The following is a 56,649-nucleotide window of genomic DNA, read 5'->3' as shown; positions in this document are numbered from 1 at the left end:
GTCGGCGCAATTTAGGGTTGCCGACTCTGCTGCCCGGATCTCGTTTGCGGACGGCCGATGCCCGGCGGCTGCCCGAAGCGCCGCGAGTTCCTCCACCACGTGACCCCATTCGAATCCCTGACCGCTGCCCAGGAGGCGCTCGACAGGCGGGTGCAGACCGAGTTCCTGCGGTGGACGGTCGGCTAAGGTCTGGCCGCGATATTGCCGAACGCCGCTGTCTTCGCCATCGGTGCCGCGGTGCACAAGAACGGTCTCGGCACCGCGCTCACCGGCGATCTGGGTGACCTGCCCCCCGACCGGACCGCCCGGTCGGTGAACTCGCCGCCCGGCTCACCCGCCCGACCCGCACGCGCACCCCCCGATCCCGACGTCACGAGCAACTCGACGACGCCCGGCTCCACACCGACGGGCGCCGGGTTCCACACCGAGGAGGAGACCATCGCCGTCTACGCCGACGACACCTCCGTCGACACCGTTCTGGCGCGGCTCAGTGACGTGCACCTGGTGCAGTTCGGACCCGGATGGGCCAGTCGCGGATGCCCGAACCGGCCTCCGCAGATGCCCGCGCGCTGAGCGAGACGCACGACAGCGCGGACGAGCGCGCTGCCGTGGTGGCGCGCGCCGTCCGCCGCCATCTGATGTGGGCGGCCCAGCTTGACGCCGTCATCGCCCGGCCGCCGCTACGCGCCGGTGTTCGCCTGGCTTCCTGAGTGGCCCCCCGCAGGGTCAAGGTGCCCTCGGATCACGGTTCGCCTGGCGGCGGGCCCACCGCCCACCGTTCCCATTCCCCCGCAGACGCCTCCCGTCCCCGGTCCGCAGGACGAGCCCAAGTGGTCCTTCGGCGAGATCACCAACAGATCCGACCAGCCGCACACCATCCATTACCGCTCGGGAACCGATCAGGACGCCGCGCTGGAAATCGGCGACAAGGCCATGTACTTCACCCGCTCCGTCACCGGCCAGAACGGCACGGTGAAGATCGAGGGATTCCCCGCCAAACGCGACTGGGACTTCCAAGACGGAGCCGTCCTGGACATCACCATCAACTCCGACACCTCCTTCGTCCTCACCGACCGAAAGCAGAACAAGCAGGTCGCGGCAGGAAAACTGCTGACCGCCTCCGAAATCGGAGCCACCCACCGCCCATCCTGACCACACCCGCGCCAAGCCCGCCGCCGGGCGACCATCTCGCTGCGATGCGGGCGGTGTGCGCGTGGGACAACCGCGTCGTGCTGCCAACGCTGGGCGGGTGCACTCATCGCAGTGGGGCTGCCTGCATCGGGTCCGTGGGGATGGCAGCGATCGTTGTGGTGTTCAGGGTGCTGCCGATTCCGCGTCGTCGCGGTGTGGTGGCTTGGTCTGTTTCGAGGGCTCCGAGGCGCTGGTAGATCGCCACTGCGTCCCGCAAATGGGTCGCGGCGGCGCCGAGCGGCCCGTGCTTTCCGCTGCGTCGGCGTCGCGTTCCTCAGCGGACGTCCGCTTTCGCTCGTCCCGGGCTGGTCGCTCCGTCGTCGGGTGGGCGGGGGGTGGTGGTTGCGAATCGGATGGAAAGCGGCGGGTGAACGGTCTGCGATGTGGACGGCGTCCGTCCGTACCTTCCTGGCATCGGACGGCGGGCCGGACGCCTTGGGGCGGACGGCCGCCGCCCCGCCGGGCGGACCTGGCGGGGATCACGGAAGGGGCTGGAGCGATGACCAAGACCGAGACCCAGGACCGGCCGAGGCGGCGGGGGCGCCGCGCCGCCACCGGGCTGGCGCTGGCGGGCGCGGCCACGCTGGCCGCGCTGGCCGTGCCGACCGCGGCGTTCGCCGGCGGCGGTTCGATCTCCAACACCACGCTGCGCCCGGGCGACGAGGCGTGCGTGGCGGCGCACGCCGTCAGCTCGGTGAGCGCCTCGGGCAGCGCCAACGCGCCCGGCCTGAAGTTCAAGATCATCGGCCAGAGCGGCACGGTGGTGACGGGCTCCGGCTCGCCCGGTCCGGTGACGTCCTGGGGGGCGCAGACACAGGAGGGCTGGTACAACTGGCAGGGAGAGGGCGACTACACCGCGTGCGCTAAGAACAACGGCACGTCCAACGTGCGTCTGAACCTCATCGTCATCAACACGGTCTGAGCATGCCGCGCGGGCCCGTCCACCCGGGCGGGCCCGCGCCGCAGTGAGGCTGACCTCCCTGCCGGGTAAGGCGGGATGCCGGAAAGATGGGCGATGTCCCGGTGTCGTGGTCAAGGGGGGACCGCGCATGGCCCAGCGACTCGCCGACCGGCTCGCCACCGCCCGCCGCCGTGGCTTCGTCGGACGGCAGGACGAACTCGCGCGGTTCCGGTCGTCCCTGGAGAACGAGGACGCCCCACGCGTGGTGTTCGTCCACGGGCCCGGCGGCGTGGGCAAGACGGCGTTGCTGCACCAGTTCGGATGGCTGGGCGAACGGCAGGGCCGCCGCAGCGTGTGGCTGGACGGCCGGGAACTCGCCCCGGTGGCGTCCGCCGTGGTCGCCGCCCTCGGCGCCCAGATCTGCGGCGGACCGGACGAGGACCCCCTCACCGCGATCGGAGAAGTTTCAGACCTGCTGCTTCTCATCGACACCCTGGAGGCGCTCGCGCCGCTGGACCGCTGGCTGCGCGAGGAGCTGATCCCCCGGTTGCCGGACGACGCGCTGGCCGTCCTGTCTGGACGGGAGCGGCCGTCGCTAGGTTGGCGCACGGACCCCGGCTGGCGGGAGCTGCTGCAGACCATGCCGCTGGACAACCTCGACCCGGCCGATGGGCGCCGGATGCTGGCCGCGCGCGGATTCCCCGACGCCGACAGCGACACCGCGCTCGCCTTCACCCGGGGCCACCCCCTCGCGCTGGCCCTGGTGGCCGACGCCCGCGTCCAGCGCCGCTCCCCCGTCGCGCCGACCACGCCCGACGTCATCGCGGCCCTGCTCAGAAGCTTCGTGGACACCGTCCCGTCCCCCGACCACCGGGCGGGGCTGGAAGCCTGCGCCCAGGTCCTCGGGCTGACCGAACCGCTGCTGGCCGCCATGCTCGACCGGCCCGCCGCCGCCCCGCTGTTCGACTGGCTCCGCGGCCTGTCGATCATCGAGCACGGCCCGCGCGGGCTCTATCCGCACGACCTCGTCCGCGAGGTCCTGGCCGCGGAGGCGCGCTGGCGCAACCCCGACGGCCACGCGGCCGTCCGGCGCAGGGCCGCCGCCTACTACCGCGCCCAGTTCCAGCGGGCCGGTGGCGCCGCGCAGCAGAACCTGCTGCTGGACTTCGCGTACCTGCACCGCGACAGCTCCGTCCTGAAACCCTTCCTGGGGAAGATGGGACCGGGCGGAACCGACGCCGACACCTTGCAGGCGACAACGGCGACCGAGAACGACCGTCCGATACTGCGATCCTGGGTGGTGACGCATGAGGGGCCCGCGTCCGCCGACCTGTTCGACCACTGGACGGCGCGCCAGCCCCAGGGCTTCCTGGTGGTCCGCGACGAGGAGGGCGCGCCGGTCGGCTTCTCGCTCCAACTGGTGATCGAGGAGATGGACGACGGCGACCGGAGAGCCGACCCCCTCGCGGCCGAGGCCACAGCGCACCTGAACCGCGGCGGCGGGCTGAGCGGGCCGGAGACCGCCCGCCTCGTCCGCTTCTGGATGGACCGGGACGCCTACCAGGACATCTCCCGCGTCCAGACCTTCATCACCTTGCAGTTATCCCAGGCGTACCTGTCGACGCCCTTCCTTGCCTGGACCTTCATCACCTTCCGCGACCCGGACTTCTGGGCGGACGGCTGCGGCCACCTGGACTACCACCGGATTCCGTCCGCCGACGTCGAGGTCGGCGGCCACCGCTACGGCGTGTACGGCCACGACTGGCGCAGCGTGCCGCCACTCGCCTGGCTGTCACGGCTGGCGGACCGCGAGGCCAGACCACTGTCACCGCCGGGCGAACCGCCCCTGGAAAGACCGGAGTTCGCCGAAGCCGTCCGGACCGCGCTGCGCGACCTCGGCAGGGCGAACGGCCTGCGCGACTCCGCCCTCCTGCGGACGGGCCTGGCGAACCCCGCGAACGGGACCGACCGTTCAGCCGCCCTCCGCGACGCGATCCACGAAGGCGCCGCCCTTCTGGAGACGTCCCCCCGCGACCGGCGGGCCTTCCGCGCACTGCACCACACCTACCTGCGACCCGCCGGAACCCAGCAGTTGGCGGCCGAACTCCTCGGCCTCCCGATGACGACGTACCGCCGTCACTTGGCCGCGGGCGTCGAACGCCTGACGGACATCCTCTGGCAACGAGAACTCGACACCCGCCACTGACGCACGCCCGCGCGTACCCGCTTCATTGCCCTCACGCGACGGCAGGCCGCTGCTCTTTCAGCATCCATTGCGCGCCGCTACAGCCTTCCGGCAGAGGGGGCAACGGATGCCCCGCGACGTCCGTGCTCCACCGATGACGCTGTGCGCCGACGTCTTCTACAGGCCATCCAGTCGCCTGGTGACCGTGTCGAGTGTCGGCCAGGGAGGACCCTCGCGCAGCGAGCGCAGGAGTTCCTCTCCGAATCGCCTCCCGTTCGGAAGCTGGTCGCCAAGTTCCCAGCGCCAGGCTGCGACCATCGCGAGAACGAGTTGTCGGCACTCGTCCAGCAGTCCTTGGTCGACATTCGGATAGTGCTCGCAGACGGCCTCGGCGACGTGGGCGAGATCGAATTCGACGGGGCCGCGGCAGCACGTCTCAAGGTCGATGAACAACGGGCCGTTTTTCGTGCCGAGCACGTTGCCCGGATGCGGCTCGCCGTGAAGCAACTGCTCCACCGCGCCGTGGTCCTCGACCGCCCGTCGCAGGCTTCTGAGTCTGCTGCCGAGGAACACGCGATCCGCGTCGGCAAGTTCCGGCGAAAGACTCGGGTTGGCGACGATGCCTTCCGCCTCCGCGATTCGATCGGTGAACCGCGGGCTAGGCACGTCAACCGTGCGCATTCCGGCGTGCAACTGCTCCAACGCCTTGGCGTAGTCGACCGGTGAGATGTGCGGCGTCACGGGTTCGTAGTAGGTCCACAGCGTCACTGTGAAGCCATCGCGCGCGTACACATGTGGGCCCACCGAAGGTTCCAAGAGGCCCGTCGGACACCCGACCTGGGCGAGCCGTTGAGCGAGCCCGACCTCGAACTGTGCATCCTCATGCCCGCCGGAGGCGACCCGGGCAAGGACGTCACACGGCGTCAACCGCAGCGCCAGCCTGTTGGAGTTGTGGAGAACGATCGCGTCATTGACCGGCAGGTCGAGCGAAGCGGCGACCGAAGTCGCAGCCGCGACCGCACGCGTGATGTCGGTCATCTCCACCGTCGAATCCTGGCAGAGACGAGCGAGGGCCCGCGAGAGGAAAGACCCCCGGCGCAGCATCGCCGCAGCCGGTGATATCTGCTCGGATTGTCGGTCGGCTGGCGGTCGTCAGGTGGGCTCGGTCGGGTGATTCGGTTTCGCCTGGTTCAGGAGAGGGTCGGGGGTAGGGCGTTGAAATGGTCGTCGACCGATCGCATCGCGTCGGCGGCGTTGCCGCTGGTGATCGCGTCGTGGATGGCGAGGTGCCGGTCGACCAGCACCTGTTTGGAGATGTCGGAGCCGCAGGCGTCGAAGCGGTCGCTGCGGTTCGCGAGGTCCTGGGCCAGCACGTCGGAGAGCGCGTCGGCGAAGAAGGTGAGCGCCGGGTTGCCGGCGGCCCGGAGGAGCGACTGGTGGAAGGTCCGGTCGGCGGCGAGGATCTCCGCGCGGTCGTCCGTGGCCGCCATCGTGTCGACCGCCCGGCGCATGTAGGCGATCAGCACGGGGTCGGCGCGCCGCGCGGCCTCGTGGGCGGCCTGCCGCTCCAGCGCGATGCGCACCGACTCCAGGTGTGAGATCGGCAGGTGCGATGAGCTGATGGCGAGGTTCAGGGCGAGCGCCAGCGCGTCCGGTTTGAGCTGCTCCACGTAGGTGCCGGAGCCCGTGCGGCGGCGCAGCATGCCGAGGCCTTCGAGGACGCCGAGGCGGTCACGCAGGGCCGTCCTGCTGATGTTGAGCTGGGCGGCGAGGTCGCGCTCGGGAGGCAGCCGGTCCCCCGGGGAGAGCCCGCGCACCAGTTTCGCCAGTGCCGCGGATACCGGGTCCTCGGCGAAGACCTGGGCCAGCGATTCCTGCGTGGCCTCGTCTGTTGTCATCGGTTCGGCCGCCTTCTGTCGGCGGCAGTGTACTCCCTGCCGCGGTCGGATCATCTTCCCCCGAGTGGTTGACACCGTCTCCGCAGTTGGGACACATTTGGTGCTACCAATCACGGGATTGGTAGCACCAAATATAGCAGGGGAGTCTGCGGCATGGCGTTTCAGGTGACCGTCGAGGAGCTGGGCGACGGCGTCGAGGAAGCGACCTTCTCCGAGTGGCTCAAGGCCGTCGGGGACGACGTCGCGGCCGGCGAGCCGCTGGCCGAGGTGATGACCGACAAGGTCAACCTTGAGATCGACGCGCCGGTGGCCGGAGTGCTGCGCAGCCGGCTCGTCCAGCCCGAGGAGGTCGTCAGGCTCGGCCAGGTGATCGCCGAGATCGAGGTGTCCCGATGACGGCCGTGGAGCGTGGGGCGCCGGACCGGACGGAAGCGGCCGCCGGGCGCCGGGGGCGGGTCGATCCCACGACGGCCGAGGGACGCCGCGAGCTGTGGCGGGCCATGGTCCGGGCGCGGGCCTTCGACCAGGCGATGTGTGCGCACAACCCGCACTGGCACGAGGCCCGCGGCGAGGAGGCGGTCGTGGTCGGCGGGTTCGCCGGGCTGGACGCCGAGGACGCGGTGGCCCCGCATTTCCGCGGCGCGTGCGCGGTGAGCCTGATGCGCGGCGAGGATCCCGCGGTCGTCGCCGCGGGCGTCTTCGGCACGTCCGGGAGCCGATCGGGTGGTCACTGGCGGGGCGACATCTGCCCGACGCCGGGAGACCGCATGATCGGGATGTTCTCGGGCTCGCTCGGCACCACCGTCTCCTACGCGACCGGCGCCGCCCTGCACCTGTCCCGGCTCGGCGGCGACGCCGTCGTGGTGTGCGGCTTCGGGGACGGCACCGCGAACGCCGGCATCGTGTCGGAATCGCTGAACCTCGCCGCGATGCTCAGCCTCCCGATCGTCTTCATCTGCCAGAACAACCAGTACGCCACCTCCCTGCGGGCGTCGCGGGCGATCGCCGGCGGGAGCATGACCGCGCGGGCGGCCGGCTTCGGCATCCCCGCCGTCGACGTGGACGGCAACGACGTGCTCGCCGTCCTCGACGAGCGGGACCGCGCCGTCGACCGCGCCCGCCGGGGCGGCGGCCCGTCCCTGCTGCACGCCCTGACCTACCGGCTCGGCGGCCACTACCTGAACGACCCGGAGGCGTACAGGTCCGCCGAGGAGGTCGCGGCCTGGCGGGCGCGCGACCCGCTGACCCGCTTCGCCGACGAGCTGGCCCGGCGGGACGGCTTCTCCCGCGACGACGCCGAACACGAGCTGGCAAGGGAGACCGACCGCATGAAGGACCTGGTGGAACGAGCCAAGGAGGAGGCGCCGCCGGTGACCGCCGTGTCCGCCTCGGCCTACGCCGAGGACTGGGGGGCCGCCTCGTGACCCGGATGACGATGAGCGAGGCGATCGTGCGGGCCGTCGCCGACGCGATGGAGCGGGATCCGTCCGTCTACCTCATCGGCCAGGACGTCGGCGTGTTCGGCGGGCCGATGAACTCCGCCAAGGGGCTGTGGGAGCGCTTCGGCGACACGGGCCGGATCATCGACGCGCCGATCTCCGAGGCGGCGATGGTGGGCACGAGCGTCGGCGCCGCGATGGCGGGCGCGCGGCCGGTCGTCGACCTGATGTTCGCGGAGTTCCTCACCCTGGCGGTCACGCCGCTGGGCTTGGAGGGCGCCTCCGTCGCCTACCGGACGCGGGGACGCGTGACGGTGCCCCTCGTCGTGCGCGCGAAGTACGGCGTGGGCCCGCACCGCGGCCACGCCGAGGGATGCGTCGGAATGCTGATGGGCTTCCCGGGGCTCAAGCTGGTGGCGCCGGCCACCCCGCAGGACGCGTACTCGCTGATGGCCGAGGCCATCGCGGACGCCAACCCGGTGGTGTTCCTGGAGCACATGAGCCTGCTGCACGCGGGGCGCGGCGAGGTCGACACCGCGCTCCGGGTGCCGATCGGCGCGGCCCGGGTCGCCAGCGCGGGGACGGACCTGACCATCGCGGCGTCCGGCCTGATGGTGCGGCGCGCGCTGCGGGCCGCGACCGCCCTGACCGAGCGGGGGGTCTCGGCCGAGGTCGTCGACCTCCGCACCATCGTCCCCCTCGACGTCGACACGGTCCTCGCGTCGGCGCGGCGGACCGGACGGCTCCTCATCGTCGACGAGTCGTGGCCGGGCGCCGGTCCGGCGTCCGAGCTGTGCTCCCGGCTCGTCCGGGCCACCGGGGGCGCGCCCGGCTTCACCATCGAGTTCCTCACCCCACCGTCCACGCCGGTCCCGTTCGGCGCACCGCTGGAGAAGGCCTACGTCCCCGACGTGGAGCAGATCGTGGCGGCGGCGTCCACCCCGCAGGAGGCATTCCAGTCATGAGTTCCGACGCGGCCACCCGGGTCTTCCACCGGGACCTGGTGAACCTGCCCGCCACGGTGAGCCACGCCAAGGGCGTGCACGTGTGGGACACCGACGGCAACCAGTACCTCGACGCCTCCTCCGGAGGCAACGTCGTGATCAGCATCGGCTACGGCGTCGAGGAGGTCATCGAGGCGATGACCGAGCAGGCCCGGTCGGTGGCGTTCTGCGGCGGCTTCACCAGCGACGCGCAGGAGACGCTGGCCCGCGAGCTCGCCGCCTTCGCGCCGGACGGCCTGGACTACGTCCGGTTCGTCTCGGGCGGCTCGGAGGCCAACGAGACCGCGATCAAGCTCGCCCGGCACTACTTCGTCGAGACCGGCCGGCCGGAGAAGTACAAGGTGGTCGGGAGGTGGCGCAGCTACCACGGCAACACCCTCGGCGCCCTCTCGGCGACCGGCCACGTGCTGCGCCGGGTCGGGTACACGCCGATGCTGCTGCCCTTCGCGCACGCGGCGCCGCCCTACCGCTACCGCTGCCAGTTCTGCGCGGACGCCCCGGCGTGCTCCCTGCGGTGCGCCGACGACGTCGAGCGGGTCATCCTCAACGAGGGCCCGGAACACGTCGCCGCCTTCATCGCCGAGCCGGTGGTGGGAGCCGCGGCCATGGGAATGGTCGCCGACCCGGGCTACTTCGCCCGGGTGCGGGAGATCTGCGACAAGTACGACGTCCTGCTCATCGTGGACGAAGTGCTGACCGGCATGGGCCGCACGGGCCGCAACTTCGGGATCGAGCACTGGGACACGGTCCCCGACATGATCGCGTGCGGAAAGGGGATCAGCAGCGGCTACACCCCGCTCGGCGCCGTCATCACCACCGGCGCGATCCACGAGGCGGTGCGGACCGGGAGCGGCGCCTTCGAGCACGGGTTCACCTACGGCGGCAACCCGCTCTCCTGCGCGGTGGGCCTCGCGGTGCTGCACCACATCCAACGCCACGACCTGGTCGCCAACGCCGCGGAGGTGGGCGGCTACCTGCGCCGCTGCATCGAGGAGGCGATCGGCGACGAACCCGTCGTCGGCGAGGTGTCGGGCCTCGGCATGCTGCAGGGCATCGAGATCGTCGCCGACCGCGACACCAGGCGCCCCTTCGACCCCGCGCTCGGGGTCAGCAAGCGGATCGCTCGCCGTACCCAGGAGCTGGGTGTGCTGATCAACCCGTCCTTCAGCGGCAACGTCGACGGCCACCTCGGCGACCGCTTCGGCGTGTGCCCTCCCTACACCTTCACCCGCGCCCAGGTCGACGAGACGGTCGCGGCGCTGGCCCGCGCCGTGCGCGACGTCCAGGCCGAGGTCGCCCGATGAGCCGCACGGTCCGCCCGGGACCGCCGGGCCGAGCCAAGGAGTCGCTGTGAAACCGTCAATGCCGATCGGCGCCCTGCTGCTGGCGGCCGCGTCCCTCACCCTGACCGCCTGCGGCGGCGGCTCGGGCTCCGGCGCCTACGCCGGCAAGTCCGTCTGCGTCGACCAGTACGCCACCGCCACCGTGACCGACGAGCTCGTCAAGGGCATCCGCGGCGGGCTCGCGGACGCGGCCGGCAAGGGTCTCAAGATCACCGTGCAGAACCCGAACGCCGACACCGCGACGGAGCAGACGCTCGCCCAGACGTTCCTCAACAACGGCTGCGACGTCGTCGTCCCGGTCGGCACGGCGGCGGCGCAGCTCATGTCGACCGCGATCAAGGACGTCCCGGTGGTGTTCGCGGCCTCGTCCACGCCCGTCGACGCCAAGCTGGTCGACTCGATGGGCAGGCCGGGCGGCAACGTCACCGGCGTCGCCGACGTGATCGACCCGGTGCCCGACATCGACGCGATGCGGACGCTCATGCCGGATCTGCGCACGGTGGGGCTGGTGTGGAAGCTGGGCGACCCGGCGGGCGAGTCGCAGGCGCGCCAGGCCCGCGAGCACCTCGGCAAGCTCGGCGTCCGGTACATCCCGGCCACGATCACGAACGGCTCGGAGGTCACCCAGGCCGCCGAGTCGCTCGCCCACCGGGTGCAGGCCATCGAGATCCCCGGCGACACCACGACGCTGAGCGCGATCGGCGGGCTGATGAAGGTCGCCGACAGCGCCAAGATCCCCGTGTTCGGCGGCACCAGCGAGGTCGTGGAGGCCGGCGGGGTCCTGTCCTCCACCTACGACTACAAGGTCGTGGGCGAGCACGTCGCCAGGCTCGTGCGCGCGATCCTCGACGGCGCGGACCCCGCGACCACGCCCGTGGTCGTCCCGCCGACCGCCGGGCTCGACCTCAACCTCACCAAGCTCGGCACGCTGGGGATCACGGTGCCGGAGAGCCTCAAGAAGTCCGCGGTCACCACTCACTGACGCCGGGAGCGTGCGGGAATGTTGTGGAATCTGTTCGAGGTCGCCGTCCAGGTGGGCCTCCTGTATGTCCCGCTGGTGCTGGGGATCTACCTGGCGATGGGGGTCATGAGCCTGCCCGACCTGACCCTGCAGGGGTCGTTCGGGATCGGCGGCTCGGTCGCCGCGGTGCTCGCCGTGCACGGGCACCATCCGGTCGTCGGCCTGCTCGCCGCCATGGCCGCCGGAGCCGCCTGCGGCCTGGTCACCGCGACGCTGCACCTGCTGCTGCGGCTGAACGTGCTGCTGGCCAGCATCCTCGTGGCGACGGCGGCGTACTCGGTGTGCCTGGTCGTGATGAGCTCGGGCAACCTGTCGCTGGCGGGGGCGAAGACGGCGTTCAGCTGGGCGGACGGCACCGACCTGAGCTTCCGCACCGCCACCATCGTCACCGGCGGCGGGGTGGCGCTGGTCCTGTCCGTCGCGTTCCTGTGGTTCCTGCGCACCGAGTACGGGCTGTCCCTGGTCGCCGCCGGGCAGAACATCCAGACCGCCCGCGGCCTCGGGGTCCGCACCGAGCGCAGGCAGGCCGCCGGGCTGGCCGTGGCGAACGCGCTGGGCGCGCTCACCGGCGGGCTGGTCGTGCACAACCAGGGGTTCATGGACGTCACCATCCAGAACGGCGTGATCGTCATCGCGCTGGCCGCGATGATGGTCGGGCTCACCCTCACCCGCTCCCCCCGCGTCGGGCCCACCGTCGCCATGCTGGTGGTCGGGGTGGTCGTCTACCGGTTCGCCGTCGCCGGGGCCCTGCAACTCGGCCTGAACCCCAACCTGCTCCAGCTCATCACCGCCGGCCTTGTCATCGCGATGATCGGCGTCCGGTCGCATGCCCGCGCGACCCTGCGCAGCGCCACCGCGGCCGGACGCCGGGACCGCCGCGTCGCCCAGGCGCGCTTCTACGAGGAGGACCGTGTTGCGAGCTTCATCTGAGTCGACCGGGTCGGCCGAGTCGGCGGCCGGGTCGGCGGCCGAGATCCCGGACCTCGTCATCGCGTCGGTGCACAAGCAGTTCCGAGGAGCGGGCGACGAGCCGGTCACCGCCCTGGACGGCGTCGACCTGACGGTCTCGTCCGGGACGATCGTGTCGGTCATCGGCTCCAACGGCGCCGGCAAGTCGACCATGCTGTCCGTGGTCGCGGGCAACGTGCTGCCCGACCGCGGACGGGTGCTCATCCGCGGCGACGAGATGACCGGCGCCCCCAGTTGGCGGCGCGTCCGGCGGATCTCGCGGGTGCGGCAGAACCCGCAGGACAACATGATCTCGACGCTGACCATCGAGGAGAACTTCGCGATCGCGCTCGCGGGCAAGCGAGGACGCTTCCGGCTGCGCAGGCCACGGCGCAACGCCGTCCGCGACATCGCGGCGGAGGCGCTGCGTCCGCTCGGCATGGGCTTGGAGAACCGGCTGTCGGCCGTCTCCGGGACGCTCTCCGGCGGGCAGCGACAGGCGATCGCGATCGCGATGGCCTCGCTCGGCTCCCCCGCGCTGATGCTGCTCGACGAGCACGTCGCCGCGCTCGACCCCAACAGCGCGGCCCGGGTGAACGAGGCCACCGAGCGGATCGTCCGCGAGCAGCGGATCACGACGCTGATGGTGACGCATGACATGGCCCACGCCCTCCACCACGCCGACCGGCTGGTCATGATGCACGCCGGGAAGGTCGTCCTGGATCTCCAGGACGGCGCGCTCACCGACGTGACGCCCCATCAGCTCCAGGAGCGGTTCGCCGCCCTGTCCGGTGGGACGCTCAGCGACGCCTCCCTGCTCAGCGTCGCGCGGGGGAAGGCCGGGACCGATGGCTGAACGGACCGTCGCGGCCCAGACGCCGCAGCGTGCCGACCGGCGGCCGATCACCGGCGTCCGCCGGATGATCGCCGACCGGATGGCGCTGTCGCACCGCACCATTCCCGGTGTGCACGTCGTGGAGGAGATGGACGTCACCGACGTGCCGCTGAACCGGATCCTGGCGGTGACGGTCGCCGCCGTCGCCCGCGCCGTCGCCGATCACCCGCTGTTCAACGCCCATGTGGAAGAGGCGCACCTGACCGTCTTCGACCGGTGCGACGTCGGCGTCGCCGTCGACACCGAACGAGGACTGATGGTGCCGGTCGTCCGCGAGCCCGCGGCCAAGAGCGTCGAAGAGATCGCCGCGGAGGTGACCGCTCTCGCCCGCCGGGCGCGCTCGGGCCGACTCGACCGCCGCGACCTCACGGACCCGACCATCACCGTCACCAGCCCCGGCAGGCGCGGCGGCGTGCTCGCCACACCGTTGGTCAACCCCCCGCAGACCGCCATCGTCGGCGTGCACCGGGCGGTCGACCGGCCGGTGGTGCGCGGGGGTGCGATCACGATCCGCACCATCGCCAACCTGACGGTCACCTTCGACCACCGCGTGATCGACGGCGCGGAGGCGGGAGAGTTCGCCATCGCGCTCGCCCGCCGGATCGAGCGAGGCCCTGAGCCGCCGGACACATCCGAGTCGGCCTAAGCCGGTTGTCCTATGAGCTCATCCCCCGGCCGCGAGGCCGTAGAGAGACGCCCGTGATACGAGAAACCTCGGCCTCCCCTTCGCCGGTGCCGCGCCCCCTGGTCGATTCCCTTCCGAGCTATTCGCGCGCGGCCTCCGCGTCGATTCGGTGGCGCGCCTCGTCCAACGAGGCGCCGATCCCGCCGAGCCCGCTGGCGGTGCGCGCCGCGGCCGACGCCGCGGCGAAGGCACACCTTTATCCGAGCCTCGGCGGAGAAGGGCTCATCGAGGCCCTCGCCGACCACGTCGGCATCGCCCCGGACCGCGTCGCGGTCGGACCCGGATCGCTCGCGCTCCTGGAGCGCCTGCTCCTCGCCTACACCGGCGCGGGAACAGAAGTCGTCCACGCTTGGCGCAGTTACGAGGCATACCCGATCGTCGTCACGATCGCGGGTGCGCGAAGTGTCGCCGTCCCGCTGGACGCCTTTCAACGCCACGACGTGGACGCGATGCTCCGATCGATAACAGGCCGCACACGCGTGCTGATCATTTGCGATCCGAACAACCCGACCGGCACGATTCTGGATCCGGCCGAAGTGGAACGGCTCGTCCGCTCGGTTCCGTCCGATGTGCTCGTCGTCATCGACGAGGCGTATCGGGAGTTCGACGAGAACGCCCCGGACACACTCGGTCTGCTGACGCTGCCGAACGTCGCTTTGCTGAGGACGTTCTCCAAAGCCTACGGGCTGGCCGGTCTCCGCGCGGGCTACCTCCTGGCGGCCCCCCAGATCTGCCGCACGATCCAGAAAGTCGCCCTTCCCTTCGCGCTGAGCCGGATAGCGGAGGCCGCCGCGACAGCCGCACTCGCCGACGATGACCATCTGCGCTCCGTGGTTCAGACGGTCCGCACGAGACGCGAACAGCTTGCGGCGAAGCTCAGCACCGTGGCCGACGTCCCACAGAGCCGGGCGAACTTCCTGTGGATCCCGATAGGGGCGCGGGCGGCATCCGTAGCGGCCGCCTGCGCAAAGGCCGGTCTGTCCGTCCGGTCCTTCCCCGGAGAGGGCGTGCGCGTCACCGTAGGAGACCCCAACGTGGACGACATCCTCCTAAAGTCCCTACACCCCACCCCATGAACACACAGCACTGAGGAAATGCTTGCCGAGTATTCGGCTGTGGTGCACCTTCGGTAGGGGTCGGGTGAATGGTGCCGTTATCCTGGGCAGATCGGGTTTGCGTTCAGGTAGTACGTCGGGCCTCCTTGGATTTCCATTTTTCCGTAGACGCATTCGGGAACTGCCCAGCTCTGGAAGGACACCTCGCCGCCCGCCGCGACCGGTTGCCAGGAGCCGGAGAAGGTCTCACCGGCGTAGTACCACCAGGAAAGCCGTACGGTGACCGGCTCCCCTCGGTGCTTTATGTACTTTATGGTGACGAGCGCCTCCCCCTCGACAGGGGGATCAACGTTCATGCAGAGTTGCCCGTTGCCGATGTCCTGACAGGAATTCTGAGCGGCGGCGGTTCCTGTTGCCGTCACGGTGACGGCGGCCGTCATAGACAGGGCGGCGGCGAGCCGGGCCGTCTTGGTGAACATGGTCATGCACTCCTCTGATCTGGGCCGGTGGTTCTCCGGCCACGTTCACTACAGTCCCAACTCACGGAGCTTGGCCGAGTACGCGTCCGCGAGGAGCCGCACGCCTTCCACGCCCGGGTGGAACGACTGGTTGGACGGTTTGAGGGGAGAGGGCGGATCGCCGGGAGTCTTTCTGAAGATCAGCGTGTTGATGGCCGGTGAGGCGCTGCAGATCCGCCTACCGTTGAAATTGCTCGTCGGGTCCGCGAAGAACACCCGTTCGCCCTGCTCGTTCGCGGCGTCGACCGCCGCTTGCTGGTTTTGCCGCATCACTACGGCCATGTCGTTCAGCCAGTTCGTCTCCGCCTTGGAGATCCCGGTGTGGCAGTCCGAGTCGGGCTCGAACATCGGGGAATACCCGACGAGCACGATCTTGGCATTCGGCGCGAGCCGCTCGATGTGCCTGAGGACGTTCACCAGCGATGGGCGCATGACGTCGCGCAACCGCTTCGGCAGCGCGGTGCGGAGTGGTTCGGTGTCGCCCTCCATCACGCTGTCGAAGCACGGCATCTGCACGTTCAGCAGGCAGTTCGCGATCACCCCGGAGAAGTTCGCGTCGTTGCCGCCGAGAGCGAGCGAGACAAGCGTCGTGTTCTCGTCCAGGAATCCTCGGTCCATCTGCGAAACTTCACGGTTCATGCCCGGCGCGGTCACGCCGTTCTCGCTCGGCAGGACGTTGGCCGTCGTCGCTCCGGAGCACGCGAGGAAGTGGAAGTCCATATTGACCGCAGGCAGTTCGGCCATCGTCCTGATCGGAAGGTCTCCGAACCGGCTCAGCCTGCCCAGCAACGGCCATCCGTCCTTGGAGCGGTGGCAGGAGTTCTCGTGCCGGTTCCCCCCGTTGTTGTCGGACTCCCGGAAGAACCGCTCGCCCTTGGCTCCGCCCGAGCCCTCGCCGGAGGCGTAAGAGTCGCCGAGCGACACGATCTGGTGCGCCGGCTTGGCGGCAAGGGGCTGGAATGCGATCGCGTCCCAGGCGATGTCCTCGTCGCCGTTGGTGCGGTACTTGGCGTTGTCGGCGGTGAGGTTGTCCAGCGACACGCTCGGTGTGCCGGCGAACTGGAACACGCCGAGCGGGACCCAACTGTGCTCCTCGGTGCGTTGCAGCAGCACCCGCTTGCGCACGTCGCCGTTGCCGCGGTCGACGCGGTAGGTGGCCTGCTGGGTGTGCGCGCCGTGGTCGGGCATGTGCACCAGCACGCGGGCCCAGCCGTGCAGCGGCTGGTTCAGCCGCCAGGTGCCGGTGACCCGCAGCCGGTCGGCTGGTCCACCGGTCCAGGTGTGGGCGAACCAGAAGTGCGCCCCGTACCCGCCGCCGATCTGGTGGAAGTCCACCTTGGCTGGAAAGGTGCCGTCCTTTCCGCGGGCGAAATCGAGGGCGAAGGTGCCCGCGTTCTCCCGTGGGCAATGGGACACGCTGGCGGGCGGGACGTCCCCGGGGATGTCGTCGACGACCAGGGCGCCTTCGGGCAGTCCCGCGTCCGTGCCCACGCCGCACCGGGGGCGGTAGCTTGTGCCGTTCGGTTGCCGTCCGTACTTCGGGTAGAACCGGAGCAGCTCGCGTCCGCACTGATTGTTGACCTGCGCCCGGCAGTCCTTCCACTCCCCGATGCCGTTCGCGTTCTTGCCGACCGGAAAGTGCACCCAGCATTTCAGGTCGTAGCGGCCTGCTGGATCGACATGGTGGCACGGCCCCGCCGGCTGCCCGATGACGTCCGGCGCGTTCGGGGTGACCTTGGTGCCCCATCGGCAGTCGTTGTTCGCCGACGGCGGATCCGCACGGCAGAAGAACTTGGCGGCGGGCTGGACGAAGTTGCGCGCGCTGTCGCTCAGCCACACGGCGGCACGGAAACCCGGCACCGGCTTGTTGGGCGCCTCGAAGCCACCCACGGGATAGGCCGCGAACCCCATGACCTTCTCCGGGTACGACCAGAACTGCGGGTGAGCGAGGCTCCACGGCTCCTTGCCGAAAGGCAACCGGTCGGCGGCGTAGTGCGGGTTCGCCGGATTGTTGAGCCACCCGAGTCCCCACGCGCCGTTGTTGTCCTCCTCGAATCGTTTGTCGAACGCGTGGAAGCCCGAGTTGTAAGCCCAGGCCGCGTAGAACCAGCTCTCGATCCGGTTCGGGTTCGCGCCGTTGGCGGTCACGCCCGCGTCGGACAACTCGTTCCACTTGCGGTGCAGCAACTGCAGTCCGGCGGCCATGTTCGCCTCGTAGTCGGTGGCGATGGCGAACTGCTTCGCGGGAGGCAACGCGACCTCCCCGGGCTTGGTCCGCCCGACCATCCGCATGCCGTCGGTCATCTGTGTCATGCCGTACCCGCAGTCGGCCTTGTCCCAGCGGACGTCCCAGTCGTTGTTCTTGTCGTTGTCGTAGATCTGCCTGCCGTAGTAGTTGCCGATCAACGGGTTGCCGGTTTGGCCCGCCATCACCGCGGGGCTCGCCTGCCACAGGTTGGACTCCTGGGCGAGCATGCCGAGCAGCACCTGCGCGGGCACCCTGCCTCCGCCCTTGAGCGGCTCCAACGGGAACATCGATCGCTGCGCGGGCAGTTCGCCGTGTACGGCGTAGTTCGCGGCCCACTCCACCTGGCGCGGTGTCGGCTGGTACACCTGCGTACGCGGGTCGTTGCGCGCGATGGAACACGTCCGCTCGGCCTCGACCGGATCGGACGGCGACCCCGCCGCCACACGGGCCGTGCCGGGCGCCGCGAGTCCCGGGGACGGCTCCCGACCGCTCGCCGCCCTGGGCGCTACGGACATCCGCGGGTCCACGGTGTCCCGAAGGCTCCGGCCGGTGCGCAGGACCTTTACGGAAAGACGCACCGGGTGGGCTCGCGCCGGGCCGGGCAGAGCGGCCGCCTGCTCCGGCTCCGGAACCACCACCCGCCCACGGGTGGACACGACCGCGTCCTTGTCCACCGCGTGTCGCGCTACCGCCGGTGGCAGCGGCACGAGCCGGTCGACAGAGCCGGTGATGAACACCCGGCCGTCCGCCGCGGTGGTGATTCCCAGCCCGGTGAGCGCGCCGGTCGCCAACAGGGTGACCTTGCCGTCGTGCACCCGCCGCGCTGCCGCGCGTTCCCCATCGTGGTCAAGGAACACCACGCCGCCGTCGGCGTCGGCGCGCACCCGGTGCGGCACCGACGACGCTTTGGCCAGGAACCTGCGCGTGCCGTCGCGGGCGACGGTCACGAGCATCCCGCGGTCGGCGGCCACGATGCCGTCGCCGGTCGGCACCGGCGAGGTCAGCTGGCCGGCCACCTCGATCGGCCTGCCGGTGGTCGCCCTGGCCGCGTCCAACTCCAGGAGCCGGGTGCGGCCGAGGTCCTCGCCGCCCTCTTGGGTGAGGACCGTGGTCTCGCCAGTGCCGCAACCCGGGTTGAAGTGCGCGAGGCTCGTCCGCACCGGCAGCTTCGTCACCGCGCCTGAGTCAAGGTCCACCACCGCGGTGAAAGCGCCCCTGGTCGCCAGGCGGGCGTGGTTGGTGAAGGTTCGCGGCGCGTACACGACGACCGCCCTCTCCCCCGAACCGGTGACGCACGCGTTGCCGATCCAGCGATCGGTCTCGAAACCCGGCTCGGACAGCGTGGCCGCGGTCCGCCACGTGTAGCCGTCGCGCGCGTCGGCTACCAGCACGTGGAAGCCGTCGCCGTCGCCGATGGTCACCCACGCCCGGTCGCCGGACCGCCGCCAGCCGTCGCCGAGCACGTCGTCGAGGTCGGCCCCGGTGCGGGGCGGGGCTGCCCGCTCGGAAGCGGCGGCCGCGGCGGGGTACACGATCGCGAGCGCGAGTGCGGGTACCAGCGCGGCCGCGGCGCGGCGGCGGCGACAAGCCGACCATCGAGAGCGTCCCACATCGTCCCCTCAGAGGTTTCGCGTCCTCAACTGATCGGCGCGACGTCTCCGAGCAGTCCGACTCCAACCCACCAGCAAAGAGATTACCCTACGCACATGATCAGACACTCTGTGTACTGAAACGCGTACGCCCCAGGGCCCGGGTACGACTCGTCTTCTTTCGGCGGCGGGACGATCATGTGAGCGATTCTTGGCCCCCGATATGAGTGCGGTCAGGCGCGCGCTGGCGGAGGCCGTCGTGGTCGACGACCAGCGGAATGGGTTTTTTATCTTGCATTCGGTAGTCCGAAAAGGATTGGCCTTGCCTAATGGCCAGTGTCGCCTGCCGGAACGTGAAGGACGCCTAGCCGGGTGATAGCGTGCGTTCGAGTGGCTGCTCCGGCGGAGGAGGTCATCGGCGACGTGCTTGATCTGCGATCCTTCAATCCGTTCGGCCCGCATGTCGGGTCCGCCTACAGGTATTTCGAGCAGGCCCGTGAACGGGAGCCGATCTTCTTTTCCGAGCCGCTGCAGGCCTGGTGCGTCACTCGATACGACGACGTCAAGCGGATCGCGTCCGATTGGAAGACGTTCTCCTCCAGCGACGCATTTCCCAAGCCCGTCGGGTTGCCGGATGAAGCGCAGTGGGCCGCCGATTTCCTGTTCGACAACACGGTGATCACGATCGGCGATCCGCCGCGGCATACGGCGGTGCGACGGCTCGTGCACGACGGGTTCAAGCCGGGCACCATCGCCCGGTTCGAGCCGTCGATCAGACGGATCATCGCGAAGAACGTCGACCGGCTCCCCAGGTCCGGGGCGTTCGACCTGGTCGCCGAGTTCTCCTCGGTCGTCCCGCTGGAGGTCATCACGCAGGTGACCGGCTTCCCCCTCGACGAGAACGAGAAGCTTCTGCGGTGGATCGCTGATGAGACGGTCCTGTTCGCCGGAACGGCGGGGCTGACCGAGGAGGAGCTGATCGACCACGGCCGGGGCTTCGCCGAGGCGGTCGCGTACCTGCGCGAGCTGGTCGAGGCGCGGCGGGCCCATCCGCGGGACGATCTCATCTCGCTGATGGTCACCGGAGACCCGGACGGCAGCGTCCTCAACGCGGACGAGATCGCCATGCAGGCTCTGGGCCTCGTCTCGGCGGGGTGGGAGACCACCGGGAACGCCATCACCAATATCGTCGGCGCGCTTCTCGAAGAGCCTTCGCGCTGGGCCGCGCTTGTGCGCGGAGAAGTCGCGGTCGACCAGGTCGTCGCCGAGGGGCTGCGGTTCGACACCTCCGTTTTCGGGCTCTTTCGTACCGCCACGCGGGAGGCGACCGTGGGCGGGATCACTTTCGCCGCGGGAGATCGGCTCTTCTTGTTCTACGCCTCGGCCAACCACGACGCCGACCAGTTCCCGGCTCCGAAGGAACTCCAACTCGACCGGGCGAACGCGAAAAAGCATCTGGGGTTCGGCCACGGGATCCATAACTGCATCGGCGCCCCGCTGGCGAGGCTCGAACTCGAAATCTCGCTCGAACTGCTGGCGGCCCGCTATCCCGGGCTGCGGCTGGCGGACGACGACCGCTCCCCCACCTACAAACCCTTCAACCAGTTCAGGGGACCTGAATTCCTCCGAGTCGTCGCCTAGGTCGCGAACGCGGCGCAGATCCAGAGATCACCGGACGGCCCGACGATAACGCCCTGGAAACAATGGGCTCGGAATTCACCGCATCCACTCTTCTGGGCGCGCTAAGGCAGCGAACGCCAGAGGACGGAGTGCTCAGAGTGACTGCGGATACGAGCGCCACCGGGTTGGCGCGCTTCGGTGCCCGTGCGGTTTGAGGGGTGGGGCTGACCGGCCGGATGCGGTCAGGTGACTGGGAGATGGCGGCGAAACAGTTCGGGTCGACCGCGATCGGACTCGTCACCGGCGGAACCGGTCTCAGCGCGATAAGGACCTTCGGAAGACTCGGGAAGATGTACAAGTACACGTCGTCGCCGTCAAAGATCCGACGCGCCTACGGATACGGTCGGGTCGTACTGAATCACGGAGGCGCGGTCGGCGCATTCCAGAAGGCCGCGCAAGGGGCCGGACGCGGAAAGCTGTTCCAATCGTATTGGGGAACGAAGATTCAATGGTCCGGCACCGCACTGGGAATGGTGGCGTCTTCATGAGCGATGTATGATCTCCGGTGACTGGAGGCAGCATGGCACTGATCGCCGCACTCTCGGCCCTCGGGCTCGTCATCGCGCTCACGGTGCGGGACCACAAACTGCTCGGCCCCGGCGGCACCGGTGCGGCCGTCATGATGTGGGCGGCGGCGCCGCTGCTATTGCTCATCAAACTCAAATGGTACGGCTGGTCTGCTGAGAAGACGCTCTGGTCCGCCGCGGCGCTGCTCGCCTGGGCCGTCCTGTGCGGTACGGGGCGGCCCGGACTCCTCCTCTCGACACTGTTCATGGACGAGCCGAACGTGCCGCAGCGTCTGATCCTGAGGTCTTTCATCGGCCAGGCCGTCTTCGTGGTCGGAATCATCGCCTTCGCACTCGTCGACGCATTCGCCTAAGACCGCCTCCACCTGGTCGAGTTAGGCGACCGCGCAGCCGGTGTTCCGCCAGAACTCGTGGTCGTCCAGCAGTTCTTGAGGGACTCCGGCTATTTCGAAGGAGTGTTCGGCGTCGCCGGTCGTGCGGACGATCGGGTATCCGAGGTCCGCCATTCTTCGGGCGAGTGTCCCTTCGCCGATGGCGTCGCACTGAGCGAGGGTGTTCTCGTTGTACAGCGTCGCTTCGTGCGGCTGGGTCAGAGTTCCGGTGTCGTCCAGGACGGCGAACAGGCAGCAATGGACGTGGAGCATCGGAGGGATTTTCCCGTTCGCCGCCGACAATGTGCCGACGGCGTGGAGCACCAGCGACGCGACGAGCGAGCGCGCCGGTCGAACGCCGTCGATCACCGGATGGTCGGCGGTGAGCCGGGTGAGCATGAGGGCCGAGCAGTCCAGCAGGGCGTCCTCGATGTCCGCGCGCGGGCCCGGCGCGAGCTGGCTCCACAGGAACGACAGGGAGTTCGGGGCCTTGAAGGTGAGGTCGAAGACCTCGCCGGCGGGCAGGGCGGGCGCGCCGGTGCGCACGTGGCGGCCGCTCAGCACCGCCGTCAGGTCACGCGTGCGGATCGCCGTCCCCTGGCGCAGGCCCACTTTCTTCAGCGCTTCATCCGAGCCGTGCCATATCGAGTTGGCCCGAGCACCCGAGTCGGCGTCCCGCGGTGTGAAAGCCTGCGGCGAAAAAGACGGATCGAGTAACCTGGCCGCGATCTCCGCGACCGTTGGCATTTCCTCCGGCATGGGTTCCCCAGATCCTCTCGGCGAGGCACGGCCGCGACAGGTTTACCACATGCGCACGGTCAATGGAATGCTTTTGCGGACATCGCTCCGAGCGCTAGGATCGGCTGTTATCCGGGTGATCACAAGGGGGTCGGGTGGCTGGAAACGCGGACGGTGACGCGCACGACCTGGTTCTCGTTTGGCAGCGGGGTGACGGGCCCGGAACGGTGGAGTTCGTCGTCACCTCCTCCAACGCGGAAGAACTGCTGTCGCTGCTGGCGGACGAGGGTGTCTCCGCCATCCCGGACGCGCGGCAGGTCCGCGGCGCCGGCACCGAGGTGCTCACGACCGTGGTCGCCACGGCCGGGAACGCCGCGGCCTGGGCCGCCGCAGGGGTGGCGGTGCGGAAGTTCATCGACCGCCACAAGGGAAAGCGCATTCAGGTCGACGAGACCGGGCTGGCCGAGGCGGAGAACTATTCGGCTCGCGACATCGAACGGATCGTCCAGGCATTGTCCGCCGTCGAGCGCGACGACGGCCGCGACAGCGGTGACGGCGGCGGGCGTCGGTAACGCGGGGTAGCGCGATTCGATGAACTTATCCGAGACGGTAACCACCGTTCACGAGTCCGTCTTGATGGCCGTCCGGACGAGCCTGCACGAGAGCGCGAGCGTCCCGCGGCCCCAAGTGCACATGTTCACCGGGAATTCCGATTTCTCCTATGCGGGCTGCGTGGTGGCCCGGGAGTTCGATCGGGGCGATGACGCCGCATGGGCCGTGCGCGGGCTCGGCTACCCGCCGTCCGCCCTTCCCGCGAGCCGGGTCCTGGTCGTGTGGGAGCAGGCCGAACTGCTGATCTCGCTCGACGCGCCGCACCTGGTGGAAGGGCGCGCGTTGATGTTCCTCGACGCCGCGCTCGACGACTACCGCCTGACCCGGTATCCGTTCGAGATCACAACCGGATCGGGTTCTTCGCCCGACATTCGGTGGGGCGAGCCGCGTACCGAGGAACGTCCCGCACTGCCGGGGCTGATCATCGAAGTGCTCGACATCTGGCGGGACTTCCTCCCGGACGACTTCGCGGCCACCGTGGAAGAACTCGAAGAAGGCGGTTACACCTACGTCCCGGCCGCCCGCAGCGATCCTCCGTCCGGTTCCGAGAACGTCCACCGTTTGGTCGGCGCGGCGCTCGCCTCGGGCGAACCCGAAGCGGTCGAACGCGCGTGCCGCGCATTGCGCGAGGCATTGGCGGCGATGCCGGAGCACGACCCGCGGCGCGGATCGTATTTGATCGACTTCAGCCTGGTGCTGCAACTGCGCTACGAGAACAACGGCGACCTCGACGATGTGCGGGACGCGGTGCGCGCGGCCCGTGAGGCCGCGCCGTTCCCCGACGGCGGGATGCCGGCCAAGCGGCTCAACGCGCTGGGCACGGCGCTGCGGACCTGGTACGAGCAGACCGGCGAGCCCGCCGCGCTGAGCGAGGCGATCACCGTCGGGCGCCGGGCCGTGGACGTGATCCCGGACGGCGACCCGAACCACGGGACCTGCCTCGCCAACCTCGCCTGGGCGCTGCACGCGTCGTTCCTCGCCGACGGGGACCCCGCGAGCCTGGCCGCGGCCCTGTCGGCGTCCCGCCGGGCGTTCGAGGCGCTCGACGTCCTCGATCCGCGGCGCGAGGTCGTCGCCATGTCCATGGGCGTCATGCTGCACAGCGAGTACGGCCGGACCGGCGACCTCGCGGTCCTCGACGAGGCCATCGAGCTGGGCCGGTCGGCGACCGCGCACACGACCTCGTCCGGCTGGATGCTCGCCGCCAGGCTGACCAACCTCGGACGGGCGCTGGAGGCCCGCTACCGGCGGACGGGCGAACTGGAATCGCTGCGCGAGGCCGCCCGGACGGAGCGCCGCGCCCTGGCGGTGGCGCCCCGCGACCACGCGGACCGCACCCTCTACCAGCTGAACCTCTCCGGGACGCTGCGCGCCCTGTTCGACCGCACCGGCGACGCGGCCGCGCTCGACGAGGCGTTCGCCGTGGCGCGGGACGCCGTGGAGGACGTCCCGGCCGGGCACCCCGTCCGGATCAACCATCTGGCGAACCTCGGCCTGATCCACCAGATGCGCCACGCGCTGACCTCGGACGCGGCCGAGCTGGACGCGGCGCAGGCACTCCTGCGGGAGGCGCTCGCCGGGGCTCCCGCGACGCACCCGCAACGCCCGGCGGTGTCGTCCGCCCTGGGCGAGGTCCTTCACGCCACAAGCTCCCACCCGGCCGACTCCGCCCAGTTGGAAGAGGCCGCGGGGCTGGTCCGCGACGCGCTGGACTCCGTCGCCGACGACGACCCGCGACGCGGTACCTTCCTGCGGACCCTGGCGGAGATACAGCGAACACGTCACGAGGGTCTCGGCGACGATGCCGCGCTGTCCGAGGCGATCGAGCTGTTCCGGACGGCGGCGGCCCCGACGTCGTCGGTGCGGGGCCGCGTGGACGCCGCCCGCCGCTGGGGCGACATCGCGGCCGCCGCGGGCCGGACCGAACTCGCCCTCGACGGCTACGCCACCGCGGTCGGGCTGCTGCCGCTGCTCGCCGCGCGGAGCCTCCACCGCCACGACTCCGAACACTGGCTCGGCCGGTATGGAGGTCTGGCGAGCGACGCCGCCGCGCTGGCGCTGGAGACGAATTCTCCGGAGCGGGCGCTGGAACTGCTCGAACTCGGCCGGACCGTCTTGATGGCGCAGGCGCTGGACATCCGAACCGACATGTCCGCGCTACGGGACCGGGCCCCGCACTTGGCGGACCGGTTCGAATGGCTCAGCACCCAGTTGGAGAACGACGACGGCGAAAAGCCGGACGGCCGCCGGGAACTGGCCGGAGAACTGGAGACGGTCATCGCCGCCGTCCGCGCGCTGCCGGGCATGGACCGTTTCCTGCTGCCTCCCAGGGCCGCGGAACTCCTCGTCCAGGCCGGTCAGGGCCCCATCGCCGTCGTCAACGTCAGCGCCTACCGCAGCGACGCGCTGATTCTCACCGGAAGCGGTCTCCGGGTGCGGTCATTGCCGCAGCTCACTCCGGCCGCCGTAGGCGGGCAGGTGAACCGTTTCCTGACCGCGCTGGCGACCGATTGCCGGTCCCCGTATCGCGACGCCCGCGAACGGGGAGAGCGGGTCCTTTCGGAGACCTTGTCGTGGGCGTGGGAGAACATCTGCGTTCCCGTCCTGGACATCGCCGATCCCGCACCCGATCAGCGGATGTGGTGGATCCCCACGGGTCTGCTCGGCTTTCTGCCCTTGCACGCGGCCGGTGACGAAGCGGCCGGTGAGTCCATGCTCGCCCGAGCGGTCTGCTCCTATTCGCCGTCCATTCGCGCGCTGGCCCATGCCCGGACGGCGTCCGGCGGCAGGCCGTCCACGCGGACGCTCGTCGTCGGCATGCCGGACACGCCCAACGCTCCGGCCATTCCCGGGGCCCTCCGCGAAGCGACCCTCGTCGCCGAACGGGCACCGGGCCCGCGCGTCCTCATCGGGCCGGAAGCCACCGGCGAGGCCGTCACCGCCGCGCTCCAGAACAGCGCGTGGGCGCATTTCGCCTGCCATGCCGTCACCGCCGCCAGCCCGTCCGACGGCCACCTCCAACTCCACGACCATGAGCGGCGTCCGCTGACCGCCGCCGCGATCTCCCGCCTGCGCCTCGACTCGGCCGCGCTGGCCTATCTCTCCGCCTGCGATACCGCGGTCTCGACGACGGGTCTGGCCGACGAGGTCATCCACATCGCGTCCGCCTTCCACCTGGCCGGATACCCGCAGGTCATCGGCACCCTCTGGGCCGTGGACGACGCCGCGGCCGCCGCGATCGCCGAATTCTTCTACACCGAGCTCACCCGTGGCCACCCGGACCCGCGCCGCGCGCCCGCCGCACTCCGCGACGCCCTGAGCGCCATGCGCCGAAGGCATCCGCTACGGCCCTCCCTTTGGGCGAGCCATATCCACATCGGCATCTGAATCAATCTGCGTTCGACTGACACGCTGGGGGAATCGCAGGAAGAATCAAGCCCGTGCCCGACATCACTTCAGAACTGCCGCGCGTACTGATCGAGGCGAGCAAAGCGGAGCTGCACAGCACCGGCGCGATCCCCCGTCCCCAAGTCCATATGCTCGCAGAGGACATGGAGCACTCGTACATCGGGTTCGTGATCTGCCGAATGTTCTACCGCGGTCAGGACGCCGTCACCGCGATAGGCGACCTGGGAACGTTGCCGTCGGTGCTGAAGATGACCCGGCTAATGATCTTGTGGGAGGACCTCGATCTGTTGACCGCGCTGAATCAGGTGACGGATCCGGGGTCCAGGGCGCTGGTGCTGCTCGACGCGCAGTTCGACCGGCACACTCTGCACAGGCACCCCTTCGAAGCCGTCCCGACCGGACAGGTCGTGAACGGCGTGCCCACCGTCAGCCTCCGGTGGGAGACTCCGCAGCGTTTCCACGACGGGCCGCTTCCCGAGGCGATCAACCGACTCCTGCGGACGTGGCGCGAACTACGCGAGGACGACATGCAGGAAACGGCGATGGCGCTCCAGCGGTCGGGCTACGAACTCAACTGGGCCACCCCGACCGGCTGAACTTCCGGTGCTCCCGCCCGGCAAAACGGACTTCCAGGTCAGGCTGCGTTCAGCATGCAGATCATTCCAGTTCGCTCCACTCCCAGGGAGCGGCAGGAGCGCTTGAATCGGGTTCATATCCGAACCTGAAACGTTTGCGATGATCACCGACTTCCAGGAAGAGTTCGAACAGCCCAGCGGCAGGCAACCGTCCGGTCAGGACGGAGACGTGTTCGGTGGCACCGGCCTTTCGCAGGACCTCCAACAGTCGCGCCACGGCACCTGGCGAATCGAGGGTGGCGTGAGCGGCGACGCGTCGAGCGAGGGCGGTGAATTGGTCGGTCGCCCCCACCCTCTCCAGCATTTCCAACAGCCATGCCACGCCACCTGGTTGATCAAGGGTGGCGTTAGCAGCCGGTCCACGAGCCAACAGAACTGCGATCTGCTCTTCCGCCCCCGCTTTCTCTAGCACCTCCAAAAACCTCGCCACGTAGAATGGGTCATTCACGGGGACACTGACGGCGACGCGTCCGGCAAGGGCGTCAGCATGTTTCCACTCCCCCACCTCCCTCAGCACCGCCAACAGCTCCTCAACGCTGTACCAGTCCTCGAGGGGGACGCCGACGGCGGCGCGCGCGGCGAGAGCGCTGACTTGCTCGGTCGCCCCAGTCGATTGCAGCGACTTCAAAAGCCGTGCCATGGAATACGGTTGGTCGACGGCGACGTGAGCAGCCGGATCGCGAGCCAGCAGAACCGCGATCTGCTCGGTCGCCCCTTGTTGCCCTAACGCGTCCAGCAGGAACGCGACATCGTCCGGGGCATCAAGAGCCACCTGACCCGCCGGATCACGAGCCAGCAGAACCGCGATCTGCTCGGCCGCGCCTTCCCGCCCCAACGCGTCCAGCAGCAACGCGACATCGTCCGGGGCATCAAGAGCCACCTGACCCGCCGGATCACGAGCCAACAGGACCGCGATCTCCTCGGCCGCCCCTATCAACTGCAGCTTGCGCAGCAGCCACGCCACGTGCCTCGGCTCGTGGAGATCCGAGTGGACGACGAGGTCATGGACCAGCAGGACCGCGATCTGATCATTCGTTTTCTGCCTGCGCAGCTCATCTAGCAGCGAAATGACGTTGCCGGAATTAGGAAGATATACTTCGTGAGTGACGTCGGCGCGTGCGGCAAGCGCGGCGACCTGGTCAGCGGCTCCGAGCCGCTCCAGCACATCCAGAAGCAGCGCTACACCGCGCGGGAAGTCAGGAGTCACGCGAGCGGCCGGATCGCGGCCCAGCAGGACGGCGATCTGCTCTTCCGCATCCACTGTTTGAAGCGCCATTAACAACTGGGCCACGTTGTACGGGTTGTCCAAAGCGACATCGGCAGCGACCCGTTCGGCGAGGATAGTGATCTGCTCGGTCGATCCCACCTCTTCCAGACTGATCAGCATACGTGCGACATGAAATGGGGAGGCGAAGTGGTAGTAGTTGGGCGGGAGGTCGATGGCGGCCTGAGCGGCCGGATTGCGGCCCAGCAGCACGGCGATCTGCTCGGTGGCGCCCGCCTTCTTCAGCACCGCCAACAACTCCGCCACCTCGTCCGGGTCGTTCAGGGTGATTCCGGCGGCGGCGCGCCTACCGAGGACCCTGCATGGCTCCCCCATCCCCATTCTCTCCAGTTCCTTCAACAGCCACACCACGTAAAGCGGTTTGTCGAGAGAAACGTGGGTGGCGGCGCGCCCAGCAAGGACACTGAACTGCTCGCCCGCCCCCACCCTCTCTAGCGTTCGCAACAGTTCCCGCACCCCGAGGGGGTCGCTACAAGCCGAATGGGTGACCACCCACTCCGCGGGGCGGCGATCCGCAGGGTGAATCGTGTGCAGGTGGGCGACGAGAGCACACGCCGCGTCTGTGTTGCCGTGAACCACGGCATTCTTGTGCAGTCGGATCGCGTCGCGGTAGAGGCCGCGTGCCCAGGCCGCGTCGCCGAGCGTCTTCAGATCGGCTGGGTCGGCGTAAGCCGCGACGGCGGTCCAGAAACCGGCCGGTGGGATGTCCCCGGCACGCCGGCGGCGGCTGTCCTGGTCGAGGTAATCGGCCAGCCGGTAAACCGGCTCCCCTTCACTGGCGGCAGGTTTCAGCGCGTCGGGGCGGGGGCGGATTCGAGTAACCGGCCCCGGCGCTCCTTTACAAGGGCGGGAAGTGTAGGCGAGCGCCTGCTCTAGCCAGTCTTCCTCTAACCGATTCCATTGGTCATCGGGCAGATATGCCGGGGCGGCATGTTCAAGCAGAGCGTGCGGTATGGCGCCGCGATGGCCCAGTCGCCGGGCGTCCATCGCGGTGAGGATGACCGCCTTGGCGGCGGCCGGCGCCGTTCGGAAGCGCTCGATCAGGGCGGGACCGCCGGCCAGATACTGGCAGACATGGCCGCTCTCGGCGTGTTGGGCCGCTTGGGCGAGCCGAGCGTCGGTCGCGGTGGTTCTTCTGAGGGCGTCCAGGTCCGCGCCGGTGAAGGTCTCGGGTACTTCGATCACCGTGCCGTCCAGCACCTGAGCCACCTGGGCGCTCTGTCGTCGAGTGATCGCCGCGTGGTGATCGGGCCACAGGGTGCCCAGCACGAGGATCGGGGCGCGTGTCCGATCGATCAGCAGAGACCGCAGTTGGGCGGCGATCCGCTCCGCTGCGTCGTCGGCGCCGCCCAGGTACTCCTGTGTTTCGTTGAGCCAGATCACCGTGCGCGGCCCGACCCGGTCGAGCGCCGACACGGCCGCTTCGAGGCGGGTCGGCGTGGACGGATGCCACAGCCGCCATCCGCCCGCCGCGCGCAGCGGTTTCAGCGCCTCCCAGCAGGCCCGGGTCTTCCCCGCCGAAGAACCCGCCACGAGCACCGCCATCACACTTTCCCCGCCGAGGGCTCGCTCGACCAAAGCAGCGATCTGGTCGTCATGCGCGCGCCGGACATAGGTGGGAAGGATCGGCAGCCCGTCCGCCGCGTCGATCTCGATCGGACGATGCACATCCCATGCGAACGGGTCGGCCACTTCCTCCATCGGCGTGCCGAGCGGCTCGGTGGACTGCGCCTCCACCCAGAGGTCGCGGGCGCGGTCGGCGGCGTCTCGGACGTCCCAGCGGGCCAGGTGAGCCAGCACGCTCGCGACCGCGATGGTGTCGGCCTGCGACGGCGGCGGCGTCGCTTCGGCGAGGATGCGGTGGATCGTGTCCCGCCCGGGTGCGGCGGCCAGATGGTCGTCGGCCGCGACCTTGGCGGCGATCTCGTCCAAGGTCGGCGCATCGGCCCGCAGGTAGAGCCGGTACAGCAGGTCCTTCAACTCTTTCAGCGGCCCCGGCGGCGTCCGAGGGCGTGGAATCAGCCGCTGACGCCGTACCGGCCTACGTCTCTCGTCGCCGCTCATCGCACAATCTTCGCGCCGCCCATCCGGCCATGCCTCCCGATCTCGGGCAATCGCCGGGGGCGGCCGCGCGTTCGTCGCGACTGAAACGGCCGCTGCTCAGTATCCCGACGCTGGAACCCGGACGATTCCACCAGTTCGCTGAGGAGCGCACCCGATGACCACCGTCCAGGTTCTGTCGCTGCTGCTTGCCGTCTCGATCTCACTCAACATCGGTGTCTCGGCCGGCCTGACCGCTCGTCACGCCGGAGCCGGAGCCGCCCACGCCGTCCTCACCGGAGCGGGCGCGGCCGCCACGACCCTGAGCATTTACTTCACCGCCGTCGCCGCCTACCACTGACGGCGCCACAACCCTCAGGTGTGCTCTTTGCGCAAGACGTCTACGGACGGCAGGTCGCGGTGGCGGTGGTGGGCGTCGGCGATCTCCGCGAGTGCGGGCCGGTCCAGGGCGCGGTACGCCATGACGAGGAGTTCGTGGGCGCGAGCCTCGCGGACCGGGTCACCGCCCGACGCCCAGTGCAGGTCACGGCCCAGGACCAGGGCCTCGGCCGGATCGCCCGCGGCGCACCGGCTCCGGGCGTCCGCCACGCTCTCCTCAAGGGCTTCGGCGTCCTGGAACAGGCCGTGCATGTACTCGGCGAACTTGTACTCGTCGGCTCCGTTGTGGGCGGGACGATCCAGCGCCGTCTCACCGGCGACGAGAGCCCCCGCGTTGTCCAGGGTCGTGATCCGGGACGGGTCGACCGGCGGGATCACGGCCGGGTGGTACCGGTCGCCGTAGTCCCTGCCTACTTCGGGACGGTCCCCGGTCTCGTACGCGGTCAGCCTGTCGCGGAGTCGGGCCAGCCGCGCCTGTTTCTCGGACGCGCCTTCCCCGTAATGGGGGTCGTCGAGATCGACCCAAACCCGTTCGAGGTAGGCGCGGACCGCCTCCAGCGGCGTCGCGGCGCCGGTGTCCAGGCCGCCCCCGTCGTTGTTGTAATAGGAGGCGACTCCATTGCAGGTACGACCGTCGTCGAACCGCAGCCCGTAGTGCAGGCCGTCGCTGCCGCCGAGCATGAAGGTCACGAACTCCGGCGGATCCCGGTAGAAGCGCCAGTGCACACGTACGTCGATTCCGTCGCGGGGGCGCGCGCCGGGGTCGGCGAACAAGTCCATGATGCCTGCGGTGCTGAGCCACAGATCGTCACGCATACCCCGTCGCTCTTCCGGCTCCAGCGACTCGTGGAACTCCCAGAACCGGAAGATGGACTCTGGCAATTCCAGGCCCCAGTCGTGGTGCAAGCGCTCTTCGATCCGTGCCCTGTTCTCCACGCCCCCGGTCTCCTCCGGCATCCGGCCCCCTTCGCCGCGTGATGGATGAGCGACATCGCCGCAAGGGGACGAGGGTATGCCACCCGCGCCCGCGGCACATCCGATCGCCGTATTCACCCGCCATTCCCGAGACGGCTACGCGGGGATGGCTGACTTCCTCTCGTCATACGCGAATCGGAGGTCGGTGTGAATCAGTTGAGCAGGCGCGGTCTTCTCGCCGCCGGAGGTGTCGTCGCGGCGGCGAACCTGCTGCCGGGTACGGCGTTCGCGGAGCAGGCGGGGGGTGAGAAGACCCGCACGGTCACCGGCACCTTCCCGCCGAGCGTGGACGACTGGTTCTACCTGCCGGTGGAAGTGCCGCGCGGAGTCAACGAGATCGAGGTGATCTACTCCTACGACAGGCCCTCGGTCCCGGCGGGCACGCGCGGGAACGCCTGCGACATCGGGATATTCGGACCGGAGGGGCACGAGCTCGGAAACGCGCGCGGCTTCCGCGGCTGGTCCGGCGGGTTCCGGGACCGCTTCGCCATCAGCGTCTCCAGCGCCACCCCGGGCTATCTGGCCGGTCCGATCAGGCGGGGCACCTGGCATATCATCCTCGGTCCGTACACCGTCGCCCCTCAGGGAATGGCCTACCGCGTCGATATCACGCTGCGGTTCGGGCCGGCCGGGCCGTCCTTCAAACCCAAGCCCGCCCCCGAGAGCGCCCCCGCCCGGGACCGCGGCCGCTCGTGGTACCGCGGCGACTGCCATTTGCACACCGTCCATTCGGACGGGCGCCGGACCCCCGCGGAACTTGTCTCCGCCGCGCGCGGCGCCGGGTTGGACTTCATCGTCTCCACCGAGCACAATACCTCCTCGGCGTCCCTGCAATGGGGCGATCACGCCACCGACGACCTGCTGATCCTGAACGGCGAAGAGGTCACCACGCGTTCCGGGCACTGGCCCGCCATCGGCCTGCCCGCGGGCATGTGGGTCGACTGGCGCTACCGGGCCGGGGACTCACGCGATCACCGGCGCTTCGTCCGCCAAGTCCACGAGGCGGGAGGACTGGTCACCGCCGCGCATCCCTTCGCCAGTTGTTTCGGCTGCAGTTATGAATTCGCCTATGAACTGGCGGACCTGGTCGAGGTGTGGAATCAGGACTGGTCCCCCGAAGAGGAAGCGGCGCTCAACCACTGGGACGGCCTCCTGCGCTCCGGCCGATGGATTCCCGCGATCGGCAACTCAGACGCGCACAACCCGCAGAACACCGTCGGATCCCCGCAGACCGTGGTCCTCGCCGACCGCCTGCGCCGCGACGCCCTGATGGCCGGTTTGCGCGCGGGCCGCTCCTGGCTGGCCGCATCGTCCAAGGTGGACCTGAGTTTCACCGCCACGGACGGAAAGCGAACCGCGGGTATCGGTGAACGCCTCCCCGTGGGCACCGGCACGCCGGTGACCTTCCAACTCGCGGTCAGCGGTGTGCCGGGCACCACGGTGCGGCTTCTGGACCAGGTGGGACAGCAGCACACCGAGGTCGTCCCCGACACCGGCACCGCGACCGCGCGTTGGACGACCTATCGCCGCTACACCCGCTGGGTGCGCGCGGAAGTGCGCAGGTCCGGAACGATGGCGGCCATGACCAACCCAATCTTCCTGGACGAAGCACGACCCACGTAGCACCAGCGGCGTCGTCACGTCCCCTGGGGATCGTGGCGGCCGAGGTCGGCGCCTTCCTCCAGTGCTGGGCGAGCTGGTCGAGGCCGCCCCGCGCGGGCTGGCCCGGGTCGCGTCCTATGCGGAGGTCATGGCGCGCGCGCAGAACCCGTCCGCCCCGCAGCCTGGGTTCACTGGCTCTGCTGGAAGGCGGCTATCAGGCCGCCGGGAGCGTTGTCGCCGAAAAGGAGTTCGTGCAGCCGGGTGCCTTCGGCGGCGGCCGCGGCGCTGCGGCTGAACATGTCCTGCTCGTATTCGAGCAACGCGGTCTCGACGTCATCCGGATGCGCGGCGATGGCCCTGCCGAGTTCGGCGCCGTCCAGCATGGCGAGGTTGGCGCCTTCGCCGCTCGGGACGGAGAGGTGCGCGGCGTCGCCGAGCAGCGTCACCCCCGGCACCCGGCTCCACCGGTGCCCGTTCGGCAGCGCGTAGTGGGGGCGCAGCACCGGCCCGGTGTCGCCGTCGCCGATCAGCGCGGTGAGCTCGGGCGCCCAGCCGTCGAACTCCGCCGCGATCCGCGCGGTGGCCGCGGCGGCATCGGTGAAGTCGATGGCGGCGAACCAGTCCCGCGGCCGCGACAGCGCCACGTAGGTGTGCAGGGTGCCGCCGACCTCCCGGTGGGCGAAGATCTGCCGGTGCGGCGCGGGCGCCATCATGGCCCCGGCGCCGACCGCCGCCGCCGCGGCCGGGTGCCGGACGTCCGCATCGAACAGGTAGGTCTCGACGAACGACGTGCCCGCGTACTCGGGCGCGGCGGCCGACAGCAGCGGCCGGACCCGCGACCACGCGCCGTCCGCGCCGACCAGCAGGCTCGTGCCGACGGCGCCGCCGTCGGCGAACACCACCTCGTGGCGGCCCCCGCCGAGGGCGCGGGCGCCGCTGACCTTGCGGCCCCAGCGGACGGTGCCGGGCGGGAGCGAGTCCAGCAGGATCCGCCGCAGCTCGGCGCGCATCACCTCGGGGCGCCCGCCCGTGCCGTCGTCGGGCTCGTCCAGCAGGACGGTCCCGTCCCGGTCCAGGATCCGCATCGCCTGACGGCCCTCCAGGACGATGGCGCGGAACTCCTCCTCCAGACCGGCCGCCTCGATGGCGAGCTGCCCACTGTCGTCGTGGATGTCGAGCATCCCGCCTTGCGGGCGCGCCGCCGGGGAGGCGTCGGCCTCGTAGCAGACGGCCGGAATGCCGTGGATATGCAGGACGCGGGCGAGCGTGAGTCCGCCGAGTCCGGCGCCGATGATCGTGACGTCATTTCTCATGGAATTCCCTTTCCTGTCCCCCGCCTGCCGGATGGGCATCCCAGGCCGGATTACTGAACGGTGCCAAACCCCGCTGATGAGCCGCTGACGTCGGACCGACACGCCTCTGATATGTGCAGCCCATGGCCATAAAATCGGGAGGGATTTCGTCGGGGCCGTCCAGAAGAGGGACAAGATCTCGGATTAAGGCACCTGCAGGGAAGAGGTGTTTCGGTCCTCCTGCGGTGACGGCTGGCTCCTGCGGGAGGGGCCTGGTGAGGTAGACGTCGGGTATGCACGAGAACACTCAGGTCGTCATCATCGGGGCCGGTCCGGCGGGACTGACCCTGGCCAACCTTCTCCTGCGAACAGGCGTCGCGTGCGTGGTCCTGGAACGCCGGAGCCGGTCCTACGTAGAGCACAGGCAGCGCGCGGGCGTGCTCGACCACTCCGCCACACGGGTCTTCGAGGAATGGGGGCTCGCCGACACCCTGCTCGCCGGGGTGCCCGGCGACGGCACACTGGAGATCCGCCTCAATGGCGAACCCCGCTACCTGGACCTTCCCGCCCTGGCAGGCGGCAGGACCGGCCGCGTCATCCCGCAGCAGTTACTCGTCAGACGGCTGGTGTCCGCGTTCCTGGACGGGGGAGGCGACCTGCGCTTCGACGCGGGCGAGGTGACCCCGCACGACGTCGACGGCGCCCGTCCCACGGTCACCTACCGAGACCCGGCCGGGACGGTGCACGAGATCGCCTGCGACTACGTCGCCGGGTGCGACGGCTACCACGGCGTCAGCCGGGCCACCGTGCCGGCGGAGGCCGCCACGGCCTATTCCTTCGACCACGGCATCGGCTGGATCACCGTCCTCGCCGACGCCCCGCCGCCCCGCCTCCCGCTCTTCGGGATCAGTTCGCACGGCTTCGCAGCGCAGTTTCCGCGAGGCCCGGCCGCCAGCCGCTTCTACCTCCAATGCGCGCAGGACTGCTCGCCTTCCGATTGGAGCGACGAGCGCGTGTGGGAGCAATTGCGGCTCCGCCTGGGCGACAAGGCCCTGCCCGCCGGGCCGATCAGCGAAAAGGCCGTCGTTGAGATGCGCAGTTTCGTCCTCGACCCGATGCGGTACGGCAGGCTGTTCCTCCTCGGCGACGCCGCGCACATCATCACCCCCGTCGGCGGCAAGGGGATGAACCTGGCGATCGGCGACGCGAACGCGCTCGCCCACGCGCTGCGCGAGGCCCTGCGCGACGGCGACGAGCGGCGGCTCGACGACTACTCCGCCACCCGCCTCCAGAAGGTGTGGAACCAGCAGGAATTCTGCCGCTGGCTGACGGAGATGACGCACGACGCCGGGGACGCCACGCAGGCCGGGCCGTTCCGCCAGCAATTGGCCAGAGCACGCCTGGACCGCCTGTTCACCTCTCCCGCCGCGGCCCACGCCTTCGCCGACCTGATGACCGGCGACTGATCCCGCACCAGACACGACGGCCGGTGCCCCGCCCGCTCGGCCGACGCCTGTGCTTGGGCCGGGTGTGCCGTGGCGGCGCACCCGGCCCTTGTCGTCCGCCATTCAGTGCTGGGCGACGCCCCGGTTTCGCATGGCGGCCAGGCGCAGAACTGGTCCAGGTAGGCCACGGACTCCGGGCCGTGCGGCGAGGGGTTCGTCCTGGTCGGTCGGGACGCTCCAGGATTGTCCGGCTGCCGCGCCGCGGCGTGCGGCTGAGCGAGGCTTTGGTGCCGTGACCCCCACTGACCATGGAAAAGCGCGCCGTCTCGTCGAAGCCACGGCAACGGAACGGGCCCCGTCAGAGCCGAGCCCGCAGGGCCACGGCGAGCCGGGCGAGCCTCCCGCCGGACGGGAGCCGCCGGCGGCCGGGGCCGATGCCGGTGGCGGGCTGGACGACCTCGTCGCGCTGGGCGCCCGTCCGGTGATCCGCCGCCTGGTCCCCGGGTATCGGATCGCGCGGCTGACCGACCCGGGCGGCCTGCCCGAACCGTGCCGGGAAATGCTGGGCGCGCTGCTGCTGGAGATATCCACCGGCGCGTTCGGCACCGATCACAGCGGCTACTGGCGGGAGCACATGGCGGGGTTCTTCGCCAACACGCCGGAGCTGCTGTTGGTGGTCACCGATACGGGACGGGTGGTGGGGGTGTCCTCGTGCGGGCGCATCGGCCTGCGGCGGGGCAGCGCGTTGCTGATCGGCCGGACCATGGTGCTGCGCGAGCACCAGGGCAATGGCCTGGCGAGCCGGATCTTCGCGGGCATGGTCCTCGATTTCCTGCGTAGCCGCGCAAGGTGGCCGCTGTATGTGACCACGCGCACCAACAGCCCGGTCATCTACCAGGGACTGCGCCGCCGCTTCGGCGGGCGGAACTTCTGGCCCACGCTGACCGGGCCCCCGCCGGACGAGATCGCCGAGGTCGCCGCCCAGGTCGTCGACCACCGCGGCTACCAGGCGATCTACGACCCGGTGACGATGAAGCTGACCGGCGCCTACGCCAGCCTGGCCCAGCGCTATGACGACATGCCCCGCTGCGACGTGCCCGAGGTCAACGACCACTTCGACCGCACCCTCGGCCCGCATGACGCCTACCTGGTCATCGGCCGGGTGGCCCCGCTGAAGCTGGTCGCCTCGTTGCCCCTCCAACTCGCCGAACCGCTCGTGCGGACCGTGCGCCGACGGCTGCCGTCGCAGCGCCGGTCGGCGCGCTCGGGCACCGGGTGAATCCTGGACGACGCCCGTGGCTGGTGCTCCTGGTGGTCTCGCTGGGCTCCTTCATGACCCTGCTGGACCTGACGATCACCAACATCGCGGTACCGGCGATGATCGCGGATCTGCGGGCGCCGCTGCCCACGGTGCTGTGGGTGCTGAACTCCTACACGCTGGTCCTGGCGGTGGGGTTGATCACCGGGGGGCGGTTGGGCGACTGGCTGGGCTCCCGGGCGCTGCTGGTCGCCGGTACGGCGGTGTTCACGCTGGCCAGCCTGCTGTGCGGGGTGGCCCCGAACGGCGCGGTGCTGATCGCCGCCCGGGCGGTGCAGGGGCTCGGCGCCGCGCTGCTCATGCCGCAGGCGATGGCCCTCATCGTCGCGACCTTTCCCGCCGGCCGGCGGGGGACGGCGCTCGGGGCCTGGAACGCGGTCGCCGGGTTGTCGATGATCGCCGGTCCCACGCTGGGCGGTCTGCTGGTCGCCACCTGGGGCTGGCGATGGATCTTCCTGCTGAACGTGCCGGTCGGGGTGGCCGTGATCGTGCTGGCGCTCGCGGTCGTCCCCGAGCACGGGGGCGGACGTCGGCACCGCTTCGACCTGGCCGGGATGGCGCTCAGCGCGGCGTGGCTCGGGTGCGCGACGTTCGCCGTCATCGAGGGCCACGGGTTTCACTGGGACCAGCCCACCAGGGTTCTGTTCGGCACCGCGGCCGTCCTGTTCGCCGCGTTCGTCCTCCAGCAGTGGGCGCACAACAGGCGGCGCGGCGCCGAACCGCTGGTGCCGCTCAGCCTGTTCCGGGACCGCAACTACACGATCACGAGCCTGATCCGGGCGGCCGCCCAGATCGGCCTGGTCGGCCTGTTCCTGCCCATGACCCTCTACCTGCAGTCGATCATGGGGCTCAGCGCGCTGCGGACGGGACTGGTCATGGCGCCGGCCGCGCTGGCCGCCGTGGCCGCGCTGCCCACCGCCGGATGGCTGACCGACCGGATCGGCGGGAAACACCTCCTGCTGACCGGCCTGCTGCTGTTCGCGACCGGGCTGGGCGCCCTGGCCGCGGTGACCGGTGTGGACACCGCCGCGAGCCGACTGGTGCCCGCGTTCGTCATCACGGGCCTCGGCGCGGGATGCCTGTTCGCGCCGACCGCGGCCCTGGCGCTGCACAACGTCGAGCCCCGGGTGGCCGGGGCCGCGTCCGGCGTCATGAACACCGTCCGCCATCTCGGGTCGGTCGTCGGCGGCGCCACCGTCGGGGCGTTGCTGCAGGCCAGGCTCGCCGTCGCCGTCGCCGACCAGGTCGCGCGGCAGGGCCCCGGGCTCCCGTCCGCCCTTCGGGCCGACCTGCGCCGCGACCTGGTGGACGCGGCCCGGCGCGGCGCCCTGCGGTTGAGCACCGGAGCCCACCGCGGGGTGGCGGACCTCCCGCCGGGCACGCCGCGCACCGTGAGCCAGAGCCAGGGCCAGGGACTCACGGACTCGATCATCGCCCACGGCTACCTGGCCGCCATGCACCAGACCCTCGTGCTGCCCATCGCCGTGCTCCTGCTCGGCGCCGTGAGCTGCCTTTTCATCCAGACGCCCGCCCGCACTCCGTGACGAGCGCCGGTTCCCGCGGTGGGCGCGGCCTCACCCCGGCGCCTCGGCCGGGAGTCCTTGGAGATCACCGCCTCCCGGTGCCCCGTCCTCGGCGAGGAGGTAGCGGTGCTCGTCCTGGCGCAGGTCGTCCAGGCCCACCAGCTCGAACACCCGGCCCAGCGGGACCATGCGGTCGCGCAGGTCGGCGGCGCGGCCGGTGCCGCGCAGCAGCGCCAGCCCCTCCTCCACCGCCTTGATCGCCGTCCGCAGTCCCTGGTTGGCGAAGATCACGACGCGGTACCCCAGGTCGTGCAGCACCGCGGCCGACGTCTGGTCGTACGTGGTCGGAACCGCCACCAGGGGTGTGGGCAGCGACCACCGCTGGGCGAAGGCGACGAGTTCGTCCGGGGCGGCCTGCTTGGAGTGCACCAGCACCGCGTCCGCCCCCGCCTCGGCGTAGGCGCGGGCCCGTTCCAGGGCCTCGTCGAGGCCCAACCCGGCGATGAACGCCTCGGTCCGCGCGATCACGACGAAGTCGTCCGAGCGCTGCGCCTGCTTGCAGGCGCGGATCTTCAGCGCGTGCTCGGCCGCCGGCACCAGCGCGCGGCGGCCCTCGTAGAAGCTGCACCGCTTGGGGAACGCGCTGTCCTCCACGCAGATCCCGGCGATTCCGGCGGCCTCGAACCGGCGCGTGGTCACGGCCGCGTTGATGGCGTTGCCGTACCCGTTGTCGCAGTCGGCGATCACCGGGATGCGGACCGTGTCGGCCATCCACTGGCACGCCCGGAGCTGCTCGCTCATCGTCAGCACGTTCGCGTCCGGCACCCCATGCGTCGCCGACACCTCGAACCCGCTTCCCCAGATGAGGTCGAACCCGGCGTTCTGCCCCAACCGCGCGCTGAGTGCGTCGTGCGCGCCGATCGCCACCAGGCCACCGCTCTGATCAAGTAACCGGGCCATGGCCCCGTCCCTCCCCTGTCGTCCAGTGCTCACGCCACCCCGCCGCGCGGCGCGGCGAGCTCGGTGACGAGTCGACTGATCACCCGGCATTCCGTGAAGTATCCGCGCTACCACGGAGAGTCACGGACCGAACCTATAACAGCCTGCCCGGCACGGACCCCGCTCGCCGAACTAGAGGACTACAGCCGCGGAGTAGTACGGAAGTAGTGCGGGCGTCGAAGGACGGCTAGGACCGGCGGCCGCGCTGGCGGACGGCCTCGTACAGCGCGACCGTGGCGGCGCTGGCGGCGTTCAGCGAGCTGGCCGCACCGCCGATCGGGATCCGCGCCATCGTGTCGCAGCCCTCCCGCCAGCCCGCGCTCAGCCCGGCGGTCTCGTTGCCGATCACCAGCAGCACCGGACCCGTCAGGTCCACGTCGGCGATGTCGGCCGTGCCGTTCTCGTCGGTGCCGACGACGGTGAGCTGCCGCCCGCCGGGCCGCTGCCGCCCGGCCCAGTCCAGCACCTCGCGGTGGGAGCGGACGCGGACCACCGGCACCGCGAGCAGCGACCCGGTCGAGGCGCGCACCGCCTTGGGGTCGTAGGGGTCTGCGGCGTGCCCGGTGACGATCAGTCCGGCGCCGCCGAACGCGTCCAGCGAACGCACCATCGTGCCGATGTTGCCGGGTCCGGACGGCCGGTCGAACACCACGCCCAGCATCGACGGGCCCACCGGGATCCGCGACAGGTCATCGTCGGGCAGCGCCACCACCGCCACCAGCTCGGGAACCTCCTGGTCCTTGCCGCTCAGCTCCCGCAGCAGCTCGGGCGCCATCGCCACCCGCTCGCCGCCGGCCCGCTCCAGCATCTCCGCCGCCCACCGCGACGGCGGCCGCTCGGCGTCGTGAATCAGCGCCCGCACCGGCCAGCCGCGCTCCACCGCCAGGCTGATCGGCCGCACGCCCTGCACGAGGAACTCCCCGGCCCGCTGCCGCTTGTTCCGGTTCCGCAGCAGCGCCTCCCACTGCTGAAACCGCGCGTTGGGCCGCGAGATCCGCAGCACATCCCCCACCGACGCTCCAGTCCTCGCTCCCGACCCCGGCAAACGGCCAAGTTTGCCACATGGCGATCTAGGACGGAGGGCGACGGCCGCCCGGCGACCCCCCGCCGCGCTGTTCGATCACCAGGGCACCGCGCCGTCGTCGTCGAAGAAGCCGCCGGTCGGGCCGTCCGGGGCCAGGGTGGCCAACCGCACCACGATCGCGGCGCCGTCGTCGGCGGTACGGGTGAGGGGGAGGCCGAGGTGCCGGGTGAAGTCGGTCGCGCAGGCGCCGGGGGTGCAGGCGTTGATCAGGATGCCGCGCTCGCGAAGGTCCTTGGCGTACTGCACGGTCAGGGAGTTGAGCGCCGTCTTCGAGGGCGGGTAGGCCGCGTGCCCCGGCAGCCGGGACATGGGGTGGTCCGGATCGGTCATGAAGGAGAGCGACCCGACGCCGCTGGACACGTTGACGATGCGGGCCGCCGCCGACCGCGACAGCAGCGGCAGCATGGCGTTGGTCACCGCGATGACGCCGAAGACGTTGGTCTCGAACACCCGCCTGACCAGGTTCAGATCGGCCGTCGCGGGCGCCGTGGGTCCCGGGCTGCCGGAGATGCCGGCGTTGTTGACCAGCACGTCGAGCCGGCCGAAGCGCTCGTCGATCCGCCGGGCGGCCGCCTCGATCGTCGCCGCGTCGGTGACGTCGAGCCGGAGAGCGCGGACGTCGCCGCCGTCCGCCCTGAGCGCCTCGGCGGCCTTCTCCCCGCGGCCGAGGTCCCTGGAGCCGAGCAGGACGGTCGCGCCGCGTTCCGCGAGCCGGCGGGCGGCGGCCCGCCCCACTCCCCTGTTCGCCCCCGTGATCAGGACGATCGTCTCACCGGTCATGGGACGACCTCACCACCGGCGGTCGCGCCGGAACAATGCACGGCTGGGTCGCGGCCCATACCCTCACGGTATGGATCGGCTCCAGACCCGCGAACTGGCTTATTTCGTGGCGGTCGCCGAAGAGCTGCACTTCGGCCGCGCGGCCGAGCGGCTCGGCATCGCGCAGCCGCCGCTGTCTCGGGCCATCAGCCGGCTCGAACGCCGGATGGGCGTGTCGCTGCTGGAGCGCACCAGCCGGCGGGTCTCGCTCACCCCGGCGGGCGAGGTCTTCCTCACCGAGAGCCGCCGCGCCCTGGACGCGGTCGACGCGGCCGTGCGACGGGCCCAGCGTGCCGGACGGGTCGCGCCCCGGCTGGTCCTCGTGATGAAACCCGGCGGCGACTGCGGTCTGCTGCCCGAGATCCTGGCCGCCTACGGGGCCGCGCCGGACGCGGTCCCGGTCGACGTCGTCCTCTGCTCGGCCCACGAGCGCGCCGGGATGATCCGCGACGGCCGCGCCGACATCGGGCTGCTGCACCGGCCGAACACCGACCTGACCGGTCTCGACACCGAGGAACTCCTGACCGAGGACCAGGTGGTCGTCCTCCCCCGCGACCACCGGCTGGCCGACCGTGCGGCGGTGAGCCTCGCCGACCTGGCCGGCGAGACGATGCCGAGCTGGACGACCGAGCCCCGCGACACCCACGCGCCCGGGAAGAACAGGGTGCCCGTGCGGGACGTCGGCCAGCTCATGCAGCTCATCGCGCTCGGCCGCGCGGTCGCCGTGGTGCCCGCGTCCGTCCGGGGCCATCTCCGCGACGACCTGACCTGCGTGCCCGTCAGCGACGCCCGGCCGACCACTCTCGTCCTCGCCTGGGCGCGAGGCCATCGGGCGCCCGCGCTCGCGGCGTTCGTCCGCACCGCGACCACCGTCGCGGCGCACCGGTACGGCGGGCTCGCATCGGAGTCGGGCGGAGGTGAATTCGTCCGGTAGCCGGTGCTCAGCGTTCTGGACGGCCCGGCTCGGCCGGTGCCGGGCCCAGGGCTCGGATGGCGAAGTCGATCGCGGCGGCGAGCCGCTCCGGATCGTGCCCCGCGCGCTCCCTGACCCGTAGGCCGAGGACCGTGGTGAACAGCAGTTCCACGGCGGCGTCGAGATCGAGGTCGGCGGGCAGCTCGCCGTCGCGGCGGCCCTTATCCAGGAGTGACCGCAGGGCCGCGCGGGTGACCTCGAAGGCCGCCTCGGTCCGCGCGCTGATCTCGGTGTCGGTGGTGCCCAGCTCGGTGGCGGTGTTCACCACCAGGCAGCCCGGGCCGGGCTCGGCGTCCGGGGTGCAGCCCACCAGCCACAGCAGCCAGTCCCGGAGGGTTTCGCGGACGGGTCGGCCGGTGGCCGCCAGCCGTTCCCTGGCCTGGAGGGACTCGGTGGCGCGGTAGTGGTCGAGGGCGCGCAGGAACAGGGTGTGCTTGTCCTCGAACGTCCGGTACAGGCTGCTGGGCGTGAGGTGGAGCTCGGCGCCCAGCTCGCGGACCGAGGTGGCGCTGTAGCCGCGGTGCCAGAACAGGTCGGTCGCCCGTGCGACCGCCTCTTGTTCGTCGAACTGCCGAGGTCGTGCCATGCCCCTTACCCTATCCGACTTGTGGAGCGATCGCTCCCATACTAGAGTCCGGCGTCGTATGGGAGCGATCGCTCCCAAATGAGTTCTCCCCTGTGGAGGTAGACGTGACGACGACCGAGCAGACCGTCCGGGACGTCCGGCGGGAGCCGGAACCAAGCCGGTGGGCGGCCGTGACGGCCGTGGCGCTGGGCACGTTCCTGCTGGTCACCGCCGAGCAGCTGCCCATCGGACTGCTCACCGACGTGGGTTCGGCGCTGCGGGTGTCCGAGGGCACCGCCGGACTGATGGTGACCGTGCCCAGCCTCGTCGCGGCGGTCGCGGCGCCGGTGGTCCCGGCACTGGTCGACGGGCTGGACCGGCGGCTCCTGCTCCTCGGCCTGATGGGGCTGATGACGCTGGCCAACCTGGCGTCCGCGCTGGCGCCCGGCTTCGCGGTGCTGGTGGCGTCCCGGGTGCTGGTCGGGGTGGCGATCGGCGGGTTCTGGGCGGTCGCGGGCGGGCTGGCGGTCCGGCTCGTGAGCGGGGCGCACGTGCCCCGCGCCACCGCGATCATCTTCGGCGGCGTCGGCGCCGCGAACGTGTTCGGGGTCCCGCTCGGCACGCTGATCGGCGGCCTGACCGGATGGCGGACCGCGTTCGCGATCCTCAGCGCGCTGGCGCTGATCGCGCTGGGCGCGCTGCTCGCCGTGCTGCCGCCGCTGGCCGCGTCCCAGGTGATGCGCCCGCGCCTGCTGGCCCGGCAACTGCGCAACCCCGGCGTGCGGATCGGCATCCTCGCCACCTTCCTCCTGGTGACCGGTCACTTCGTGGCCTACACCTTCGTCAGCCCCGCCCTGCAGCGGCTGTCCGGGATCGATGCGCGGCTGGTCGGGCCGCTGCTGTTCGGGTTCGGCGTCGCGGGCATGGTCGGCAACTTCGCCGCCGCTGCGGCGCTGGCCCGCCGGACGCACCGCACCGTGCAGGCGATCACCTTGACCCTGGCCGTCGCGATGCCGCTGTTCCTGCTGCTCGGCCGGGGCATGGCCGGGGGCATCGCACTGCTGATCGTGTGGGGCCTGGCCTTCGGCGGGGTGTCGGTCGGCCTGCAGACCTGGATGATCAAGGCCGCGCCGGGTGCGGTGGAGGCGGCGTCCGCGCTGTGGGTGGCGGTGTTCAACCTGTCGATCGGGCTGGGCGCCCTGGTCGGCGGCGTCGTCCTCGACACGCTCGGCCTGTCGGGCCTGCTGTGGATCGGCGGCGCCGCCGCCCTGCTCGCGGGGCTGGCCGTGTGGACCGCGCGAGCCGACCCCGCCCTGCGATAACCGCGACCGGGACGGGGGCGCACGGCGGCCAGCGCACCGACGAGCGGATCTCAAGCCTGAGCCGCGCGGCCTCTCATCCGCCGGGATCAGGGGCCGCGGAAGGTGGCCCGGTAGGCCGATGGCGACACTCCGACCGCGGCGCGCAGGTGCTGGCGCAGCGACGCCGCCGTCCCGAAACCGGCGCGCTCGGCAACCCGGTCGACCGGCAGGTCGGTCTCCTCCAGCAGCCGCCGCGCCCGCTCCACCCGCTGCGCGCCGAGCCACACCTGCGGCGACACGCCCGTCTCCTGCCGGAACCGGCGGGTGAACGTCCGCACGCTCATCGACGACGCCGCCGCGAGCTCCGCCAGCGTCACCGGGCGGTGCAGGCGCTCCAGCGCCCACGCCCGCGCCGCGCCCGTCGACGGCGCCGCCGGTCCGGGCGCGGGGTCGGGCACCGGACGGGCGATGAACTGCGCCTGCCCGCCGTCGCGGTGCGGCGGCACCACCGTGCGGCGCGCCACGTCGCCCGCCACCGCCGCGCCGTGGTCGCCGCGGATCATGTGCAGGCACAGGTCGATGCCCGCCGCCTCGCCCGCCGAGGTCAGCACGCTCCCCTCGGCGCAGTACAGGACGTCCGGGTCGACCCGCACGTCCGGGAACATCGCGGCGAACCGGTCGCACGACAGCCAGTGCGTGGTCGCGCGGCGTCCGTGCAGCAGTCCCGCCGCCGCCAGCACGAACGCGCCCGTGCAGATCGACGCCACCCGCGCGCCCCGCCCGGCCGCCGCCGCCAGCGCAGCCGGGACCGGGCCGTCCCCGGGGCGCGACTCGTCCAGCTCGTGCGACGCCGGGACGATCACCGTGTCGGCCTCGGCCACCGCGTCCAGACCGCGAGGCACCCGCACCGCGAAGTCGGCCGCCGCCGCGACCTCGCCGGGCCGCACCGCGCACGACGCCACCGTGTACAGCGGCGCGCCGTCCGCCGACCGCGCCTGCCCGAACAGCTGGTGGACGATTCCCAGCTCCAGCGGCAGCACCCCGTCGCGGACCAGCACCGCCACTCGGTGCGTCCCCGGTCCGCCTCGGCCGCCCATGGCCCGATCCTTGCACATCGCGGCCCGCGGGCCACTCGTGCCCGACCCGGCCGCCCGGCAGCATCGGCACCTGGACCGACCGGGAAGGAGCCACCGCCATGAACGTCCTCTGGGTCTTCGCGCACCCCGAGCCCCGCTCCCTCAACGGCGCGCTGCGCGACCACGGCGCCGCCACGCTGCGGCGCCTCGGCCACCGCGTCCGCCACTCCGACCTGTACGCGATGGGCTGGAACCCCGTCGTCGGCCCCGCCGACTTCGGCCACGACCCCCGCGACCGCCTCCTCGTCGGCGCCGCGTCCGAGCGCGCCCACGCCGCGGGGACGCTCGCCCCCGACATCCGCGCCGAACAGGGCAAAATCGCCTGGGCGGACGCGCTCGTCGTGCAGTTCCCGCTGTGGTGGTTCGGGATGCCCGCCATCCTCAAGGGCTGGTTCGACCGGGTCTTCGTCCAGGGCTTCGCGTTCGGCGTCACCGACGACCGCGGCCGCACCCTGCGCTACGGCGACGGCGGACTCTCCGGCCGCCGCGCCCTCGTCGTCACCACCGCAGGCGCCCGTCCGACCGGCCTCGGGCCCCGCGGCGTCCACGGCGACGCGGAGGACGTCCTGTTCCCGCTACTGCACGGCACGCTGTTCTACACCGGGATGGACGTCCTGCCGCCCCTGGTCGTCGCCTCCGCCGACCGCGCCCGTCCGGCCGACCACGCCGCCGCGCGGGCCGCCCTGGACGACCGCCTGCGCGCCCTGCCCACCGCGACGCCCATCCCGTACCGCGCCGAACTCGGCGGCGACTACGACGCCGACCTCGTCCTGCGCCCCCACCTGGCGCCCGCCCGCACCGGCCTCACCGTGCACCGCACCGACCCGCCAGCCGGGCCCGCTCCCCGCCGAGACCGCACAAGCGCGGCCTGATCCCGGACGGCGGCGGGCGAGCGGCCGTCGCCGGTGCCGCCGATCACGACATCGGAGTCGTCGTAGGGCACGGTGCTGGCTGCTTGGCCGTTCAAGTCGACCGGGGTAGCGGCGGGCATCGTCAGGGTGTGCCGGTCCGGTTGGCGTTGGGCCGGGTGGCGGCGCCAGAGGTCTCGGCGTTCGCACGTTCCCCATGAAGACCATTCCCAGCACGATGACGCCGACCACCGATGTGCGGCCTCCGCAACCCGACTCGCGCCAGCATCGTAACGAGGGCTAATAAGAGAAAGCGTCTAGAGGCGTTAATGAGTTCCCGAGTCCTCACCAGCACCCCGGGACGCCGCAAGCCGCCCGGCGTCCGGCCATCACCGACGAGCGAAGGGGCGACGCGGCGTCACTCGTAGGCGACTCTCGGCAGAAGTTCTCTCTCGAGGGAGGGCGCCGCCATGGCCGGAGCGGTCGGCGACCGTTGGGGACGGAGTGAACGCAGGGAACGCAACACCGCCGCAATGGCGCATCGTTCTCGTCCGATCACCCAAGAGAAGCGGCGACGAGCGGAATCCGGGAGATGGGCGACCGTTTCCGGCCATTTCCGCGTCCGGGTACCGCCTGCTCACAGACCATCCAGAAGGCCGAAGCGCCATTTGGAACGATACTTTGTCAAAAACCGGCATTGACGTTCGATAATCGATGATCAAGCCGACCGACACGCCCCCCACCTGACAATAGAACTCGACCATCGAGTTGAAAACCCATACATTGACATTACTTAACCATTGAAGTTACTCTTTCTCCAGATCTCGGACGCGCCATTGACGGCGCCCTTCCAATGAAGACATCCAGCACCGCCTCCGCATCTCACCGAAGGCGGAGAACCCACCACACCAGAACAGAGGAACCGCATGCGTAAAGGGATCGCCTTTTCAACCGCCGCCGCGCTCGCGGTGATCGCGGCATCCGCCACTCCCGCCGCCGCGTCCGATGAATTCCTCGAACACGGCCCCAACGGAGTCACCATCACCGTCGCGACGGTCAACGGCAGCGGATGCCCGCTGGGCAGCGCCGCGATCGCCCTGTCGGAGAACAACGACGCGTTCACCATCACTTACAGCAAGTACTTCGCCCAGGTGGGCGGCTCGTCCGCGCCCACCGACGAACGCAAGAACTGCCAGCTGAACCTGAAGGTGCACGTCCCGCAGGGCTTCACCTACGCCGTCTCGTCGACGGACTACCGCGGCTACGCCTCCCTGCGCGACGGCGCGAGCGCCACCCAGCTCGCCAGTTACTACTTCCAGGGCAACAAGGACACCAGGGCGTACTCGTACCCCATTGCCGGTCCTTTCAAGAAGAACTGGCAGAACACCGACACGGTCGATGTGGCGCAACTCGTTTGGTCGCCATGCGGCGAGCAGCGGAACTTCAACATCAACACGGAACTGCGCGCGGACCTCGGAACCTCGAACCCGTCGGAGGTCAGCTACATCAGCATGGACTCCACCGACGGCAGCATTAAGACGACCTACCACTACGCCTGGAAGGTCTGCCAGTAGCCGAACTCCCCGCCTGGAAGCGGAATGGCCGCTTCGAGAGGGTTCCTCTCCGTCCGGGACACCACGGCGAACGGCTCCGACCGCCCCGCCCGAGAACGCGGCGCCGCCCGTCGACCCGGTCCGGCCTGATCCCAGGGATGTGCGACTGGACGAGGTGCTGGCCTGCCCCCTCGCAGGACCAGCACCTCCCCGTCTTCGCCAAGCGGCAGGAATTCAGAGGGGCGCTCCGAAGTAGGCGTCGATCACCTGAGGGTCGTTCCGGATCTCCTGGGGAATCGCGTCGGCCAGTAGGCGTCCTTCATGCAGGACGACGATGCGGGTACAGGTGGCGAGGACCAACGGGACGTCGTGTTCGACCATGGGACGTGCACTGACGACGCGCGCCGGAGCGTCCCGCCGCGTGGACGGCTCCGGGAGGCGCCCGGTCACGGCCGGTCGGACGCCTCCCGGCGCGCCGCCGCCGCGTTTAGCCGATGCTCGCGCGCAGGGCCGGGTCCAGCCGGAGTTCCTTGCGCACCATCGCCTCCCACTCCAGAGTCACCGCGCGCAGATGGGCCTGCCGGATGTTGTCGGCCAGGACGAGTACGCCGTGGTTGGCGAGCAGCGCCAACTGGGCGTCGCCGACGGCGGCCACGGCCTCCTCCGCCTCCGCCATCTCGCCCACCGGGCCGCTGTACTGGTCGTAGAGCGCGAGGTCTGGTCGTAGATCGGGGGGACGCGCTGCAGCCCGGCCCAGATCGTCCCGAATCGGGCGTGGTTGTGCAGGGCGACCCGGGTCTCCGGATGGTGCCGAACGCCGTCGCGGTCTGCGGTCTGCTCCTCACGGTCGCGACCATCGATCTGCGGGTCCGGACGGTTGAGGAGCCGTACCCGCGGCGCCTCCACGGCGAGGACTACGACCGCTCGGCCGCCGAGGTGGGCCGGTTCCTCGCCGCGTTGGGCCGCCGACAGTCGGGGGTGGAAACTAGCCTCTGAGGTGGGACGGCAGTCGGACGACGGGGGTGGCAGGTGCGCGAAGGCGGGGTGGCGATCGAGGAGCTGGAGGCGCTGCGCCTCCCCTTGACCGGCTACTGCTACCGGCTCCTCGGTTCTTCGGCGGACGCCGACGACGCGGTTCAGGAGACGCTGATCCGAGCGTCCACCAAAAGGCGGCAGTACGACCCGGGCAGAGCCGGGCTGAGCACGTGGGTCCATCGGATCGCCACCAACGTCTGCATCGACATGCTCCGGGCGGCCAAGCGGCGGGCGTTGGTCATGAGCGTGGAATCCCACGGGCCGGAACTCGGCGCGCCGCTCCCGCCGGAGATGTGGGTGGAGCCGATCCCCGACTCGCGCGTGCTGGCCGGACAGGATCCGGGCGAAGTCGTCGTCGGACGGGAGTCGGTCCGCCTGGCGTTCATCGCGGCGCTCCAGCACCTCGCCCCCCGCCAACGGGCCGTCCTGGTGCTGCGGGACGTGCTTGTGTTCTCCGCCCAAGAGACCGCCGAGATTCTGCAGACCACGGTGCCCGCCGTGAACAGCGCCTTGCAGCGCGCCCGGGCCACGTTGGACGCCAACCGGCCCGACCCGTTCGACGTCTACGACCCCGAGGACGCCGCACAGCGGGATCTGCTGCATCGATATGTGGCGGCTTTCGAGTCCCACGATGTCGCCGAGCTGACCGCGGTGATGCGCGAGGACGCGGTGGCCTCGATGCCGCCGTTCCGATGGCGGCTGGACGGCGGGCGGACGATCGCCACGATCACCGGGGCCAGCGACTCCTGCGCGGGCGCGCGCCTGCTCTCGTGCGGCGTCAACGGCGGCCCGGGGTTCGGGCAGTACCGGCCGGACGGCGACGGCGTTCTGCGTCCGTTCGCGCTCGTGTCGGTCGACCTGCGGGACGGGCGGATCGCCCGGCTGGTGACGTTTCTCGGCACCGAGCACCGGTTCGCCGAGTTCGGCCTCCCCGAGACGCTCCCGTGACCGATGAGTTCCCGGGCGGCGCGTCGTACAAGCCGATGAAGGCACGACGACGCGGAAGGACAGCCCGATGGGAACAGCATCGACCGACCTGACCAGCGAGATCCACGCGGAGCGCGAACGGCTCGCCGGTCTCCTCGCCGACCTCGCGCCGGAGCGGTGGGACGCGCCGTCGCTCTGCGATGGCTGGCGGACCCGCGAGGTGGTCGCCCACATCACGATGCCGTTCCGGACCAGGCCGCTCGGGGTGATGGCGGGCCTGGTCCGGGCGGGGTTCTCGTTCAACAGGTACGCCGACCGGGACGCCCGGGCGACGGCGGCGGCGCTGAGCGGGGCCGAACTCCTCGACCTCCTCCGCCGCAACATCGACCACCCCTGGCGGCCGCCGGGCGGTGGGGAGGCCGGTGCCCTCAGCCACGACGTCATCCACGGCCTCGACGTCACCGAACCGCTCGGCCTCCCCGCCGCCCCGGCCGGGCGCGTCGCGCTGGTGCTCGCGTCGAGCGGCCCCCGGCAACTGAAGTACTTCGGGGTCGATCTGGACGGGAGGCGGCTGACCGCCACCGACGCCGACGTCTCCGTAGGCGAAGGGCCAAAGGTCGTGGAGATGACCGCGAAGGAGATCCTCCTCGTGGTCACCGGACGCCGTCCGCTCAACCAGGCGGACTGACGTCGAGGCCGGGGCAGGTCGAGCGCGTCGTCGGCCGTGGCGTCGCGCGCCGCCACGGGGCATCACCCCCCGGTCGGCGCACTGTGCGGCATCTTCGCGGTTCGCGGAAGTCAGACTCCCCTAGCGTGGCGTATCCACGCGTGGTCCGTCCGCCGGGCCGCGTACGACGACAAGAGGAGCGCGCGATGATCCGTCGCTGGAGTCCCGCTGAGGTCGGCCCGCCGGTCGGGCAGTACAGCCATCTGGCGTCCGTTCCCGCGTCCGCCGAACTGCTGTTCGTCTCCGGCCAGATCGGCGCCCTGCCGGACGGCACGCTCGCCGGACCCGACGCGGCGGCGCAGACCGCCCAGATCTACGCCAACATCGGCGCCCTGCTCGCCGCGGCGGGCTCCGGCCCCGCGCATCTGGTGCGGCTCTTCACCATGGTCGCGGGACGCGAGCATCTCGCCGACTCCCGCCGGGGCAGGGACGCGGCGTTCGCCGACTGGTTCCCCGATGGCGACTTCCCCGCCCACTCGCTGATCGTGGTCGACGCGCTGGCCGCGCCGGAGATCCTGGTCGAGGTCGAGGCGGTCGCGGTGGTGCCCGCACCGTGAGCGGCACCATGAGCGGATGCCGAGCGGGCGGTGACGCGGGGGCGCGGGGTTAGAGAACGGCCGGTGGGCGAGATACCAGCGGGTGGGGCCCGCGGCGGCGAGGGCTCCGGGACGGAGGCGCGCGGGTCTTGTTCCATTCGGTCGTGTCGTGGGTCGCGGGACTGTCCGGGCCGGTCGTCTACGCGGTCGTCGCCGGACTCGTGTTCTGCGAGGACGCGCTGTTCTTCGGCTTCGTCCTGCCCGGGGAGACCGCCGTCGTCCTCGGCGGGGCGCTCGCCGCGCAGCAGAAGGTGTCGGTCGTGTGGCTGGCCGCGGTCGTGGTGCTGGCGGCGGTCGCCGGGGACTTCGCCGGGTACCAGATCGGACGCCACGCCGGGCGGCCGATCCTGGACTCGCGTCCGCTCCGCCGCCACCGCGACCGGGTGGACGGGGCCCGCGACCTGATCCGGCGCCGGGGCGGCGTCGCCGTCTTCGTCGGACGGTTCGTCGCGTTCTTCCGCGCGATCATGCCCGCGCTGGCCGGTGTCTCGGCCATGCCCGCCCGGGTGTTCCTGCTCTACAACGCCGCCGGAGGTCTCGTCTGGGGCGTGGGCTTCACCCTGCTCGGATACTTCGCCGGGCACGCCTACGCCCGGATCGAGCACGTCGCGGGACGGGTCGGCGCGATCGTGATCGCCGCCGTGGTCGTCGTGGGCGTCGTCGTCTGGCGGCTGCGCGACCATCTGCGCCGCGGGCGCGATGGTAAGGATCGTCCGGGCACGGGCTCCGGGTAGCGGTTCGCGCCGGGCGTTCCGGGTCAGCGGCGGCTGGCGGTGAGCTTGTAGTTGGGACGGGACGGGTGCGCCCGTCCGAGCGGCCCCTCGGCCATGGCGCGGACGAGCGTCTCGCTGACCCGGGTGACGAACCGCCGTCCCGCCTCGGTGACGCCGTGCCCGCAGGCGGGGCCGCGCATGGCGCAGACCCAGCGCATGGTGCCCGTCGCGAACACGCCCGCCCCCCGGCGGCCGGTGTAGTAGGAGGCATGGGCGACCGCCGACCGGTTCCCGCAGGTGATCGGCGAGCTGGCGACGATCTCCAGCGTGGCGGGGGTGGGGCCGCCGCGGTTGAGCGCGTCGGCCTCCGGGCCTATGACACCGGGGAACCGCGTCCCGGCGCGCACGCCCGTGCCGCGGAACAGCCAGAAGTCGGGCCGCGAGACGGTGAACGCGCCCTCCGCCGGAAAGCACATGTACTGGATGCCGATGAGGTCGCTCTCCGGACGCGGCACCGGCGGAAGCCGCCAGTCCTGGGTCGACTCCGCGGGGTTCGTCCGCGCGACGGGATCGGTGCCGGAGTCCTTGTAGCAGACCACGAGCCGGTTCGCCCCGAGCGGCGTCGCGCCGAACCTGATATGCCGGTTGACCGCGTTGGCGCCGAGGAACGCGATGTTGACGCCCTGGTCGCGGGCCTGCGTCGCGCGCTGCCGCATGGCGGACGACCAGTACTCGTCATGTCCCAGGGACAGCAGCCCGCGCGCCCCCTTGAGCAGGTCGGGATCGGAGTGCAGGTCGTTGTCGGTCGCGTACGCCAGCGGGACGCCCAGCCTCTCGGCGAGCGCGATCGCGGGCTGCTCGTACTGCATGAACTTGCCCGCGCCGTTGCCGTCGTAGGGACGGTCGAAGCTGACTGCGCTCGCCCGGTCGTTCTCCCCGCCGGACGGGCCCTTGTACAGGTCGTAGCCGCCCCACATGTTGTACGCCTGCCAGGTGGTGGTGGCGTTCAGCACGACGATCCGTCCCGCCGCGCCCGGGGAGCGGACCGTCACCGGCACGTACCGCCGCGCCCCGGACGCCGCGGTCAGCATCATCAGGTAGCTGCCCTCGGGCCATCCCTCGGTGGACACGGTCAGCGACGGCCGCCACGGCGCCGTCACCGTCCGGGACGCCCGGTCGACGCGGGCGCTCCCCTGCCGGACGCCCGGATACGTCCCGGACCGCCACACCCGGCGGGCCTGCGCGCCGCCGTACCACCCCATCCGGAACGCCTGGACGCTGAACCCCGGCGTCGTCGTGGACACGAACAGCCGGAACCGTCCGCCGGGGAGCACGCTCACGTGATCGGCATAGCCCTCGATCTCGTGCTCGGCTCCCTCGCTCCGCCGCTCGATCCGCCAGTCCGCGTCGCCGTGCTTGGCGTTCTCCGCGATGCCCGCCGTCTTCAGCGCCTGCCGCCCACCTGGGTCGCGGCCGTGCGTCGTCCCGGACGAGCAGGCCGCGGCCGCAAGGAGCGCCAGGACGAGCACGAGCGCGCTCCGCCCCGGCGACGCGGCAGGTCGGACCCCGCCGCGCGCACGGCTTCCCACAACGACACCCCCGATGGTCGGCTGCTGCGGGAATTCTCCCCGGCCCGCCCGGCCGGAAGCCACAGCATCGATCAACGCACCCGAAACAGATGGTCATCAGCAGCGCCGTCGACGAAGCCCCGGACGGGCGACGAAACCGCCCGTCCGGGGCCGGACACGAGCCGGAGACTCACGCGCCGCCTCGAAAGGCGCTCCTACACTCGATCGGCGCGCGGCCGGAGTCGGTCAGCGGGCGCGCCGAACCAGCGGGCGAGGTGGGCGTCCAGGTCGTCCTGCTCGTCGCCGATCCAGGCGACGTGCCCGTCGGGGCGCAGCAGGACGCACGGGGCGTCCAGTGCCGTGGTGGGATCCGCGATGTAGTCGACCCGGTCCGACCAGCCGTCGACGGTCAGGCGTTCGGTGCGGTCCAGCAGCAGGCCGCGGCCGCGATGCAGCAGGCCGTAGAGGCTGCCCTGCTTGAGGTCGATGTCGCGCAGGCGGCGGCCGAGCAGGGCGGGGCCCTCGCCGAAGTCGTAGCGGACGCCGATCGCCGTGATCTTCTCGATCAGATGGCGGTTCACCTCGTCGAAGTCCATCAGCTCGGTGAGCAGCCTGCGCACGGCCTCCGGGCCCGGTCCGGCGGACAGCAGTTCCGTTTGGGCGCGGGTGTTGTCCAGCACCTCCTCGGCGACCGGACGGCGTTCGGCCTGGTAGGTGTCCAGGAGCGGCTCCGGCGCCCAGCCGCGGATCCGCGCGGCCAGTTTCCAGCCGAGGTTGAACGCGTCCTGAACGCCGAGGTTGAGGCCCTGACCGCCGATCGGCGGATGGATGTGCGCCGCGTCGCCCGCCAGCAGGACCCGTCCGACCCGGTAGCGGTCGGCCAGCCGGGTGGCGTCTCCGAAGCGGGACAGCCAGCGCGGGGAGTGCACGCCGAAGTCGGTTCCGGCGACGGCGCGCAGCCGCTGCCTGAAGTCCTCAAGGGTGGGCGGTTCCGCGCGACCGCCGGCCGCCCCGCCGGGGACCACGACGCGATAGAACCCCTCGCCGAAGGGCTGCATGCTGAACGTCCTGTGGGTCTCGCGGACTTCGGTCGCCTTGGCGGCGACCTCCTCCTGCGGGGCGCCTGCCTTCATCTCGCCCATCAGCGTCTCGGTCCGCGAGGGCTCGCCGGGGAACCCGACGCCGAGCAGTTTGCGCACCGTGCTGCGCGCGCCGTCGCAGCCGACGAGGTAGCGCGAACGCACCCGCTCCCCGTCGGCCAGTTCGACGGTCACGCCCTCGTCGTCCTGCTCGAACCCGGCCACCGCGCAGCCGTGCCGGACCTGCGCACCCAGTGCGACAGCGTGCTCTTCGAGCAGGCGGACGATGACCGGCTGCGGGATGCCCAGGAGATAGGCGTGCGCGGAGTCCAGGTCCGCGGGCGCGGGTTTGCCGATGGCGGCGAAGAATCCGCCCGCCGGACGCCGCCTTCCGTGCGGGAGGACGCGGTCCAGCAGGCCGCGCATCGCCAGCAGCTCGATGCTGCGAACGTGCAGACCGACGATGCGGACGAACGACGCGGGCTCGGTGTCCTTCTCCAGGACGAGGACCCGCACGTCGTGCAGCCGCAGTTCGGCGGCCAGCATCGCGCCGGTCGGCCCGCAACCGACGATGATCACGTCATGGTGCAGAGAGCGCATAGGTGTTGCCTTTCGGGAGTGCCTGGTCGTGGAGGCGCTCCCGGCGACACCTGGGTCAATCGCCGACCATGACGGGAACGAGGAGCACCCACGTCGATACATCGTTCATGGGTCTCACCTCCTCGGACGGCGTCACGGCGAACGGCACGCTACAAGCCCGCGGATCGTCCCGTCCAACCCTTTTCCGGCATCCGGCCCGCCGGACTCGGGGAACCCGGAGGTATTTCCTACTTAATTGGTATATTTAGTTCTCACACTGCCGAGGTCCACGGGGAGGACGCGATGGCTCTGCCGGACTTTCTGGTGATCGGCGCTCCGAAGGCCGGGACGACCGCGCTGCACGCGGCGCTGGCCCGTCACCCCGACCTGCACCTGTCGGAGGTGAAGGAGCCCAAGTTCTTCCTCACCGACGGCGCGCCCCCGACGCGGGGCGGGCCGGGCGACGCGCAGACCTACCGCGAGCACGTCTGGCGCCAGGACGACTACGAGAAGCTGTTCGCGAGCGCCCCGCCCGGTGCGCTGCGCGGCGAGTCGACGCCCTTCTACCTGTACGACCGCGCCGCCCAGCGGCGCATCCGGGAACTGATCCCCAAGGCCCGGCTGATCGCCGTGCTGCGCGACCCGGTGGAGCGGGCCCACTCCAACTGGACGCACCTGTGGTCGGCCGGGCTGGAGCCCATCGACGACGTGGTCCGCGCCTGCCAGGAGGAGGACCGGCGGATCGACGCGGGCTGGGCGGCCTTCTGGCACTACGTCCGGCTGGGCCGGTACGGCGGGCAGTTGGAGCACCTGTTCGGGCTGTTCCCCCGCGAGCAGGTCCTCGTCTTCCGGTATCGCGAGCTGCTGGAGCGTCCGGCGCCGACGCTCGACCGCATCTGCTCATTCCTGGACGTCGAGCCGGGCGTGCTCACCGAGGTGCCGCGGGAGAACGTCACCGTGCACCCCGGCCGGACGATGCGCCACCGCGTCCTGTCGCGGGTGCTGCGGACCGGCGTGGCGGCGGGCGCGGCGCTCCCCGGCGACCTGTCCGGCCGGGTCACCACGCCGCTGGAACGCGCGCTGCAGCGCAACGGGCCGTCCCGGCGGCCGCTGACCTGGGAGCAGCGCCAGGCCCTCATCCCCCTGTTCGAGGACGACGTCAAACGGCTGGAGGAGGTCACCGGCGAGGACTTCGGCGACTGGCTGGAGCCGAAGGCGGCGTCCGGCGGACGGGTGGGCGCGCGGCCGAGCGGCCAGCACCAGGCCCGCAACGGGCGGCCGCGTTCACGCTGACGGCGCGGCACGCTGACGGCGCGGCACGCTGACGGCGCGGCACGCTGACGGCGCGGCACGCTGACGGCGCGGCACGGTGACGGC

Annotated in this window: 50 protein-coding genes; 33 read left to right on the top strand and 17 right to left on the bottom strand. The window is 70.9% G+C overall.

All coding sequences use genetic code 11. From position 1 onward, the window contains the following. Nucleotides 1-237 precede the first annotated feature (237 nt). The 4 genes from ACH01S_RS35915 (at nt 238) to ACH01S_RS35900 (ending at nt 4,298) form a co-directional block, all read left to right on the top strand. Nucleotides 238-573: a hypothetical protein gene (locus ACH01S_RS35915; RefSeq protein ID WP_148344466.1), complete on the top strand. Its 336-nt coding sequence runs from the start codon at nt 238-240 to the stop codon at nt 571-573. Between the two features lie 81 nt (nt 574-654). Beyond that, nucleotides 655-1,152 carry a hypothetical protein gene (locus ACH01S_RS44090; protein ID WP_148344465.1) on the top strand — a complete coding sequence of 166 codons (498 nt, stop codon included), beginning with the start codon at nt 655-657 and terminating at the stop codon, nt 1,150-1,152. Between the two features lie 538 nt (nt 1,153-1,690). Then, nucleotides 1,691-2,113, top strand: a complete 423-nt coding sequence (locus tag ACH01S_RS35905; protein WP_067902801.1) for a hypothetical protein — start codon at nt 1,691-1,693, stop codon at nt 2,111-2,113. Between the two features lie 127 nt (nt 2,114-2,240). Further along, nucleotides 2,241-4,298 (top strand): ATP-binding protein, encoded by a 2,058-nt coding sequence (locus tag ACH01S_RS35900; protein ID WP_067902794.1) that lies wholly within the window; start codon nt 2,241-2,243, stop codon nt 4,296-4,298. A 156-nt stretch (nt 4,299-4,454) separates the two neighbouring features. Here the strand turns inward: ACH01S_RS35900 and ACH01S_RS35895 are convergent, their stop codons facing one another. Both ACH01S_RS35895 and ACH01S_RS35890 read right to left on the bottom strand, forming a co-directional pair. Continuing rightward, nucleotides 4,455-5,315: a phosphotransferase family protein gene (locus ACH01S_RS35895; protein ID WP_067902834.1), complete on the bottom strand. Its 861-nt coding sequence runs from the start codon at nt 5,313-5,315 to the stop codon at nt 4,455-4,457. Between the two features lie 152 nt (nt 5,316-5,467). Beyond that, nucleotides 5,468-6,175 carry a FadR/GntR family transcriptional regulator gene (locus tag ACH01S_RS35890; RefSeq protein WP_067902790.1) on the bottom strand — a complete coding sequence of 236 codons (708 nt, stop codon included), beginning with the start codon at nt 6,173-6,175 and terminating at the stop codon, nt 5,468-5,470. Nucleotides 6,176-6,328: 153 nt separating this feature from the next. Here ACH01S_RS35890 and ACH01S_RS35885 point away from each other — a divergent pair, with 153 nt between their 5' ends. The 9 genes from ACH01S_RS35885 to ACH01S_RS35845 all read left to right on the top strand — a co-directional run bounded on the left by ACH01S_RS35885 (nt 6,329) and on the right by ACH01S_RS35845 (nt 14,586). Continuing rightward, nucleotides 6,329-6,571: a biotin/lipoyl-containing protein gene (locus ACH01S_RS35885; protein ID WP_067902786.1), complete on the top strand. Its 243-nt coding sequence runs from the start codon at nt 6,329-6,331 to the stop codon at nt 6,569-6,571. Continuing rightward, on the top strand, nt 6,568-7,599 hold the full coding sequence (locus ACH01S_RS35880) for a thiamine pyrophosphate-dependent dehydrogenase E1 component subunit alpha (RefSeq protein ID WP_067902783.1): 1,032 nt from the start codon (nt 6,568-6,570) through the stop codon (nt 7,597-7,599). The genes ACH01S_RS35885 and ACH01S_RS35880 overlap by 4 nt, the downstream gene beginning before the upstream one ends. Before the next feature lie 11 nt (nt 7,600-7,610). After that, on the top strand, nt 7,611-8,579 hold the full coding sequence (locus ACH01S_RS35875; protein WP_218010523.1) for an alpha-ketoacid dehydrogenase subunit beta: 969 nt from the start codon (nt 7,611-7,613) through the stop codon (nt 8,577-8,579). Beyond that, nucleotides 8,576-9,922: an aminotransferase family protein gene (locus ACH01S_RS35870; protein ID WP_067902774.1), complete on the top strand. Its 1,347-nt coding sequence runs from the start codon at nt 8,576-8,578 to the stop codon at nt 9,920-9,922. Before ACH01S_RS35875 ends, ACH01S_RS35870 begins: the two co-directional genes overlap by 4 nt. 46 nt (nt 9,923-9,968) lie before the next feature. After that, the gene (locus ACH01S_RS35865) at nt 9,969-10,943 is read left to right on the top strand and encodes an ABC transporter substrate-binding protein (protein WP_148344463.1); all 975 of its coding nucleotides are present in this window, start codon (nt 9,969-9,971) and stop codon (nt 10,941-10,943) included. Nucleotides 10,944-10,961: 18 nt separating this feature from the next. Further along, nucleotides 10,962-11,912 carry an ABC transporter permease gene (locus ACH01S_RS35860; protein ID WP_067902765.1) on the top strand — a complete coding sequence of 317 codons (951 nt, stop codon included), beginning with the start codon at nt 10,962-10,964 and terminating at the stop codon, nt 11,910-11,912. Beyond that, the gene (locus tag ACH01S_RS35855) at nt 11,896-12,786 is read left to right on the top strand and encodes an ABC transporter ATP-binding protein (protein WP_169809417.1); all 891 of its coding nucleotides are present in this window, start codon (nt 11,896-11,898) and stop codon (nt 12,784-12,786) included. The genes ACH01S_RS35860 and ACH01S_RS35855 overlap by 17 nt, the downstream gene beginning before the upstream one ends. Further along, the gene (locus ACH01S_RS35850) at nt 12,779-13,471 is read left to right on the top strand and encodes a 2-oxo acid dehydrogenase subunit E2 (protein ID WP_067902761.1); all 693 of its coding nucleotides are present in this window, start codon (nt 12,779-12,781) and stop codon (nt 13,469-13,471) included. The genes ACH01S_RS35855 and ACH01S_RS35850 overlap by 8 nt, the downstream gene beginning before the upstream one ends. Before the next feature lie 86 nt (nt 13,472-13,557). Continuing rightward, on the top strand, nt 13,558-14,586 hold the full coding sequence (locus tag ACH01S_RS35845) for a histidinol-phosphate transaminase (RefSeq protein WP_218010522.1): 1,029 nt from the start codon (nt 13,558-13,560) through the stop codon (nt 14,584-14,586). Between the two features lie 77 nt (nt 14,587-14,663). Here ACH01S_RS35845 and ACH01S_RS35840 read toward each other — a convergent pair whose 3' ends face one another. Continuing rightward, complete coding sequence (locus ACH01S_RS35840) at nt 14,664-15,050, bottom strand: hypothetical protein (RefSeq protein WP_067902758.1); 387 nt, start codon at nt 15,048-15,050, stop codon at nt 14,664-14,666. Nucleotides 15,051-15,092: 42 nt separating this feature from the next. After that, a complete protein-coding gene (locus ACH01S_RS35835; RefSeq protein ID WP_148344462.1) occupies nt 15,093-18,941 on the bottom strand; it encodes an SGNH/GDSL hydrolase family protein in 3,849 nt (1,282 codons plus the stop codon). Nucleotides 18,942-19,310: 369 nt separating this feature from the next. Between ACH01S_RS35835 and ACH01S_RS35830 the strand changes: the two genes are divergently transcribed. After that, nucleotides 19,311-20,561, top strand: coding sequence for a cytochrome P450 (locus ACH01S_RS35830; protein ID WP_067902752.1), 1,251 nt, complete (start codon nt 19,311-19,313; stop codon nt 20,559-20,561). Nucleotides 20,562-21,120: 559 nt separating this feature from the next. After that, nucleotides 21,121-21,480 carry a hypothetical protein gene (locus ACH01S_RS35825; RefSeq protein ID WP_067902749.1) on the top strand — a complete coding sequence of 120 codons (360 nt, stop codon included), beginning with the start codon at nt 21,121-21,123 and terminating at the stop codon, nt 21,478-21,480. Nucleotides 21,481-21,501: 21 nt separating this feature from the next. Here ACH01S_RS35825 and ACH01S_RS35820 read toward each other — a convergent pair whose 3' ends face one another. Next, nucleotides 21,502-22,245, bottom strand: coding sequence for a relaxase domain-containing protein (locus ACH01S_RS35820; RefSeq protein ID WP_255220374.1), 744 nt, complete (start codon nt 22,243-22,245; stop codon nt 21,502-21,504). Between the two features lie 218 nt (nt 22,246-22,463). Here ACH01S_RS35820 and ACH01S_RS35815 point away from each other — a divergent pair, with 218 nt between their 5' ends. The 3 genes from ACH01S_RS35815 to ACH01S_RS35805 are packed head-to-tail and all read left to right on the top strand — an operon-like array spanning nt 22,464 to nt 26,852. Continuing rightward, nucleotides 22,464-22,808: a hypothetical protein gene (locus ACH01S_RS35815; RefSeq protein ID WP_067902743.1), complete on the top strand. Its 345-nt coding sequence runs from the start codon at nt 22,464-22,466 to the stop codon at nt 22,806-22,808. Nucleotides 22,809-22,827: 19 nt separating this feature from the next. Continuing rightward, a complete protein-coding gene (locus tag ACH01S_RS35810) occupies nt 22,828-26,235 on the top strand; it encodes a CHAT domain-containing protein (RefSeq protein WP_148344461.1) in 3,408 nt (1,135 codons plus the stop codon). Nucleotides 26,236-26,288: 53 nt separating this feature from the next. Then, nucleotides 26,289-26,852 carry a hypothetical protein gene (locus ACH01S_RS35805; RefSeq protein WP_067902739.1) on the top strand — a complete coding sequence of 188 codons (564 nt, stop codon included), beginning with the start codon at nt 26,289-26,291 and terminating at the stop codon, nt 26,850-26,852. A gap of 61 nt (nt 26,853-26,913) precedes the next feature. Here the strand turns inward: ACH01S_RS35805 and ACH01S_RS35800 are convergent, their stop codons facing one another. Continuing rightward, nucleotides 26,914-30,240, bottom strand: a complete 3,327-nt coding sequence (locus tag ACH01S_RS35800) for a hypothetical protein (RefSeq protein WP_148344460.1) — start codon at nt 30,238-30,240, stop codon at nt 26,914-26,916. Between the two features lie 154 nt (nt 30,241-30,394). Here ACH01S_RS35800 and ACH01S_RS35795 point away from each other — a divergent pair, with 154 nt between their 5' ends. Then, nucleotides 30,395-30,577, top strand: a complete 183-nt coding sequence (locus ACH01S_RS35795) for a hypothetical protein (RefSeq protein ID WP_067902733.1) — start codon at nt 30,395-30,397, stop codon at nt 30,575-30,577. Between the two features lie 14 nt (nt 30,578-30,591). Here ACH01S_RS35795 and ACH01S_RS35790 read toward each other — a convergent pair whose 3' ends face one another. Next, the gene (locus tag ACH01S_RS35790) at nt 30,592-31,572 is read right to left on the bottom strand and encodes an ADP-ribosylation family protein (RefSeq protein WP_067902729.1); all 981 of its coding nucleotides are present in this window, start codon (nt 31,570-31,572) and stop codon (nt 30,592-30,594) included. Between the two features lie 165 nt (nt 31,573-31,737). On the opposite strand from ACH01S_RS35790, the gene ACH01S_RS35785 reads away from it, so the two are divergent. Further along, nucleotides 31,738-33,213, top strand: a complete 1,476-nt coding sequence (locus ACH01S_RS35785) for a CehA/McbA family metallohydrolase (RefSeq protein ID WP_083981531.1) — start codon at nt 31,738-31,740, stop codon at nt 33,211-33,213. Nucleotides 33,214-33,380: 167 nt separating this feature from the next. Here the strand turns inward: ACH01S_RS35785 and ACH01S_RS35780 are convergent, their stop codons facing one another. Beyond that, nucleotides 33,381-34,505 (bottom strand): FAD-dependent oxidoreductase, encoded by a 1,125-nt coding sequence (locus ACH01S_RS35780; RefSeq protein WP_067902723.1) that lies wholly within the window; start codon nt 34,503-34,505, stop codon nt 33,381-33,383. A gap of 272 nt (nt 34,506-34,777) precedes the next feature. Here ACH01S_RS35780 and ACH01S_RS35775 point away from each other — a divergent pair, with 272 nt between their 5' ends. The 3 genes from ACH01S_RS35775 (at nt 34,778) to ACH01S_RS35765 (ending at nt 38,791) form a co-directional block, all read left to right on the top strand. After that, nucleotides 34,778-35,950 (top strand): 4-hydroxybenzoate 3-monooxygenase, encoded by a 1,173-nt coding sequence (locus ACH01S_RS35775; protein WP_067902721.1) that lies wholly within the window; start codon nt 34,778-34,780, stop codon nt 35,948-35,950. Nucleotides 35,951-36,221: 271 nt separating this feature from the next. Continuing rightward, nucleotides 36,222-37,208, top strand: a complete 987-nt coding sequence (locus tag ACH01S_RS35770) for a GNAT family protein (RefSeq protein ID WP_148344459.1) — start codon at nt 36,222-36,224, stop codon at nt 37,206-37,208. A 23-nt stretch (nt 37,209-37,231) separates the two neighbouring features. Further along, a complete protein-coding gene (locus ACH01S_RS35765) occupies nt 37,232-38,791 on the top strand; it encodes a DHA2 family efflux MFS transporter permease subunit (protein ID WP_148344458.1) in 1,560 nt (519 codons plus the stop codon). 30 nt (nt 38,792-38,821) lie between these two features. Here the strand turns inward: ACH01S_RS35765 and ACH01S_RS35760 are convergent, their stop codons facing one another. The 3 genes from ACH01S_RS35760 to ACH01S_RS35750 all read right to left on the bottom strand — a co-directional run bounded on the left by ACH01S_RS35760 (nt 38,822) and on the right by ACH01S_RS35750 (nt 41,633). After that, on the bottom strand, nt 38,822-39,730 hold the full coding sequence (locus tag ACH01S_RS35760) for an isocitrate lyase/phosphoenolpyruvate mutase family protein (protein ID WP_218010521.1): 909 nt from the start codon (nt 39,728-39,730) through the stop codon (nt 38,822-38,824). A 226-nt stretch (nt 39,731-39,956) separates the two neighbouring features. Continuing rightward, a complete protein-coding gene (locus ACH01S_RS35755; RefSeq protein WP_067902713.1) occupies nt 39,957-40,781 on the bottom strand; it encodes a TrmH family RNA methyltransferase in 825 nt (274 codons plus the stop codon). 108 nt (nt 40,782-40,889) lie between these two features. Next, nucleotides 40,890-41,633, bottom strand: a complete 744-nt coding sequence (locus ACH01S_RS35750; RefSeq protein ID WP_067902710.1) for an SDR family oxidoreductase — start codon at nt 41,631-41,633, stop codon at nt 40,890-40,892. Nucleotides 41,634-41,703: 70 nt separating this feature from the next. Between ACH01S_RS35750 and ACH01S_RS35745 the strand changes: the two genes are divergently transcribed. Then, nucleotides 41,704-42,606: a LysR family transcriptional regulator gene (locus tag ACH01S_RS35745; RefSeq protein WP_067902708.1), complete on the top strand. Its 903-nt coding sequence runs from the start codon at nt 41,704-41,706 to the stop codon at nt 42,604-42,606. A 7-nt stretch (nt 42,607-42,613) separates the two neighbouring features. Here the strand turns inward: ACH01S_RS35745 and ACH01S_RS35740 are convergent, their stop codons facing one another. After that, nucleotides 42,614-43,231, bottom strand: a complete 618-nt coding sequence (locus ACH01S_RS35740; protein WP_067902705.1) for a TetR/AcrR family transcriptional regulator — start codon at nt 43,229-43,231, stop codon at nt 42,614-42,616. 104 nt (nt 43,232-43,335) lie between these two features. On the opposite strand from ACH01S_RS35740, the gene ACH01S_RS35735 reads away from it, so the two are divergent. Next, the gene (locus tag ACH01S_RS35735; RefSeq protein ID WP_067902700.1) at nt 43,336-44,532 is read left to right on the top strand and encodes an MFS transporter; all 1,197 of its coding nucleotides are present in this window, start codon (nt 43,336-43,338) and stop codon (nt 44,530-44,532) included. 86 nt (nt 44,533-44,618) lie between these two features. Here the strand turns inward: ACH01S_RS35735 and ACH01S_RS35730 are convergent, their stop codons facing one another. Then, complete coding sequence (locus ACH01S_RS35730) at nt 44,619-45,608, bottom strand: GlxA family transcriptional regulator (RefSeq protein ID WP_246236787.1); 990 nt, start codon at nt 45,606-45,608, stop codon at nt 44,619-44,621. Between the two features lie 98 nt (nt 45,609-45,706). On the opposite strand from ACH01S_RS35730, the gene ACH01S_RS35725 reads away from it, so the two are divergent. Both ACH01S_RS35725 and ACH01S_RS35720 read left to right on the top strand, forming a co-directional pair. Beyond that, nucleotides 45,707-46,519, top strand: a complete 813-nt coding sequence (locus ACH01S_RS35725; RefSeq protein WP_067902692.1) for an NAD(P)H-dependent oxidoreductase — start codon at nt 45,707-45,709, stop codon at nt 46,517-46,519. Between the two features lie 902 nt (nt 46,520-47,421). Continuing rightward, nucleotides 47,422-48,069 (top strand): DUF4360 domain-containing protein, encoded by a 648-nt coding sequence (locus tag ACH01S_RS35720; protein WP_067902686.1) that lies wholly within the window; start codon nt 47,422-47,424, stop codon nt 48,067-48,069. 213 nt (nt 48,070-48,282) lie between these two features. On the opposite strand, the gene ACH01S_RS42915 is transcribed toward ACH01S_RS35720, so the two are convergent. After that, a complete protein-coding gene (locus ACH01S_RS42915; RefSeq protein ID WP_083981529.1) occupies nt 48,283-48,429 on the bottom strand; it encodes an ABC transporter ATP-binding protein C-terminal domain-containing protein in 147 nt (48 codons plus the stop codon). Nucleotides 48,430-48,535: 106 nt separating this feature from the next. Next, entirely contained in the window at nt 48,536-48,724 is a 189-nt protein-coding gene (locus ACH01S_RS35715) for a class II aldolase/adducin family protein (protein ID WP_067902681.1), read from the bottom strand. Nucleotides 48,725-48,852: 128 nt separating this feature from the next. Between ACH01S_RS35715 and ACH01S_RS35710 the strand changes: the two genes are divergently transcribed. From ACH01S_RS35710 to ACH01S_RS35690, 5 genes are all read left to right on the top strand, one after another. Then, nucleotides 48,853-49,044: a hypothetical protein gene (locus tag ACH01S_RS35710; RefSeq protein WP_148344456.1), complete on the top strand. Its 192-nt coding sequence runs from the start codon at nt 48,853-48,855 to the stop codon at nt 49,042-49,044. Between the two features lie 33 nt (nt 49,045-49,077). After that, on the top strand, nt 49,078-50,031 hold the full coding sequence (locus tag ACH01S_RS35705) for an RNA polymerase subunit sigma-70 (protein WP_246236785.1): 954 nt from the start codon (nt 49,078-49,080) through the stop codon (nt 50,029-50,031). Between the two features lie 67 nt (nt 50,032-50,098). Beyond that, nucleotides 50,099-50,698 carry a maleylpyruvate isomerase family mycothiol-dependent enzyme gene (locus ACH01S_RS35700; protein WP_067902676.1) on the top strand — a complete coding sequence of 200 codons (600 nt, stop codon included), beginning with the start codon at nt 50,099-50,101 and terminating at the stop codon, nt 50,696-50,698. Between the two features lie 185 nt (nt 50,699-50,883). Further along, nucleotides 50,884-51,294, top strand: a complete 411-nt coding sequence (locus ACH01S_RS35695; protein ID WP_067902673.1) for a RidA family protein — start codon at nt 50,884-50,886, stop codon at nt 51,292-51,294. A 143-nt stretch (nt 51,295-51,437) separates the two neighbouring features. Beyond that, nucleotides 51,438-52,067, top strand: coding sequence for a DedA family protein (locus ACH01S_RS35690; protein ID WP_218010520.1), 630 nt, complete (start codon nt 51,438-51,440; stop codon nt 52,065-52,067). A gap of 23 nt (nt 52,068-52,090) precedes the next feature. Here ACH01S_RS35690 and ACH01S_RS35685 read toward each other — a convergent pair whose 3' ends face one another. Beyond that, nucleotides 52,091-53,575: a N,N-dimethylformamidase beta subunit family domain-containing protein gene (locus ACH01S_RS35685; RefSeq protein ID WP_067902667.1), complete on the bottom strand. Its 1,485-nt coding sequence runs from the start codon at nt 53,573-53,575 to the stop codon at nt 52,091-52,093. Nucleotides 53,576-53,829: 254 nt separating this feature from the next. Then, on the bottom strand, nt 53,830-55,293 hold the full coding sequence (gene rox / locus ACH01S_RS35680) for a rifampin monooxygenase (RefSeq protein WP_067902664.1): 1,464 nt from the start codon (nt 55,291-55,293) through the stop codon (nt 53,830-53,832). 282 nt (nt 55,294-55,575) lie between these two features. On the opposite strand from rox, the gene ACH01S_RS35675 reads away from it, so the two are divergent. After that, nucleotides 55,576-56,565, top strand: coding sequence for a sulfotransferase family protein (locus ACH01S_RS35675; RefSeq protein WP_067902661.1), 990 nt, complete (start codon nt 55,576-55,578; stop codon nt 56,563-56,565). Nucleotides 56,566-56,649 lie beyond the last annotated feature (84 nt).

This window comes from Actinomadura chibensis NBRC 106107, assembly GCF_001552135.1.
GTDB lineage: Bacteria > Actinomycetota > Actinomycetes > Streptosporangiales > Streptosporangiaceae > Spirillospora > Spirillospora chibensis.
Note: the sequence above shows the minus strand (reverse complement) of the source record. Positions and strands in the feature narration are given on the sequence as shown.

What these genes read in the sequence shown, in the direction of transcription:
- ACH01S_RS35795 (WP_067902733.1), top strand. Translation starts at nt 30,395, where the DNA reads ATGACCACCGTCCAGGTTCTGTCGCTGCTGCTTGCCGTCTCGATCTCA.
- rox (WP_067902664.1), bottom strand. Translation starts at nt 55,293, where the DNA reads ATGCGCTCTCTGCACCATGACGTGATCATCGTCGGTTGCGGGCCGACC.
- ACH01S_RS35875 (WP_218010523.1), top strand. Translation starts at nt 7,611, where the DNA reads ATGAGCGAGGCGATCGTGCGGGCCGTCGCCGACGCGATGGAGCGGGAT.
- ACH01S_RS35730 (WP_246236787.1), bottom strand. Translation starts at nt 45,608, where the DNA reads ATGGGCGGCCGAGGCGGACCGGGGACGCACCGAGTGGCGGTGCTGGTC.
- ACH01S_RS35750 (WP_067902710.1), bottom strand. Translation starts at nt 41,633, where the DNA reads ATGACCGGTGAGACGATCGTCCTGATCACGGGGGCGAACAGGGGAGTG.
- ACH01S_RS35715 (WP_067902681.1), bottom strand. Translation starts at nt 48,724, where the DNA reads ATGGCGGAGGCGGAGGAGGCCGTGGCCGCCGTCGGCGACGCCCAGTTG.
- ACH01S_RS42915 (WP_083981529.1), bottom strand. Translation starts at nt 48,429, where the DNA reads ATGGTCGAACACGACGTCCCGTTGGTCCTCGCCACCTGTACCCGCATC.
- ACH01S_RS35905 (WP_067902801.1), top strand. Translation starts at nt 1,691, where the DNA reads ATGACCAAGACCGAGACCCAGGACCGGCCGAGGCGGCGGGGGCGCCGC.
- ACH01S_RS35900 (WP_067902794.1), top strand. Translation starts at nt 2,241, where the DNA reads ATGGCCCAGCGACTCGCCGACCGGCTCGCCACCGCCCGCCGCCGTGGC.
- ACH01S_RS35780 (WP_067902723.1), bottom strand. Translation starts at nt 34,505, where the DNA reads ATGAGAAATGACGTCACGATCATCGGCGCCGGACTCGGCGGACTCACG.
- ACH01S_RS35725 (WP_067902692.1), top strand. Translation starts at nt 45,707, where the DNA reads ATGAACGTCCTCTGGGTCTTCGCGCACCCCGAGCCCCGCTCCCTCAAC.
- ACH01S_RS35860 (WP_067902765.1), top strand. Translation starts at nt 10,962, where the DNA reads ATGTTGTGGAATCTGTTCGAGGTCGCCGTCCAGGTGGGCCTCCTGTAT.
- ACH01S_RS35810 (WP_148344461.1), top strand. Translation starts at nt 22,828, where the DNA reads ATGAACTTATCCGAGACGGTAACCACCGTTCACGAGTCCGTCTTGATG.
- ACH01S_RS35880 (WP_067902783.1), top strand. Translation starts at nt 6,568, where the DNA reads ATGACGGCCGTGGAGCGTGGGGCGCCGGACCGGACGGAAGCGGCCGCC.
- ACH01S_RS35800 (WP_148344460.1), bottom strand. Translation starts at nt 30,240, where the DNA reads ATGAGCGGCGACGAGAGACGTAGGCCGGTACGGCGTCAGCGGCTGATT.
- ACH01S_RS35675 (WP_067902661.1), top strand. Translation starts at nt 55,576, where the DNA reads ATGGCTCTGCCGGACTTTCTGGTGATCGGCGCTCCGAAGGCCGGGACG.
- ACH01S_RS35850 (WP_067902761.1), top strand. Translation starts at nt 12,779, where the DNA reads ATGGCTGAACGGACCGTCGCGGCCCAGACGCCGCAGCGTGCCGACCGG.
- ACH01S_RS35840 (WP_067902758.1), bottom strand. Translation starts at nt 15,050, where the DNA reads ATGACCATGTTCACCAAGACGGCCCGGCTCGCCGCCGCCCTGTCTATG.
- ACH01S_RS35820 (WP_255220374.1), bottom strand. Translation starts at nt 22,245, where the DNA reads ATGCCAACGGTCGCGGAGATCGCGGCCAGGTTACTCGATCCGTCTTTT.
- ACH01S_RS35720 (WP_067902686.1), top strand. Translation starts at nt 47,422, where the DNA reads ATGCGTAAAGGGATCGCCTTTTCAACCGCCGCCGCGCTCGCGGTGATC.
- ACH01S_RS35790 (WP_067902729.1), bottom strand. Translation starts at nt 31,572, where the DNA reads ATGCCGGAGGAGACCGGGGGCGTGGAGAACAGGGCACGGATCGAAGAG.
- ACH01S_RS35890 (WP_067902790.1), bottom strand. Translation starts at nt 6,175, where the DNA reads ATGACAACAGACGAGGCCACGCAGGAATCGCTGGCCCAGGTCTTCGCC.
- ACH01S_RS35775 (WP_067902721.1), top strand. Translation starts at nt 34,778, where the DNA reads ATGCACGAGAACACTCAGGTCGTCATCATCGGGGCCGGTCCGGCGGGA.
- ACH01S_RS35885 (WP_067902786.1), top strand. Translation starts at nt 6,329, where the DNA reads ATGGCGTTTCAGGTGACCGTCGAGGAGCTGGGCGACGGCGTCGAGGAA.
- ACH01S_RS35700 (WP_067902676.1), top strand. Translation starts at nt 50,099, where the DNA reads ATGGGAACAGCATCGACCGACCTGACCAGCGAGATCCACGCGGAGCGC.
- ACH01S_RS35695 (WP_067902673.1), top strand. Translation starts at nt 50,884, where the DNA reads ATGATCCGTCGCTGGAGTCCCGCTGAGGTCGGCCCGCCGGTCGGGCAG.
- ACH01S_RS35870 (WP_067902774.1), top strand. Translation starts at nt 8,576, where the DNA reads ATGAGTTCCGACGCGGCCACCCGGGTCTTCCACCGGGACCTGGTGAAC.
- ACH01S_RS35745 (WP_067902708.1), top strand. Translation starts at nt 41,704, where the DNA reads ATGGATCGGCTCCAGACCCGCGAACTGGCTTATTTCGTGGCGGTCGCC.
- ACH01S_RS35740 (WP_067902705.1), bottom strand. Translation starts at nt 43,231, where the DNA reads ATGGCACGACCTCGGCAGTTCGACGAACAAGAGGCGGTCGCACGGGCG.
- ACH01S_RS35760 (WP_218010521.1), bottom strand. Translation starts at nt 39,730, where the DNA reads ATGGCCCGGTTACTTGATCAGAGCGGTGGCCTGGTGGCGATCGGCGCG.
- ACH01S_RS35825 (WP_067902749.1), top strand. Translation starts at nt 21,121, where the DNA reads ATGGCACTGATCGCCGCACTCTCGGCCCTCGGGCTCGTCATCGCGCTC.
- ACH01S_RS35895 (WP_067902834.1), bottom strand. Translation starts at nt 5,315, where the DNA reads ATGACCGACATCACGCGTGCGGTCGCGGCTGCGACTTCGGTCGCCGCT.
- ACH01S_RS35710 (WP_148344456.1), top strand. Translation starts at nt 48,853, where the DNA reads ATGGTGCCGAACGCCGTCGCGGTCTGCGGTCTGCTCCTCACGGTCGCG.